This is a genomic window from Meridianimaribacter sp. CL38 (assembly GCF_004328055.1).
GTDB classification, from domain to species: Bacteria; Bacteroidota; Bacteroidia; order Flavobacteriales; family Flavobacteriaceae; genus Gaetbulibacter_B; species Gaetbulibacter_B jejuensis.
On the sequence record NZ_QKWS01000005.1, the window covers coordinates 115,343 to 173,013 of the forward strand.

The 57,671-nt window shown below is 33.5% G+C and carries 50 protein-coding genes and 1 tRNA gene (2 of these 51 running past the window's edge); 19 read left to right on the forward strand and 32 right to left on the reverse strand.

Features of this window, described 5'->3' with window-relative positions; genetic code table 11:
- Together DMZ43_RS12705 and DMZ43_RS12710 are read right to left on the reverse strand one after the other, a co-directional pair.
- Positions 1-1,528 carry the 5' portion of a TonB-dependent receptor gene (locus tag DMZ43_RS12705; protein ID WP_131508766.1) on the reverse strand. It extends 1,310 nt beyond the left edge of the window, so the window shows 1,528 of its 2,838 coding nt (coding positions 1-1,528); the start codon lies at positions 1,526-1,528; its stop codon lies beyond the left edge, outside the window.
- A gap of 93 nt (positions 1,529-1,621) precedes the next feature.
- Entirely contained in the window at positions 1,622-2,893 is a 1,272-nt protein-coding gene (locus DMZ43_RS12710) for a hypothetical protein (RefSeq protein ID WP_131508767.1), read from the reverse strand.
- 201 nt (positions 2,894-3,094) lie between these two features.
- Here DMZ43_RS12710 and DMZ43_RS12715 point away from each other — a divergent pair, with 201 nt between their 5' ends.
- Both DMZ43_RS12715 and DMZ43_RS14865 read left to right on the forward strand, forming a co-directional pair.
- On the forward strand, positions 3,095-4,438 hold the full coding sequence (locus DMZ43_RS12715; RefSeq protein WP_131508768.1) for a deoxyguanosinetriphosphate triphosphohydrolase: 1,344 nt from the start codon (positions 3,095-3,097) through the stop codon (positions 4,436-4,438).
- A gap of 180 nt (positions 4,439-4,618) precedes the next feature.
- Complete coding sequence (locus DMZ43_RS14865) at positions 4,619-4,786, forward strand: hypothetical protein (RefSeq protein WP_161566756.1); 168 nt, start codon at positions 4,619-4,621, stop codon at positions 4,784-4,786.
- Here DMZ43_RS14865 and DMZ43_RS12720 read toward each other — a convergent pair.
- Both DMZ43_RS12720 and DMZ43_RS12725 read right to left on the reverse strand, forming a co-directional pair.
- Positions 4,760-6,544 carry a 1-deoxy-D-xylulose-5-phosphate synthase gene (locus DMZ43_RS12720; protein ID WP_131508769.1) on the reverse strand — a complete coding sequence of 595 codons (1,785 nt, stop codon included), beginning with the start codon at positions 6,542-6,544 and terminating at the stop codon, positions 4,760-4,762. The two genes, DMZ43_RS14865 and DMZ43_RS12720, sit on opposite strands and share 27 nt — an antisense overlap.
- A gap of 22 nt (positions 6,545-6,566) precedes the next feature.
- Complete coding sequence (locus DMZ43_RS12725; protein WP_131508770.1) at positions 6,567-7,592, reverse strand: energy transducer TonB; 1,026 nt, start codon at positions 7,590-7,592, stop codon at positions 6,567-6,569.
- 79 nt (positions 7,593-7,671) lie between these two features.
- Here DMZ43_RS12725 and DMZ43_RS12730 point away from each other — a divergent pair, with 79 nt between their 5' ends.
- Complete coding sequence (locus tag DMZ43_RS12730; protein WP_131508771.1) at positions 7,672-8,121, forward strand: nucleoside deaminase; 450 nt, start codon at positions 7,672-7,674, stop codon at positions 8,119-8,121.
- Positions 8,122-8,184: 63 nt separating this feature from the next.
- Here DMZ43_RS12730 and DMZ43_RS12735 read toward each other — a convergent pair whose 3' ends face one another.
- The 8 genes from DMZ43_RS12735 to DMZ43_RS12770 all read right to left on the reverse strand — a co-directional run bounded on the left by DMZ43_RS12735 (position 8,185) and on the right by DMZ43_RS12770 (position 19,181).
- Positions 8,185-8,376, reverse strand: a complete 192-nt coding sequence (locus DMZ43_RS12735) for a cold-shock protein (protein WP_129760902.1) — start codon at positions 8,374-8,376, stop codon at positions 8,185-8,187.
- 88 nt (positions 8,377-8,464) lie between these two features.
- Positions 8,465-8,707 carry a hypothetical protein gene (locus DMZ43_RS12740; RefSeq protein WP_131508772.1) on the reverse strand — a complete coding sequence of 81 codons (243 nt, stop codon included), beginning with the start codon at positions 8,705-8,707 and terminating at the stop codon, positions 8,465-8,467.
- On the reverse strand, positions 8,704-10,479 hold the full coding sequence (locus DMZ43_RS12745; RefSeq protein ID WP_131508773.1) for a chloride channel protein: 1,776 nt from the start codon (positions 10,477-10,479) through the stop codon (positions 8,704-8,706). The genes DMZ43_RS12740 and DMZ43_RS12745 overlap by 4 nt, the downstream gene beginning before the upstream one ends.
- A 45-nt stretch (positions 10,480-10,524) precedes the next feature.
- Positions 10,525-12,279, reverse strand: coding sequence for an aspartate--tRNA ligase (aspS, locus tag DMZ43_RS12750; RefSeq protein ID WP_131508774.1), 1,755 nt, complete (start codon positions 12,277-12,279; stop codon positions 10,525-10,527).
- Positions 12,280-12,405: 126 nt separating this feature from the next.
- Positions 12,406-15,927, reverse strand: coding sequence for an efflux RND transporter permease subunit (locus DMZ43_RS12755; protein WP_131508775.1), 3,522 nt, complete (start codon positions 15,925-15,927; stop codon positions 12,406-12,408).
- Between the two features lie 15 nt (positions 15,928-15,942).
- Positions 15,943-17,133, reverse strand: a complete 1,191-nt coding sequence (locus DMZ43_RS12760; RefSeq protein WP_131508776.1) for an efflux RND transporter periplasmic adaptor subunit — start codon at positions 17,131-17,133, stop codon at positions 15,943-15,945.
- 21 nt (positions 17,134-17,154) lie between these two features.
- Positions 17,155-18,570 carry a TolC family protein gene (locus DMZ43_RS12765; RefSeq protein ID WP_131508777.1) on the reverse strand — a complete coding sequence of 472 codons (1,416 nt, stop codon included), beginning with the start codon at positions 18,568-18,570 and terminating at the stop codon, positions 17,155-17,157.
- The gene (locus tag DMZ43_RS12770; RefSeq protein ID WP_131508778.1) at positions 18,570-19,181 is read right to left on the reverse strand and encodes a TetR/AcrR family transcriptional regulator; all 612 of its coding nucleotides are present in this window, start codon (positions 19,179-19,181) and stop codon (positions 18,570-18,572) included. Before DMZ43_RS12770 ends, DMZ43_RS12765 begins: the two co-directional genes overlap by 1 nt.
- Before the next feature lie 122 nt (positions 19,182-19,303).
- Here DMZ43_RS12770 and DMZ43_RS12775 point away from each other — a divergent pair, with 122 nt between their 5' ends.
- A complete protein-coding gene (locus tag DMZ43_RS12775) occupies positions 19,304-20,278 on the forward strand; it encodes a polyprenyl synthetase family protein (RefSeq protein ID WP_129760910.1) in 975 nt (324 codons plus the stop codon).
- Positions 20,278-20,628, forward strand: a complete 351-nt coding sequence (locus tag DMZ43_RS12780) for a hypothetical protein (protein WP_131508779.1) — start codon at positions 20,278-20,280, stop codon at positions 20,626-20,628. Before DMZ43_RS12775 ends, DMZ43_RS12780 begins: the two co-directional genes overlap by 1 nt.
- Here DMZ43_RS12780 and DMZ43_RS12785 read toward each other — a convergent pair.
- Positions 20,625-21,158: an alpha-ketoglutarate decarboxylase gene (locus DMZ43_RS12785; protein WP_131508780.1), complete on the reverse strand. Its 534-nt coding sequence runs from the start codon at positions 21,156-21,158 to the stop codon at positions 20,625-20,627. The genes DMZ43_RS12780 and DMZ43_RS12785 overlap by 4 nt on opposite strands.
- Positions 21,159-21,271: 113 nt before the next feature.
- On the opposite strand from DMZ43_RS12785, the gene DMZ43_RS12790 reads away from it, so the two are divergent.
- On the forward strand, positions 21,272-24,028 hold the full coding sequence (locus DMZ43_RS12790) for a 2-oxoglutarate dehydrogenase E1 component (protein WP_131508781.1): 2,757 nt from the start codon (positions 21,272-21,274) through the stop codon (positions 24,026-24,028).
- 37 nt (positions 24,029-24,065) lie between these two features.
- Entirely contained in the window at positions 24,066-25,283 is a 1,218-nt protein-coding gene (odhB, locus tag DMZ43_RS12795; RefSeq protein ID WP_131508782.1) for a 2-oxoglutarate dehydrogenase complex dihydrolipoyllysine-residue succinyltransferase, read from the forward strand.
- A 656-nt stretch (positions 25,284-25,939) separates the two neighbouring features.
- Here the strand turns inward: odhB and DMZ43_RS12800 are convergent.
- The gene (locus DMZ43_RS12800) at positions 25,940-26,566 is read right to left on the reverse strand and encodes a response regulator transcription factor (RefSeq protein WP_131508783.1); all 627 of its coding nucleotides are present in this window, start codon (positions 26,564-26,566) and stop codon (positions 25,940-25,942) included.
- Positions 26,567-26,638: 72 nt separating this feature from the next.
- Positions 26,639-27,082, reverse strand: a complete 444-nt coding sequence (locus tag DMZ43_RS12805; protein WP_129760916.1) for a retropepsin-like aspartic protease — start codon at positions 27,080-27,082, stop codon at positions 26,639-26,641.
- Positions 27,083-27,128: 46 nt separating this feature from the next.
- Here DMZ43_RS12805 and DMZ43_RS12810 point away from each other — a divergent pair, with 46 nt between their 5' ends.
- From DMZ43_RS12810 to DMZ43_RS12845, 8 genes are all read left to right on the forward strand, one after another.
- Positions 27,129-27,896: a TatD family hydrolase gene (locus tag DMZ43_RS12810; protein ID WP_131508784.1), complete on the forward strand. Its 768-nt coding sequence runs from the start codon at positions 27,129-27,131 to the stop codon at positions 27,894-27,896.
- 5 nt (positions 27,897-27,901) lie between these two features.
- The gene (locus DMZ43_RS12815; RefSeq protein ID WP_129760918.1) at positions 27,902-28,933 is read left to right on the forward strand and encodes an asparaginase; all 1,032 of its coding nucleotides are present in this window, start codon (positions 27,902-27,904) and stop codon (positions 28,931-28,933) included.
- 73 nt (positions 28,934-29,006) lie between these two features.
- Positions 29,007-29,094, forward strand: a tRNA-Ser gene (locus DMZ43_RS12820).
- Between the two features lie 73 nt (positions 29,095-29,167).
- The gene (locus DMZ43_RS12825) at positions 29,168-29,950 is read left to right on the forward strand and encodes a MotA/TolQ/ExbB proton channel family protein (RefSeq protein WP_129760919.1); all 783 of its coding nucleotides are present in this window, start codon (positions 29,168-29,170) and stop codon (positions 29,948-29,950) included.
- Positions 29,951-29,974: 24 nt separating this feature from the next.
- Entirely contained in the window at positions 29,975-30,418 is a 444-nt protein-coding gene (locus DMZ43_RS12830) for a hypothetical protein (RefSeq protein ID WP_129760920.1), read from the forward strand.
- A gap of 2 nt (positions 30,419-30,420) precedes the next feature.
- Positions 30,421-31,023: a biopolymer transporter ExbD gene (locus DMZ43_RS12835; protein WP_131508785.1), complete on the forward strand. Its 603-nt coding sequence runs from the start codon at positions 30,421-30,423 to the stop codon at positions 31,021-31,023.
- A 17-nt stretch (positions 31,024-31,040) separates the two neighbouring features.
- Positions 31,041-31,523 (forward strand): biopolymer transporter ExbD, encoded by a 483-nt coding sequence (locus DMZ43_RS12840; RefSeq protein ID WP_129760922.1) that lies wholly within the window; start codon positions 31,041-31,043, stop codon positions 31,521-31,523.
- Positions 31,524-31,616: 93 nt separating this feature from the next.
- A complete protein-coding gene (locus tag DMZ43_RS12845) occupies positions 31,617-32,309 on the forward strand; it encodes a porin family protein (RefSeq protein ID WP_131508786.1) in 693 nt (230 codons plus the stop codon).
- Here DMZ43_RS12845 and DMZ43_RS12850 read toward each other — a convergent pair.
- The 11 genes from DMZ43_RS12850 to rplM all read right to left on the reverse strand — a co-directional run bounded on the left by DMZ43_RS12850 (position 32,304) and on the right by rplM (position 44,093).
- Entirely contained in the window at positions 32,304-32,912 is a 609-nt protein-coding gene (locus tag DMZ43_RS12850; protein ID WP_129760924.1) for a hypothetical protein, read from the reverse strand. The two genes, DMZ43_RS12845 and DMZ43_RS12850, sit on opposite strands and share 6 nt — an antisense overlap.
- Positions 32,909-34,375, reverse strand: coding sequence for an RNA polymerase factor sigma-54 (gene rpoN, locus DMZ43_RS12855; protein ID WP_131508787.1), 1,467 nt, complete (start codon positions 34,373-34,375; stop codon positions 32,909-32,911). The genes DMZ43_RS12850 and rpoN overlap by 4 nt, the downstream gene beginning before the upstream one ends.
- A gap of 146 nt (positions 34,376-34,521) precedes the next feature.
- Complete coding sequence (gene asnS, locus DMZ43_RS12860; protein WP_131508788.1) at positions 34,522-35,955, reverse strand: asparagine--tRNA ligase; 1,434 nt, start codon at positions 35,953-35,955, stop codon at positions 34,522-34,524.
- Positions 35,956-35,994: 39 nt separating this feature from the next.
- Positions 35,995-38,397: an RND family transporter gene (locus DMZ43_RS12865; protein ID WP_129760927.1), complete on the reverse strand. Its 2,403-nt coding sequence runs from the start codon at positions 38,395-38,397 to the stop codon at positions 35,995-35,997.
- Between the two features lie 73 nt (positions 38,398-38,470).
- Entirely contained in the window at positions 38,471-39,745 is a 1,275-nt protein-coding gene (locus tag DMZ43_RS12870) for a DUF5686 family protein (RefSeq protein WP_129760928.1), read from the reverse strand.
- 56 nt (positions 39,746-39,801) lie between these two features.
- Positions 39,802-40,359, reverse strand: coding sequence for a ribosome recycling factor (gene frr, locus DMZ43_RS12875; protein ID WP_129760929.1), 558 nt, complete (start codon positions 40,357-40,359; stop codon positions 39,802-39,804).
- Between the two features lie 62 nt (positions 40,360-40,421).
- Positions 40,422-41,129, reverse strand: coding sequence for a UMP kinase (gene pyrH / locus DMZ43_RS12880; RefSeq protein ID WP_129760930.1), 708 nt, complete (start codon positions 41,127-41,129; stop codon positions 40,422-40,424).
- Positions 41,130-41,237: 108 nt separating this feature from the next.
- Entirely contained in the window at positions 41,238-42,212 is a 975-nt protein-coding gene (gene tsf / locus DMZ43_RS12885) for a translation elongation factor Ts (RefSeq protein ID WP_129760931.1), read from the reverse strand.
- Between the two features lie 84 nt (positions 42,213-42,296).
- Positions 42,297-43,067 (reverse strand): 30S ribosomal protein S2, encoded by a 771-nt coding sequence (gene rpsB / locus DMZ43_RS12890; protein WP_129760932.1) that lies wholly within the window; start codon positions 43,065-43,067, stop codon positions 42,297-42,299.
- Positions 43,068-43,251: 184 nt separating this feature from the next.
- Positions 43,252-43,638, reverse strand: a complete 387-nt coding sequence (gene rpsI / locus DMZ43_RS12895; RefSeq protein ID WP_129760933.1) for a 30S ribosomal protein S9 — start codon at positions 43,636-43,638, stop codon at positions 43,252-43,254.
- Positions 43,638-44,093: a 50S ribosomal protein L13 gene (gene rplM / locus DMZ43_RS12900; protein ID WP_129760934.1), complete on the reverse strand. Its 456-nt coding sequence runs from the start codon at positions 44,091-44,093 to the stop codon at positions 43,638-43,640. Before rplM ends, rpsI begins: the two co-directional genes overlap by 1 nt.
- A 407-nt stretch (positions 44,094-44,500) precedes the next feature.
- On the opposite strand from rplM, the gene DMZ43_RS12905 reads away from it, so the two are divergent.
- Positions 44,501-46,132, forward strand: coding sequence for an ABC-F family ATP-binding cassette domain-containing protein (locus DMZ43_RS12905; protein WP_131508789.1), 1,632 nt, complete (start codon positions 44,501-44,503; stop codon positions 46,130-46,132).
- A 96-nt stretch (positions 46,133-46,228) separates the two neighbouring features.
- Positions 46,229-48,178: a YgiQ family radical SAM protein gene (locus tag DMZ43_RS12910; RefSeq protein WP_131508790.1), complete on the forward strand. Its 1,950-nt coding sequence runs from the start codon at positions 46,229-46,231 to the stop codon at positions 48,176-48,178.
- A gap of 5 nt (positions 48,179-48,183) precedes the next feature.
- On the opposite strand, the gene DMZ43_RS12915 is transcribed toward DMZ43_RS12910, so the two are convergent.
- Positions 48,184-48,402, reverse strand: coding sequence for a hypothetical protein (locus DMZ43_RS12915; RefSeq protein WP_131508791.1), 219 nt, complete (start codon positions 48,400-48,402; stop codon positions 48,184-48,186).
- A 10-nt stretch (positions 48,403-48,412) separates the two neighbouring features.
- A complete protein-coding gene (locus DMZ43_RS12920) occupies positions 48,413-48,904 on the reverse strand; it encodes a DinB family protein (RefSeq protein WP_131508792.1) in 492 nt (163 codons plus the stop codon).
- 230 nt (positions 48,905-49,134) lie between these two features.
- On the opposite strand from DMZ43_RS12920, the gene DMZ43_RS12925 reads away from it, so the two are divergent.
- On the forward strand, positions 49,135-50,091 hold the full coding sequence (locus tag DMZ43_RS12925; protein WP_131508793.1) for a YafY family protein: 957 nt from the start codon (positions 49,135-49,137) through the stop codon (positions 50,089-50,091).
- Between the two features lie 12 nt (positions 50,092-50,103).
- On the opposite strand, the gene DMZ43_RS12930 is transcribed toward DMZ43_RS12925, so the two are convergent.
- From DMZ43_RS12930 to DMZ43_RS12940, 3 genes are all read right to left on the reverse strand, one after another.
- On the reverse strand, positions 50,104-51,057 hold the full coding sequence (locus DMZ43_RS12930; RefSeq protein WP_131508794.1) for a bile acid:sodium symporter family protein: 954 nt from the start codon (positions 51,055-51,057) through the stop codon (positions 50,104-50,106).
- A gap of 20 nt (positions 51,058-51,077) precedes the next feature.
- Positions 51,078-53,942, reverse strand: coding sequence for a DNA polymerase I (polA, locus tag DMZ43_RS12935; protein WP_131508795.1), 2,865 nt, complete (start codon positions 53,940-53,942; stop codon positions 51,078-51,080).
- 99 nt (positions 53,943-54,041) lie between these two features.
- On the reverse strand, positions 54,042-54,308 hold the full coding sequence (locus DMZ43_RS12940; RefSeq protein ID WP_129760939.1) for a hypothetical protein: 267 nt from the start codon (positions 54,306-54,308) through the stop codon (positions 54,042-54,044).
- A 176-nt stretch (positions 54,309-54,484) separates the two neighbouring features.
- On the opposite strand from DMZ43_RS12940, the gene DMZ43_RS12945 reads away from it, so the two are divergent.
- Entirely contained in the window at positions 54,485-55,897 is a 1,413-nt protein-coding gene (locus tag DMZ43_RS12945; protein ID WP_131508796.1) for an aldehyde dehydrogenase family protein, read from the forward strand.
- A gap of 52 nt (positions 55,898-55,949) precedes the next feature.
- Here the strand turns inward: DMZ43_RS12945 and DMZ43_RS12950 are convergent, their stop codons facing one another.
- A protein-coding gene (locus tag DMZ43_RS12950; RefSeq protein ID WP_131508797.1) for a T9SS type A sorting domain-containing protein crosses the window boundary here: on the reverse strand, positions 55,950-57,671 show its 3' portion. The gene runs 867 nt beyond the window's last position; only the last 1,722 of its 2,589 coding nucleotides appear in the window; its start codon lies beyond the right edge, outside the window; the stop codon is at positions 55,950-55,952.

Below are 57,671 nucleotides of genomic sequence, written 5' to 3' on the forward strand. Positions count from 1 at the left end.
TTGGGTATGTAGCAGTACTAGGACTAATAACAAATGTGTTATTGTCTGAAGGTCTCAATGGTGTAATACGATGATCTTTGTCGTACACTTTAGAAAAGGTAGGAGAAAGTTTCCAATCTAAGTTCCATGCATTTTCGTCATTGCTAAATCTATGACTACCACTAAGCAAAAAGTTAGTTACAGAACGCTCAGTATAAGTAAGTGCATTTTTATAGATAGGTGCTTGAGCTCCACCAGTTCCATCTTCAGAGATCTCTTGGTTATATACACCTGCAGTTGATTCACCATTTTGAATATGTAGTGCATTAAATTTGTACTTTGACTTTTTAGTCTTAAGAGATACACCAGCAAGTCCATTTAAAATAATATTGTTAATACCTTCAGATCCTCTTGAGCTTAATGTGCTGTTAAGTTGGTATTCAGAAGGGTCACCATTTTGTCTTATCCAAGCTCCATCTATTCTTTCTTCATAAAATGTTGTTTCATTTTTGTAAGAAAAAGAGGTTTGGTAACCTAGTTTCATGTCATTGCCTAAATCATACTGATCACCAAGTGTGAAACCTAAGTCAAAATTCATTCCACTATTTTCTTGCTTAGCAGCTAATTCTTTATTGAATTTATCTGTTAAAGAAGTTAATAACAATCTGTTTTCAAAAGTACCAGGTATAGGTTGGTATCTGTTTATTGGAAGGTTTCTTGTGCCATCATCATAACCAAAAAAATCAGTATCACTACCAGTATATGTCAAGTATTTGTCATTAAAGTGCATATCAGGATTGTATCCCATACCTAGAGAAATTGAAGACTCAAATTTATTTGGGAAATCTTTTGTGATAATATCAACTACACCACCTGTAAAATCAGCAGGATACTCAGCAGAAGCAGACTTTAAAACTATTACATTATCAAGTATACTTGTTGGGAATAAATCCATTTGAATTGTGTTTCTGTCTGGATCTAAACCAGGAATATCAACACCATTTAAAATAGATTTAGTATAACGGTCTCCAAGACCTCTAACATACACATATTTTCCACCTTGAATAGAAACACCAGGTACACTTTTTACAGCCGTAGCTACTGAACTTGCTCCACTACTTTTAATGGATTGAGCAGAAAGACCATCTAATAAAGTCACAGACTTTTTTTGCATGTTCAATACTGCATTTTCAGTATTTCTTTTTACTGTTGTGGTTACTACAACGGTTTCAAGTGAGTTTGTACTTAAGGTAACATCAATTACAGTAATTTCGTTAGACTTGATAACAATTTCACTTATTTCTTGAGTGTCATAACCAACAAAAGAAAATATTAAAGTATAAGTTCCAGGTTCTAATTCTAATTCATATTTTCCATCAAAGTCTGAAGTTGTACCAGTAGTAGTGCCTTTTACAAGTATGTTTGCAAAAGCCATAGGCTCAACAAACTCACCATCCATTACTGTTCCAGCAACTTTACCCTTTTGAGCATAAGAAAAAGAAACTGCAAGAAAGAAAAAGAAAATAAATGTAGATATATTTTTTTTCATAATAAATATTCTATAAACAATTGTCCACCCTGTTTTAGTGGACAATTGTTTTTTTTAAGGGAGTTAAAACGTTGTCTAGATTAATGTCTAGATTTATTGCAAAGCACCAGAAGCGCTAGCATAAGTCCAGTCAAAGTCTGATAAATCAGCTCCAACTGTTTGAGATCCTAGAGTTACAGCAGTAGCTTCAGATCCAAAACCTGTTACTGTTACAGTTTCAGCTTTATTTACAAAGATGTCTTCTACGTTAGCAACACCTGTAGGTAAAACAATTTCCCAGTTGCTAAAAGTTACTAAACCGTCGTTGTAATTAGTTGCAACACCATCGTTGTCTAATTCAACATCTGATTCAGCTTTAAATCCGTAAGCAAGAATATTGTTTGTAGCTCCCATTGCATTACTTCTATAGTCAGCATACTCACCATCAGCAGTTACAGTGTTACCAATAATAGTTGCGTTTTGTAAAGTAAAAGAACCTGTTAAAGAACCTTCAGGACCATCAATTTCAAATGCGTGGTCAGAAGCTTCTCCTAATACTACAACAGCGTTATCAATAGTACCAGAGTAAGCTTGATCAATATCTAAAGCGTCATCTCCTTGTCCCCAAACTAATAAGTTAGAAGCGTTAACTGAACCACCAAAGAATTCAATACCGTCGTCTACGTTAGCAACAACCTCAATATTGCTAATAAGAGTTCCAGTTCCAACACCACCTAGAGTTAAACCGTTAATTTCGTTACCTTCTCCAATTAAAGCTCCACCATGACGAATAGAAATGTATTGTAATACACCAGAGTTGTCAGCAGCATCAGAACCACCATAAAGACCAAATGTGTCATCAGCAGGAATACCTTCTATTTGAGCTTCAGTAATATCTCCAGAGAAAGAACATGGAGCATAACCCATAACTAATAATCCTCCCCAAAGACCTCTATCGTTTACATCTAGGTTAGTACCAGCAGTTTCTCCACAAGTAATGTTATCACTTGTAGAAGTAAAGATAATTGGCTGAGAAGCAGTTCCTACAGCGTTTATTTTAGCACCTCTAGCAATAATTAATGCAGAAGCTAATGAACCAGTTCCTGGAGAACCTTTAATTATTGTACCTGGTTGGATAGTTAAAGTAGCACCATTGTCTACCACTACTTTTTGGTTTAAAACATAAATGTTGTCGCTAGACCAAGTTGTGTCTGAAGTAATTGCTCCTGTTACAGAAACAGTAGGGCAAATATCTCCTCCACCATCTCCACCACCTTGGTTGATGATTGTAGTTTCCTCAATAATAATAGGAGTATCGTCATCTTTAAAACAGCCAGTAAATACTAATGATAGCATTGTTAATACGGCTAAAGTTAATTTTCTCATTTTACTTTTTTTTAAAATAGTTTTGTTATATTAAATCGATGCTGCAAAGAAACTGTTGAACTGTAAAGACAAGGTTAATCAGAAGTTAAACATTGGTAATAAAAAAGTTATTTAAATGTTACCAAACCTTGATTTTTTGAGTTTCTCTAAACATTAAATTAACATTGAATTAGCTATCTTGCGAGCACTTAATATTTTGTTATGAATTGGGAACAGTTACTCTCTTTAAAACGATTTGGTGATACTAATAAAAGGCTAAGAAAGGAGCAGGATGAGACTAGATTAGGGTTTGAGGTTGATTATGATAGGGTTATATTTTCTTCGGAGTTTAGAAGTCTTCAAGACAAAACTCAAGTTATTCCACTTTCTAAAACCGATTTTGTTCATACTCGTTTAACGCACAGTTTAGAGGTAAGTGTCGTGGGTAGGTCTTTAGGTAGAAAGGCAGGACAAAGGTTAATAGAGAAGCATCCTTATTTACAAAATATTCATGGTTATCAAGCAAATGATTTTGGAGCTATTGTTGCCGCAGCTGCTTTAGCGCATGATATTGGTAATCCGCCTTTTGGACATTCTGGAGAAAAAAGTATAGGTGAGTTTTTTAAAACAGGAAAAGGTGTAAAGTTTAAAGATAAACTTACGCAAAAAGAGTATCAAGATTTATGCGACTTTGAAGGAAATGCCAATGGCTTTAAAATATTAACCGAGAGTAGACCAGGTAGAGAAGGAGGTTTAAGGTTGAGCTATGCTACCTTAGGTGCTTTTATAAAGTACCCTAAAGAGTCATTGCCTAAAAAGCCAACGACTCATATTGCTGATAAAAAATATGGCTTTTTTCAAAGTGAAAAATCAGTTTTTTTAGATGTTGTTAAAGAACTAGGTCTTGTAAAGCGTGGTAATGATAATGATATTAGTTTTAGTAGACATCCGCTAACTTACTTGGTTGAAGCTGCTGATGATATTTGCTACACTATTATTGATTTTGAAGATGGTATCAATCTTGGGTTAATACAAGAAGAATATGCGCTAGAGTATCTTATTAATCTTGTTAGAGGCTCAATTAATACTTCAAAATACCACGAATTAACGACCACACAAGATAGAGTTAGTTATTTAAGAGCTTTAGCCATTAATACATTAATTAACGAAGCTGTTGAATTGTTTATTGAAAATGAAGAAGCTATTTTGGATGGAACATTTTCTAAAGCTTTATTGGATTTGAGCAAATACAAAGCTCAAATAAAGGATATTATTCAAATAAGCATTTCAAATGTTTACCAGTCTGAAGAGGTGATTGATAAAGAAATTTCGGGTTATGAAGTCCTAAATCAGTTATTGAGTGTATATACTGATGCTGTCGACAATAAATTGAATAATTCACTTTCTAGTTTTAATAGTTTAGTTCTAAAATCATTACCTAAAACTGTTAATTTGAATGATGATAATCTTTACAGTTGCCTAATGGCTGTATGTAATTATATTTCTAAACTTTCTGACAGTAATGCAATTTTAACCTATAGAAAACTTAAAGGGAATCACCTATAAATACTCCAATTGTTAATATAAATGTTGATAATTTTCAATTGTTTTTTTTAAAAGTGGTTGAATTAAGCCTGAACTTTGAGAGTATAGATGGGAAATTAAATAATCGCATTTCATCGATAAAATTTGTGTTTTAACGATGATTTGTTATATTTGTTAACACAATCCCATAAATCTACTAAGATGAAAAAAAATCTATTAGGTGCGATAGTTATATTTTTTGTAACAGTAGCGTTTTTGCTAATGATAGACGATATCTCTAAAAGCAAAAATTCACAGCATGTACAAAACATTGATATGTACAATGTAGATCAGCAACCAGATTTAGCTACTACTGATACTGAGGAATAGCTCTTCAATAGTTTTAACTAAGCTATCTACATCCATTTTAGAAACCTTTTGTAATTGGTCAACAGTTCCATGTTGAATAAATTCATCAGGAATACCAACAACTTCTGTTTTTGCTGAGTAATCATATTTTGACTTAAACTCTAAAACTGCACTACCAAAGCCACCAACTACTGTTCCGTCTTCAACAGTTATTACACCTTTAAACGTTTTAAATATATGATGCATTAAACTCTCGTCAAGAGGTTTAGCAAAACGCATATCATAATGAGCAATTGCATCAGTATACTTGCAATTTTCAATAGCACTTTCAACGTTTTTATAAATAGAACCAATACTTAAAACAGCAATGTCTTTACCTTCTTTTAGTTGAATACCTTTACCTATTTGTAAGGTTTCAAAAGGTGTTTTCCAATCTATTACACTACCTCGTCCTCTAGGATATCTTATTGCAATTGGATGGTCTAAACCTAATTGCGCAGTGTACATAATATTGCGTAATTCAATTTCGTTTCTAGGTGCAAAAACAATTAAATTAGGGACACATCGTAAGTAAGCCAAATCAAAAACACCATGATGTGTCGCTCCATCTTCACCAACCAATCCTGCTCTGTCCAAGCAAAAAATGACAGGAAGATTTTGAGTAGCAACATCGTGTATTACTTGGTCGTAAGCACGTTGTAAAAATGTAGAATAGATATTACAAAATACAGTAAATCCTTGGGTAACCAAACCAGCAGCAAAAGTTACTGCATGTTGTTCGGCAATACCAACATCAAAAGCACGTTTAGGAAATTCTTTCATCATGTATTTTAAAGAACTTCCAGTAGGCATCGCAGGAGTAATCCCAATTATGTTTTTGTTGTTTTTTGCAAGCTCAACAATGGTTAATCCAAATACATCCTGAAATTTAGGAGGTTGGCTAGAACCCGATTTAACAATCAGTTCGCCTGTTTTAGCATTGAACTTTCCTGGAGCATGATATTTTACTTGATCGTTTTCAGCTTGCTTTAACCCTTTTCCTTTAGTAGTTATTATATGAAGAAACTTTGGTCCTTTAACGGTTTTTAGTCTGTTGAGCTCTGAGATTAAAAGTGGTAAATCATGGCCATCAATTGGTCCTGAATAGTTAAAGTTTAGAGCTTCAAAAATATTGTCTTGCTTTTGAGTGCCTTTTTTTACGTTGGTTAAATACTGTTTTAAAGCGCCAACACTTGGGTCTATTCCAATAGCATTGTCGTTTAAAATCACCAACAAATTAGCATTAGTTACTCCAGCATGATTAAGACCTTCAAAAGCCATTCCACTAGCAATCGATGCATCACCAATGACTGCAATATGGTGTTTGTTTTCATCCTTTAATTGAGATGCAATTGCCATTCCTAAAGCTGCTGATATTGATGTAGAAGAATGCCCAACACCAAAGGTGTCAAACTCACTTTCACTACGTTTAGGAAACCCACTAATACCACCAAATTGCCTGTTGGTGTCAAAAACGGTTTTTCTGCCAGTTAAAATTTTATGCACATACGCTTGATGACCAACATCCCAAACCAAAATGTCATCAGGAGTATTAAATACGTAATGTAATGCTATTGTAAGTTCTACAACACCAAGACTAGCACCAAGATGTCCTTCTTTAGTTGCGATAATGTTAATGATAAATTCACGCAGTTCTTTGGCAAGTTGAGGTAAATCATCAACTGATAATTGACGTAAATCCTTAGGAACGTTAATATGGTCTAAATGTCTTTTTTGCACTATACAAAAGTACAAGAATTAATTAGTCTTTAATATCAAAAATAATAGGTAAAGAATATACTGATGCAACATTTTTATCACGCTGTTTTGCTGGAATAAATTGAGGAAGTAGCTCCATAACTCGTGTGGCTTCTTTATCAAAATAGGGATGAGGCGATCTTATTTTGATGTCTTTTGTAGCACCTTGCTCATCTATAGTGAATTGGACATACATTTTTTGTTTGCCAGATAAATCTAAATGTCCTTGCTGTATTTTAAAATTCTCAATCACAAATTCTTCGATTTTTTTATTAAAATAATCTCGTTTTTCAACAACACTTAAACTTTTAGGTGTGTTTTTAAACTCAGGAGGATTTTCAACTTGAATAAAACTTAATATTATATTTTTTTCGTCGACTTCAAGCATTCCTTCAACTTCAATAATTTCTCCAGTTACATTAGGAATAGGGCAAAAAGGAGGAGCAGTAATTTCTGTAGAATCTTTTTTTGATGTCTTTGAGGAAGTTTTATCGGTTTTTGGGTGTTCATCAATTTCAATAACTATACCAGTTAACACAGGTTTTGGTGGTGGTTTAATGCCTTTAATAGTATCTTTTTTTGATTTCTTTTCTAGAGTTTCATCAAGTATATGTTCAATATCTTTATCAATTTCTCCCATTTTTTCAATAGTGTCTGTTTTTGCATCTATCAACTCAATGCTTTCAATTTTCTTTGTATTGCCTTTTTCATCAGCACAACTAAAAATAGTGGTTCCCATGGCTAATAATAATGCCAATAAGAACATTTTATGAAAACTTAGTGTTTGATCAAAAACACTTTGAGACACTTTTAGGTTAATGGTATCTAATTGACTTTGTTTAATGTGTCCACAAATGCGCTGGTGTTTGTTGGCATGGATAAAGTCTTGAATGTCATCAGTGGTCATGTTTGTAAAGTCGACAACGGTTTTGGAGCAAGATTGACAAAAACGTCCTTTTTCATTAGGCGTCATTTTCAACCAGTTTTCATGACATGGTTTGGGAATAGAAATTGAATAGTGAGGTTTCATAATTAATAGCTTTGTAGTTTGAATATCAAATTTCTTGCCGATTTGTTTTTGATTCAATTAGAATTGTATTTTTACAATCATGGAAAACCCTTTTGACGATACCTATTTTATGAAAAAAGCTTTGCAGGAAGCTGAAATTGCTTTTGAAAAAGGCGAAATTCCTGTTGGAGCTGTTATTGTAATTGAAGATAGAATTATTGCAAGAGCACATAACCTTACTGAGTTACTCAATGATGTTACTGCTCATGCCGAAATGCAAGCCATTACTGCTGCAGCAAATTTTTTAGGAGGTAAATATCTGCACAATTGCACATTATATGTTACTCTAGAACCTTGCCAGATGTGTGCAGGCGCATTGTATTGGAGTCAAATATCTAAGATAGTGTATGGAGCTAGTGATGAAGAGCGTGGTTGTATAAACCTAAAAACAAAACTACATCCAAAAACTAAAATGGTAGGAGGTGTACTGCAAGACGAAGCTTCGCAACTGTTAAAGCGTTTTTTTATTGAAAAACGCAATTTAAATTAGAGCATAAAAAAACGCCCAACATTTCTGTTGAGCGTTGAAACTGTGATAAATAAAGTATATCGCTTAGAGAACTTGCACGTTAGCGGCAACCATCCCTTTTCTTCCTTCTTCTTCTGTGTACTCCACACTATCGCCTTCACGAAGTTCAACACCATTTAGGTTTGAAACGTGTACGAAAATGTCTTTTCCTGTTTCGTCGTTGGTAATGAATCCAAATCCTTTTGAATCATTAAAAAATTTAACTGTTCCAGTCATTGTAAAAAAATATTAATTAAAGGACAAAGGTATAATATTAAATGAAGCAATATGTTAACAAATTGTATTTTTATTAAAAAATTGATAATCAGCGTTTTTTTTCACGATTTCGCATTTTTTCTAAATTCTCATTGGTAATCATATAGTCTTTAAGATTTTTATCTTTCCATCTGTAGTATGAAAACAACGGAAACACAACAAAAAACAACCCTACCACACCTAATCCAATAAGTTTTTGAGAGTATTCAGCATCAATAACAAAACCACAGATAATAGATGCTAGTGAAGCAAAAAACGCAATGCCTGTAAAAATTTTTATAAATCGAATCATGATGTAAAATTAATCAATTCGCGTCTATAGGCAGTGAGTAATTTAGATTTTGACACAAACCCATAGTACTTCCCATCTTTTATCACTGGTAAATTCCAAGCTCCAGAATCTTGAAAGCGCTGCATTACTTTTTGCATGGAATCTTCATTGTAGTTTATATAATCTGGTGGATTATGCATAAAAGTTTCAACTGAGGTAGTGTTATATAAACTTTGGTCAAACATCACATTTCTTATGTCATCCAGTAAAATAATACCAACCAATCGTTTGTCTTCATCTACAACAGGAAACAAATTTCTGCTTGATTTTGCAACACCTTTATGAAGCATTTTGCCTAAAGACATTTCAGGATGTAAAAGCGTAAAATCATTTTCAATCACGCCATCTAATGTCATTAATGTTAATACACTTTTGTCTTTATTATGAGTTAACAAAGCGCCTTTTTCAGCCAATTCTTTAGTGTAAATAGTGTGCTCAACAGCATTTTTGGTAATAATGAACGACATAGAAACTGTAATCATTAACGGAACAAAAAGTTCGTAGCCACCAGTAATTTCGGCAATTAAAAATATAGCAGTTAAAGGCGCGTGAAGTACACCAGCAATTAAACCTGCCATTCCTATTAAAGTGAAATTAGATTCAGAAACATTAAAATTTAGTCCAAGATTATTAATGATTTTTGCCACAACATTTCCCAAGGCACTACCCATAACCATTGTTGGGATAATAATACCACCAGCTCCACCAGCTGCAAGAGTTGTGGTCATGGCAATGGCTTTAAAAATTGTAATCCCTATTAATAAAGCAATAACCACCCAAATGTTATCAATAAAAGCGTCAAAAGGAGTTTTTCCTAATGCTTTTAGATGGTTGTCGTGTAATAAATCATTTATAAAACCAAAACCTTCACCATATAAAGGCGGAATAAAATAAAGCATAGTACCTATTGCTAAACCACCTATAATGAGCTTTTGACCATTGGTTTTAAACCGATTAAAAAATGCATAAACGCCAAAGTATATTTTAGAAAAATAGATAGAAGCTATTCCTGTTCCAACACCAAGTACTAAGTAAAACAGCGTGTCTTTAATGGTGAATTTATCAACAACGGTAAAGTTGAACAGCACTTCATCACCTAAAAAGAAATAAGATGTCAATACCGAAGATACCGAAGCAATTAAAAGCGGAAGTAATGAAGCAAATGTGAGGTCTAAGCTAAAAACTTCAATAGCGAAAATAATTGCTGCAATAGGCGATTTAAAAATAGAAGCTATAGCACCTGCAGATGCACAACCTATTAATAAAGTTCTTGTTTTTCTATCAATATGAAATAATTGACCAATATTAGAACTTATAGCCGAAGCAGAAGCTATTGCAGGACCTAATAGTCCTACCGAACCACCAAAACCTACTGTTATTGGAGCAGTAATTAGCGGTAAATAAATTTTACTTCGCTTTAATAAACCATTCTTTTTGGAAAGTGAAAATAGTATGGTTGGGATAGCGTGTTCAATAGGTTGTTTTGAAATATGCTTAACAAATAAATACACTAACCACAAACCAATAATTGGAAAAATGAAGTAAAAACTACTTTGAGAAAAAGTAATGGTTTCTAAAAACCACTCAATACCATAGGTGATATTTTTTATGATTACTGAAACAATTCCAGCTAGTAAGCCAATTAAAATACTTAAAAGAAATACAAAGTTTTTATGGGAAATATACTTGTATCTCCAAATATGTATTCGTTTTAAGAATGATTTTGCTGGCATAAATTAAAACTACTAAAAAATCCTGCAAGTAGCAGGATTTTATTTTTATGATTTTAAATTGAGTTTTAAATTGAGTTCTGTGAGTTGCTCTTCATCAATAGGAGCAGGAGCATCTATCATAACATCTCGACCAGAATTGTTTTTTGGGAATGCAATAAAATCTCTAATGGTTTCTTGTCCTCCAAGAATAGCCACTAGTCTATCTAGTCCAAAAGCTAAACCACCATGAGGAGGAGCTCCATATTCAAAGGCATTCATAAGGAAACCAAACTGTGCTTTTGCTTCTTCTTCGGTAAACCCTAAATAGTCAAACATTAAGGCTTGTGTTTTTTTATCATGAATTCTAATAGAACCACCACCAATTTCGTTTCCGTTTAACACTAAATCATAAGCGTTTGCTTTAACAGCTCCAGGATTGGTTTCTAAAAGTTCTAATTGTCCTGGTTTTGGAGAGGTAAATGGATGGTGCATGGCATGGTAACGCTCTGTGTCTTCATCCCATTCTAATAATGGAAAATCCATTACCCAAAGAGGCGCAAATTCATCAGGTTTTCTTAATCCTAAACGTTCAGCAAGCTCCATACGTAAAGCACTTAACTGTGTTCTTACTTTATTTGTGTCACCAGATAGCACACAAATTAAATCTCCTGCTTTAGCTTCAGTTACTTCAGCCCATTTAGCTAAATCGTCTTGGTCATAAAACTTATCCACTGAAGATTTGAAAGTACCATCATCATTACAACGACAATACACCATTCCTAAAGCGCCAACTTGCGGACGTTTTACCCAGTCAATAAGTTTGTCTATCTCTTTTCTTGTGTAACTGTTTCCTCCAGGAACAGCGATTCCTACTACTAATTCAGCGTTGTTAAAAACACCAAAGTCTTTATGTTGTGCTACTTCGTTAAGTTCTCCAAACTCCATTCCAAAACGAATGTCTGGTTTGTCGTTTCCATACAAGCGCATAGCATCGTCATAAAGCATTCTTGGGAATTCTTGAATATCAACTCCATTTACTTCTTTAAGTAAATGACGTGTTAAACCTTCAAAAGCGTTTAAGATATCTTCTTGTTCTACAAACGCCATTTCACAGTCTATTTGTGTAAACTCAGGTTGTCTGTCGGCACGTAAATCTTCATCTCTAAAGCATTTTACAATTTGAAAATACTTATCCATTCCACCAACCATAAGCAATTGCTTAAAAGTTTGTGGTGATTGTGGAAGCGCATAAAATTGACCTTCGTTCATACGAGAAGGTACCACAAAATCACGAGCTCCTTCAGGAGTAGACTTAATTAAATAAGGAGTTTCTACTTCTATAAAACCTTCTTTTGATAAATAGTTGCGAACTTCTTGAGTAACTTTATGTCTAAATATTAAACTGTTTTTTACTGGATTACGACGAATATCTAAGTAACGATACTTCATACGTAATTCTTCACCTCCATCAGTTTCATCTTCAATAGTAAAAGGCGGTAATTTGGCAGAGTTTAAAATGGTTAATTTGCTTACCAATATTTCAACATCACCTGTAAGTATGTTAGGGTTTTTAGAAGCGCGTTCAATAACAGTTCCTGTAACTTGAATGACAAACTCACGACCTAGCTTTTGAGCTTGTTCCATCATGGTTTTAGAAGTACGTTCTTCATCAAAAATAAGTTGTGTAATACCATAACGGTCGCGTAAGTCTACCCAAACCATAAAGCCTTTATCACGAACTTTTTGAACCCAACCAGAAAGTGTTACTTCTGTATTAATATGTGATGCTCTTAACTCACCACAGTTATGACTTCTATACATACTATAAATTTTGATGTGCAAATTTAATGAAGTTAAATGATTATCAAATAAAAAAAGCCTCAACATTTGTCGAGGCTTTTCTGCTATTAATCAAACTACTTAAACAGGGTTAAGATAGTACTTTCATTATTCTTCAATGCGTTCATTCATAGAAAACGCTACTTGCTCCTCTTCTTCATTGCCAGATGATCTTTTTCGGAGCCACATTTTAAACTTAGTGACTAAGAAGAATAGAACAGGAACTATAATAAGGGTAAGGAACGTTGCAATAAGTAATCCGTAAATTACTGTCCAAGCTAATGGTCCCCAGAAAATAACGTTGTCACCACCAATGTATACATTAGCATCAAACTCTTTAAATAATGTAAAGAAATTAATGTTTAATCCAATGGCTAATGGTACTAAACCAAATATAGTTGTGATTGCAGTTAATAGTACTGGACGTAAACGTGCTTTACCTGCTTTTACAATACTTTCGTATAAATCTTCTTCTTCAAGGTAATCGTCATCTTCAAGATTAAGATTTACCTTTTTTCGGTCAATTAACAGTTGTGCGTAATCTAAGAGTACAACACCATTGTTTACCACAACTCCTGCTAGTGATATAATACCAACCATAGTCATCATAATTACAAAGGCACTTCCTGTTATAACAATTCCTCCAAATACACCTATTAAACTTAAGAAGATCGCTAACATGATAATTGTTGGCTTTGAAATAGAGTTAAACTGAAATATTAAAATGAAGAAAATTAAACCTAAACCTGTAAAGAATGCACCCATTAAAAAGGCCATTTGTTTTTCCTGTTCCTCAATTTGACCAGTATAATCTACTTTGATGTTTTTAGGCAAACCTTCGTAAGCCTGCATTTCATTTCGAATTTGATTTACCACAGCTCCTGCATCAGTAAATCCTGGTGCTAATGCTGAATAAACTGTTACCACACGCTTGGTGTCTTTGTGTTTAATAGCACTAAAACCTGAAGTATTTTCGGCATGAGCAATGGCAGAAACAGGTATCTCTTTAATTTGCCCACTTGCCATATCTCTAAATGTGATTTTTTGATTGAAAAGTGCACTTTTATTGTAGCGGTTATCTTCATTAAATCTCACATAAATATCATAATCGTCACCACCTTCTTTGTAAATACCAGCTTTAGACCCAAAAATAGAATTACGTAATTGCTGCCCAACTTGTGATGCAGATACACCTAATTCACCTGCTTTTTCTCTGTCAACAATAACACGCATTACAGGTTTGTCTTTGTTAACATCAATTTTAAGCTCATCAATACCAGCTACGTTTTTACTGTTGATAAACTCACGCATTTGCTCAGCAGCATTGATAAGTTCGTTATAGTCTTCACCTTCTAATTCGATATTAATTGGAGCTCCTGCAGGAGGTCCATCAACATTTTTTTCTACAGAGATTAATACACCTGGGAATATGCCAACTAAAGCTTTTTGAACTTTTTGACGCAGTAACTCACTGTCTTCACCTTCACGATATTTAAACTCACGCATTGATGCGGTAATTTTTGCTTTGTGAGGCATTTCGGCAGCTGAACCACCATCGGTTTGTGGGTTTCCTGCACCTTCACCAACTTGAGATACAGCACTTTCAACCATAAAGTTGTAATCGCCATTTTTATATTGGTCGTCATCTAAAACATCGTAAACAATCTTTTCAATTTCTTTAGTTATAGCATTGGTTTTTTCAATTGCTGTACCCTCAGGATATTCAATGTAAACAATGATTTGATTCGGGATATTATCTGGGAAAAACTCTACTTTGGTACGTTGGGTAGCTAATGAAGCTCCAAAAGCTATAAAAGCAATAATAAGCAGTAAAAATGTTCCGATAGCTAAACCGTAAGGACGCCAACCTTTTAAGGCTTTACGCAATTGTCTTTCATACCAGTTTTCTAGTTTTACTAATGTTTTGGTTTGGAAATTATTTGCCCATTTACGTAAAAACAATCGATACACCCAAAGCATAACAGCTGTAAATACCATTAAGGTTCCTAAAGCTCTGTATTCTCCACCAACAATAAATATAATAAGACCTATAACAGCCATTATAATTGTTGTTCTTATGATTTTGTGAAGTGGCATGTCTTTGTCTTCGGTATTCATAAATTGAGATACTAAAACAGAGTTAAAGAAAATAGCCACGAATAATGATGACCCTAATACTATAGATAGTGTTTGAGGTAAAATCATCATAAATTCTCCCATAATTCCAGGCCATAACCCTAATGGAATAAAGGCAGCCACAGTAGTTGCTGTTGAAATGATAATTGGGAAAGCAATTTCACCAATACCTTTTTTAGCAGCTTCAATTCGGCTCATGCCTTCTTCGTCCATTAAACGATAGACGTTTTCAACAACCACAATACCATTGTCTACCAACATACCAAGTCCCATAATTAGCCCAAACAATACCATGGTATTTAGGGTAATACCAAACATGCTCAGTATCATGAGTGACATAAACATAGACATTGGTATGGCAAACCCAACAAATATGGCGTTTTTGAATCCTAAGAAGAACATTAAAACGGTTACTACCAGAATAACCCCAAAAATGATATTGTTTACCAAATCATCAACTTGACCAATAGTAACTGAAGATTGATCGTTAGTAATGGTAATGTCTAAATCTTGAGGGAAAACATTTTCTTTAGATTCTTTAACTATAGTATGAATTTGTTCTGCAGCATCCACCATGTTTTTACCAGCACGTTTTTTTACATCGAGCATTACTACTGGATGTCCATACTCACGAGCATAAGTGGTTTTGTCTTCTTCTTTAAAGCTGACCGTTGCAACATCTTTTAAATAGATAGGATAATCGTTTTCAGACTTTACAACAAAGTTTTCCAATTCTGAAGGTGTTTCGATTTCACCTAAAACTCTAATAGTACGACGTTGTCCACTCGCTTTGATGTTACCAGCAGACATAGTTACATTTCCACCATTTATGGCATTAATGATATCGCTAAAAGTTACTTTAGCTGCGGTCATTTTATAAATATCTACTGCAACTTCAACTTCTTTTTCTTGCGCACCACGAATAGCAACTTCTTTAATTTCTAGTAAGTCTTCAATTTCATCTTGAAGGTACTCACCATATTCTTTAAGTTTTTCTACAGGATAATCACCAGAAATATTAATGTTTAGAATTGGCATTTCTTCTGAAAGACTTAGCTCAAACACATCAGGTTCTACTTTTGCACCATTAAATGTTGGCCAATCCTCGCCAGCAGTTTCAGATTCTATTTCGTCTTTCACCTTTTGTTTGGCTTGTTCAACGGTTAAGTTTTCGTCAAACTCAACAATTACCATAGAGTAATCTTCGGCTGAGGTAGAGGTTATTTCTACTACATTACTTACGGTTTTTAGCTGGTCTTCTAGTGGGTCTGTTACTAGTTTTTCAATGTCCTCAGCTGTGTTTCCTGGAAAAACAGTGCTTACATATATTTTGGTTTCGTTTACTTCTGGGAAGTTTTCTCGTGGCATATCAAAAAATGCCGAAACACCTAGATAAAAGAATACCAATATAAGGACATACATTGTCGTTTTATTGTTGATTGCCCATGAGGACAACCCAAATTCTTTATTGACTTTTTTCTGTTTGTCAGTCATAACTTTGGTTGATCGTTAATTGATTGAGTCTTTATTGATATTAATTACCTTAACTGTTTGCTCGTCTTTAACACTACGTGCACCTTCTTTAATGATTTCAGCACCTTTTTCAATTCCTGAAAGGACTTCAATAACATCTCCTTGTGTTTTACCAGTTTTGATAATTACTTTTTTAGCAACACCTTCTTCTTTGTCATTTTTATCTTCAACAACATATATGTATTGCTCGCCTTCAGCATTTTCAGAAATAACACTTTGAGGAATTAAAATAGCATTCTCGTTAGTGTAATCGTTGATTTTTAACTTCGCTGTTAAGTTTGGTTTAATAGTATTGTCTCCTTTAGGTAATCCAATTTCAACTTTAAATGTTCTGTTAGCAGCATTGATAAAATCTCCTGCTTGACGAACATTACTTTCAACAGTTTTACCAAGTACAGGAAACTCAACATCTACATGTTTACCTACAGTAACGTCTTTAATGTAACGCTCAGGAACCTCAGTTTCTATATACATATTACTTAGGTTTACAATTCGCATTAAAGGCGATTGACCAGCAGCTACAACACTACCTTGTTCGGTGATAACGTCATCAATAGTTCCAGAAAAAGGAGCTCTTACAGTAGTTTTGGCTACTTGCTGTTTTATTTGGTCAACAGCTTTTTGTTGCGCTTCGTAATTAGATTTTGCTTGTAAAAACTGAATTTCACTACCTATGTTTTGATCCCATAAACGTTTTTGACGTTCGTAAGTGGTTTTAGCTAAATCTGCTTGAATTTGAAGCTGAGACAATTGTTGACCTAATCCGCCATCATCAATTTTAGCTAACACTTGTCCTTTAGTTACCTTTTGTCCTTCTTTTACATATACATTGGTAAGAATACCATTATACTCTGGTGTGATTACTAAAAGGTCTTTGGTTGTAACATTACCTTGAACTTCAAAATAGTGGTTAAACGCTTCTTGTTTAGCTGTAATTGTAGTAATAAGTGGTACTTTTTTTACAGTATCTAGTTTTGAAATAACAGCATCTAGTTGTTTTAGCTTTTCATTTGCTTCGTGTTGTTCTGCAACAACTTCAGCACGTTTTTGGCGTAATAATTCTAGATTGTTGGAGCTTAAAACATTCTCCATAGAGTTCTTTTTGTTTTCGCCTCCACATGAGACTAAAACTAAAGCTGTAATTACTAATAAATATATTTTTTTCATGATGTGGTATTACGTAATTGATTAGTTTGATTGAATAGTGTTAAGTGTGGTTTCTAATTCTGCTTTAGAGTTAATTACATTAAGCATAGCTTGTAGAAATTCTTGTTGAGCAGTATATAGTTGAGTTTGAGCTTGACGTAACTCAAAGCTAGAACCTACACCTTCAAAAAATTTGGTTTGGTTTTTACGCTCGATACGTTCGGCTAGATTAAGATTTTCTTTTTTGTTGTCGTATTCTTCAATAGCAAATTGGTATTCGCTTTTAGCGTTAGCTATTTTAAGCCTTATTTGTTGTTCGGTTTCGGTTAAATCAGCTTTTGCTTTTTCAAGATTTATTTGAGCACGTTGTGTTGAAGCACTTCGCATACCTGAACTAAATATTGGAATGTTTAAGCTTACACCAAATAATGAAGAACCAAACCAATCTTGATCCTTTTCTAAAAAGGAAAAATCATCGCTAAATGCAGAATAACCACCATTAACAAAAGCGTTTAGTGTTGGTAATGCTTTGCTTTTCTCTAGTTTAACCAAAAGCTCTTTTGAAATCATATCGTTTTCAGAAATTTGAAAATCAATAGTATTTTCAACAGACTCGTCAGCCTCTAATAACTCTAAGCTTATATTTTGTGCAGTTAAGGTTTCTAAATTATCAGTAAGTGTTGTTTGAGAGTTTAAGTCAATACCAAGAGTTATATTAAGCATTTGGTAAGCTAATGTTTTTAAACGCTCAGTATTTCTTAAGTTACTTTCTACACTAGATAATGTGATTTTTAATTGCTCAACGCTCTCTTCTTCTTCAAGACCATTTTCATAAATCTTAGTAGTCTCGTTAAGGTTTTTAGTTAGTACTTCTAAGTTTCTTTTTAAAATAGAAATACTTTCTTCTGCAAGTAATACATTTCCGTAAGCGTTAATTACTGCTTTCCTTACTTCTAAGTCGGTTTTAACTTTAGCATTTTCAGAAATTTGTAAATACACTTTTGCCGATTGTAAGCCAACAAGATACGATCCATCAAAAAGTAATTGAGACAAGGTAGCTGTTGCAGTTACGCTTTGCTTTGTTCCAAAACGTAAAGGAATAAACCCTTGAGGAGTAGTAACATTGAAGTTGTCTTGAGTTACATCAAAATAGTCATTCACTATATCAATAGTGCTTTGAGTATTGTCAAAAGCAGCAGCAGGTAAAAGCTGAACTTGTTGTTTTAACCAGTTTTGATAATCTACACCAACATTAACTTGTGGTAATCCTGCAGCAGTGGTTTCCCATTTTTGCTTTTTGGCTGCTTCTATATCTCGAGTAGCATTTTGTGCCGATCGATTGTTTTCTAGAGCATAATCTATAGCTTCCTGTAGGCTAAAATTATAGACATTCTCTTCTTGAGCAAAAGCTGACCAAGACAAGAATAACCCTAAAAGGATAATTGAGATGTGTTTCATTAATTATTGTTTTGATTGATTTGTAAATACTTGTTTAAGTGTTCTAGTCCTTTGCTTGTACAAATACCTCGCAAATGGTATTCTAGATAATTGTTCATAAGCATTCTCATAGAAAAATGTTCTAATGGAAATAATGACTTGTCTTTTAAAGCCATCATACAATTAAAATAGATTTTTGAAATGAAATCTGAATTCAAATCTTCTCTAAATAATCCCATTTTTTTACCACGTTCTATGTTGCACCCAACACAATCTTCCATAACACACATTTGCTTTTCTTTAATGTTATGGAAAATTTTTGGATAGTATTTTTCTAGTTGATATTGAGGAGAAGACTTTTCATCTTTTAAGTTTTTCATCAAAAACTGTTTGATTTCATAAATCTCTTCAATAGGGTTTTTTTCTTGGGTTCTAATCTCTTCAATACCAGTAGAAATAATTTGAAACAAAAGCATTACTGCTTCTTCAACCAATACGGTTTTGTTTTCAAAATACTGATATATTGTTTTTTTAGAGATGCCTTGCGCATTGGCAATGTCATCCATAGTTACACTCTTAAACCCATAGGTTAAGAACAAATCGACTGCTGTTTTTAAAATATCTTGCTTCATAATTCTGAGGCAAAACTACGACAGGAAACTTTAAAAACAAAAAAAGTTTCCAAAGTTTTAACAATTATTTAATATTGAAGATTGTGCTTGTTATACTGACGACAAATACCGATTTTTGTTTCATGCAAACAGTACAATATTATCAAGAGCAGTTTATAGCTTATTTGGAAGAGTTTACAAAACAACGTGAGCCAGAAAACCTTTATAATCCAGTTAATTATATTTTAAAGTTAGGAGGAAAGCGCTTGCGACCTGTTTTAACTTTAATGGCAGCCGAAGTTTTTAATTGTGAATACCAAAAAGCGCTTGATGCAGCTTTGAGTGTTGAGGTGTTTCATAATTTTTCATTAGTTCATGACGATATTATGGATGATGCACCTTTGCGAAGAGGTCAAGAAACTGTTCATGAAAAATGGGATATTAACACAGGTATTTTGTCTGGTGATGCGATGTTAATTTTAGCATATCAGTTATTCGAAAACTATGAAGCGACTACTTTTCAGGCTTTGGCAAAGTTGTTTAGCAAAACAGCTTTAGAGGTTTGCGAAGGACAACAGTATGACATTGATTTTGAAACACGAGATGATGTTACTATTCCTGAGTACTTAAAAATGATTGAGTATAAAACCGCTGTTTTGGTTGGTGCTGCTATGCAAATGGGAGCAATTGTAGCGCAATCTTCTAAAGAAGACCAAGAAGGTATTTATGCTTTTGGCAAAAACTTAGGTATAGCTTTTCAATTACAAGATGATTATTTGGATGCTTTTGGAGACCCAAAAACGTTTGGAAAGCAAGTAGGTGGTGATATTATAGAAAATAAAAAGACCTTTTTATATTTAAAAACCCTAGAGTTTTCAAATGCTAATGATAAGTTACAGTTGCAGCATCTTTTTAGTATTAATCCAACAGACGCTAAGGATAAAATAGAAACCGTAAAGCAGTTGTTTGAGTCGAGTGGTGCTTCTGAAGCTACAAAAGAAGAAATAAAAAAATATACCGAAAAGGCGTTTTCAGTTTTAGAGCATCTAAATATTTCAAATGAAAATAAAGCTATCCTTAAAGCATTTGGGGAACAATTAATGAACAGAAATGTATAATGCAGCTACCAGCAACTTTTGAAGAATTAATTGATGAGGCAAATAAGCTTGAGTTGTATTCTAAATTAGTAAAGCAATTAAACAAGGATTTCTTATTTGCTAATATTGATTTAGATTTTGATGAAGCTATTTTACCAACAAGTTTAAAGCTACTGCTTCATGAAACCGTTTACAAACTCATTCAAGAAAAATTTGCGGAGTACCTTAACTTACTTTACATCATTGATGTGCCTGAACATAAAATAAAGCAGCTAAATGGTGATGATACTCTAAAACTTTCAGAAGAGGTTACCTTTTTAATTTTGCTTCGCGAATGGCAAAAAGTATGGTTTAAGCATAAATACTCTTAAAAATAAAACCTAACAAAAGGCATCCAAGGGTCAGCATAAATGCTTTTGTCTTCATCATATAAAACGTCATATCGAATACCAAAGGTTACATTTTGAGTTCTGTAACCAGCACCAATAAATAAAGCAGGATACCAATAGTTTTGGTCTTCAATACCTAAATTATCTTCCCATTTTCTGTTCACGTTGAGTTCTTCAAATTCTGCAGAAAGCTGAACTTCATTTATAGGTTGAAAAAGACCAATTAAACTACCTCCAAAAATGGTGGATTTATAAAAGTTTTTTCTGGAGTTGTAAGTTCCATTAAGTCCAAGCCCTAACGCAAATTGATTATTGAATTCATAAATAGCACTTGGTGCTAAAGTGCCACTAAAAAAGCCATCACCAAAGCTTAGTCCTACTCCTCCTCCAAATCGCACATGATTCCAAAAATCGCTAGTGTTTTCTTGGGCATTTACAGTGTTAAAACAAACCGAAATAAGTATTAATAAGATGATTTTTTTGAGGTTAAATTTTGTAGAAAAGGTCTTCATAGTATAAATAGTTGAAAAAGAGATGTTATAAATATAATAAAACATAAGTGTATTATAGTAAAAGTTGTACTTTTGTATAAATTTTGTCGGAACGATACAGTTTTTAACTACTTATGGATAAATATTCCTTTTTAAACGCAGCACATACAGCATATTTTGCTGATTTATACGAACAATATTTACAAAACCCAGACTCAGTTGAACCAAGTTGGAGAGCATTTTTTCAAGGTTACGATTTTGGTAGTGAGAGTTACGGAATGGAAGGTGAAATTATTGAAGGCGTTTCTACCCAAATTCCTGAGCATGTACAAAAAGAGTTTCAGGTTATAAAACTTATTGATGGTTACCGTAGCAGAGGTCACTTGTTTACAAAAACTAACCCAGTAAGAGCAAGACGTAAATATGTTCCAACGCTAGATATTGAACATTTTGGATTGTCTAATAGTGATTTAGATACTGTTTTCAATGCAGGTGAAGTATTAGGGATTGGAGCACAAACTTTAAGAGAAATCATCAAACACCTAGATAGTATCTATTGTGATTCTATTGGTGTTGAATACATGTATATTAGAAAACCTGAGGAAATCAATTGGATTCAGGAAAAATTAAATATCAACGATAACCAACCAAATTTTTCAGCAGAACAAAAAAAGCATATCCTTAAAAAACTTAATGAGGCTGTCTCTTTTGAAAGTTTCTTGCATACAAAGTATGTAGGTCAAAAGCGTTTCTCTCTAGAAGGAGGAGAGTCTTTAATTCCTGCATTAGATGCTGTAATTGAAAAAGCAGCAGACTATGGTGTTAAAGAGTTTGTAATGGGTATGGCACATAGAGGTCGTTTAAGTACGCTTACAAATATCTTTGGAAAATCTGCAAAAGACATCTTTAGTGAGTTTGATGGTAAGGATTATGAAGAAGAAATTTTTGATGGAGATGTTAAGTACCATTTAGGTTGGACAAGCGATAGAGTTACCGACTCTGGCAAAAAAATAAACCTTAACATAGCACCAAACCCTTCACACTTGGAAACTGTTGGAGCAGTTGTTGAAGGAATTACTAGAGCAAAACAAGACGATAAATATCCTGAAAACCCATCTCAAGTACTACCAATAGTTGTGCATGGTGATGCAGCTATTGCTGGTCAAGGATTAGTATACGAAGTTGTGCAAATGGCACAATTAGACGGTTATAAAACTAATGGAACCATTCATATTGTAGTAAATAACCAAATAGGTTTTACTACTAACTATTTAGACGCAAGGTCAAGTACTTATTGTACTGATGTTGGTAAGGTAACATTGTCACCTGTATTACACGTAAACGCTGATGATGCCGAAGCTGTAGTACATGCCATGTTGTTTGCTTTAGACTTTAGAATGCAGTTTAAACGCGATGTATTTATAGATTTATTGGGTTATAGAAAGTATGGTCATAACGAAGGTGATGAACCTAAGTTTACACAGCCATTACTTTATAAAGCTATTGCAAAGCATCAAAACCCAAGAGACATTTATGCTCAAAAACTAATTGACCAAGGTATTATCACTAAAGACCATGTATCACAATTAGAAGAAGATTACAAAGCATCTTTAGAAGAAAAATTAGAAGACTCTCGTAAAGAGGATAAAACAGTAATTACTCCATTTATGCAAAATGAATGGACTGAATATATTACTGTTGATGAAAATAAAATGATGAAACCTGTAGATACTGCTTATTCTGCTGAAGGATTAAAGCGTATCACAGAAGTAATTTCTTCATTACCAAAAGACAAAAAATTCATACGTAAAATAGAGCGTTTAGTACAATCCAGACAAACTATGTTTGATGAAAACAAGTTAGACTGGGCAATGGCTGAGCATTTAGCTTATGGTACTTTATTAGAAGAAGGTCACGATGTTCGTATATCTGGTCAGGATGTAGAACGTGGTACATTCTCTCACAGACATGCCGTTGTAAAAGTAGAAGATAGCGAAGAAGAAATTGTATTACTTAATAAGTTGAGTGATAAGCAAGGAAAATTCTTTATCTATAACTCACTATTATCAGAATATGGTGTGGTAGGTTTTGATTATGGTTATGCTATGGCAAGCCCTAAAACCTTAACCATTTGGGAAGCGCAATTTGGAGATTTCAGTAATGGAGCTCAAATTATGCTAGACCAATATATTTCTGCAGCTGAAGATAAATGGAAACTTCAAAATGGTTTGGTAATGTTATTACCTCATGGTTATGAAGGTCAAGGTGCAGAGCATTCATCAGCACGTATGGAACGTTACTTACAACTATGTGCAAAAGATAATATGTATGTAGCAGACTGTACAACACCTGCTAACATGTTCCATTTATTACGTAGACAAGTAAAAGCAAAATTCCGTAAGCCTTTAATTGTGTTTACGCCTAAGAGTTTATTGCGTCATCCATTGTGTGTGTCAACAGTTGATGAGTTTGCAAATGGTAGTTTCCAAATGCTAATCGACGATGAGTCTGTAAAAACTGATGCTGTAAAAACGCTAGTGTTTGTAACAGGTAAGTTTTATTATGACTTATTAGAAGAACGCGAAAAACTAGAAAGAAACGATGTTGCTTTAGTAAGAATAGAGCAATTATTCCCATTACCAGAAAAAGAAATTAAAGCTGTTTTGGAAAAATACAGTCATGTTGAAGATATGGTTTGGGCTCAAGAAGAACCAAGAAATATGGGAGCTTATAGCTTTATGTTAATGCATTTAGATGAAGCTAAAAACTTTAGAGTAGCATCGCGAAGAGCTTATGGAGCACCTGCAGCAGGAAGCTCAGTACGTTCTAAAAAACGTCATCAAGAAGTTATTGATTTCGTTTTCGATAAAACAAAAAACAACCAACGATAAAATAAAAACAAATCCAAAAACATAAAATTATAGAACAATGATTTTAGAAATGAAAGTACCTTCACCAGGAGAGTCTATTACTGAAGTAGAAATTGCAGAATGGTTAGTGCAAGATGGTGATTATGTAGAAAAAGATCAGGCCATTGCTGAAGTAGATAGTGATAAGGCAACTCTTGAGCTTCCAGCTGAAGCGAGCGGAACGATTACCTTAAAGGCAGAAGAAGGTGATGCAGTTGCAGTAGGAGAAGTGGTTTGTTTAATTGATACAAGTGCAGCAAAACCAGAAGGATCTGATGCACCTGCAAAAGAAGAGAAAAAAGAAGAAGCACCTAAAGCTGAAGAAAAGAAAGCAGAACCAGTTGCAGAGAACAAAACGTATGCAACAGGAACAGCAAGTCCTGCAGCAAAAAAGATTTTAGCTGAAAAAGGAATGGAAGCTTCTCAAATACAAGGCACAGGTAAAGACGGTAGAGTAACCAAAGACGATGCTGTAAACGCAAAACCATCTATGGGAACTCCAACAGGAGGAAGCCGTGGAGAGTCACGCTCTAAACTATCAATGTTACGTCGTAAAGTAGCAGAGCGTTTAGTATCTGCTAAAAACGAAACAGCAATGTTAACCACTTTTAATGAGGCTAACATGACACCTATTTTTGAATTGCGTAAACAATACAAAGAAGAGTTTAAAGCAAAGCATGGTGTAGGTCTTGGTTTTATGAGCTTCTTTACGTTAGCAGTGGTAAGAGCATTAAAAGAATATCCAGCTGTTAACTCTATGATAGATGGAAAAGAAATGATTTCTTACGATTTCTGTGATATTAGTATAGCAGTGTCAGGACCAAAAGGACTTATGGTTCCAGTAATACGAAATGCTGAAAACTTAACCTTTAGAGGTGTTGAAGCTGAAGTAAAACGTTTAGCATTAAGAGCTCGTGATGGTCAAATTACTGTTGATGAAATGACAGGTGGTACATTTACGATTTCAAATGGAGGTGTATTTGGTAGTATGTTATCTACACCAATTATCAACCCACCACAAAGTGGTATTTTAGGAATGCACAATATTATTGAGCGTCCAATTGCTGTTGATGGTAAAGTTGAAATTCACCCAATGATGTATTTAGCATTATCTTATGATCACAGAATTATTGATGGTAGAGAGTCTGTTGGATTTTTAGTTGCAATTAAAGAAGCACTTGAAAACCCAGTTGAGTTATTAATGAATAATGATGTTAAGAAAGCTTTAGAGTTATAAAGTAATAGACATATCATATAAAACAAAAAGCGCAATTCCCCTTAAATTGCGCTTTTTTCTTGAAAATAACTAACTAATAACTAAAAAAAATTGACAAGAATATTTATAGATATTATTAAAATGACACTAATTACTAAACCAATAATAAAAAGCTTATTAGAAGATTTTAAATTATGTTTCATCTTAATCGAGTCAATATTTTCACTCAAAATCCCTGGGCAATTAAGCCCAGAGCTTTCAAGTTTCCCTTATAAAAAATTAATAGCACTGTAAAGGTCTAGAATAATTGAAAGCCAAACAATACGTAACGTTACGTATATTTTGGTTTTTTGTAATAAAAAAAGTGCAAATTTTGAGGGTTTGCACTTTTTTCAATCATCATAGTATGGTTAAGTTCATTGAAAACAGACTAAAATATTTAATGTTATTGTTAACACGACACTTAAAACTAGAGTAACAATCAAAGGTGAATTAAAGAGTGACAACTTCTGTTTCATTTTTTTGTAATTTTTAACTTCGAGAATATTTGTTAAAAACAAAAAAGCTCCTAGTTAAGCTAATAACCAAGAGCTTTTTATCCCCTAAGTAGTTTGATTAATAGCACTGTAAAGGTGAGCATTATATCAATGCCAAACAATACGTAACATTACGTATTTTTAAGTAAGAAATTCCTGATTTTCCTTTGCCCAAATCAATAAACTGTTTTGAAACGGAGTGATATCAAGCTTTTTAATGATGTTGCTTTTGTGTTTTTCTACAGTTCTGTTAGAGATAAACATTAGTTCTCCAATTTCTTTTGCAGTTTTGTTTTGCGCAATATGTTTTAATACTTCTTTTTCGGTTGGAGTCAACTCTTCAAGTTCTTTTGGGACTTCTTTAATTTCTAAATGCGAAATAAGTTCAGGACTAAAATACGGTGTGTTTTTTAATACCGAAGAAATACATTGCTCAATTTCAACTAAAGCAAATTCTTTAAGGACATAACCAAAGATATTTAGTGCTTTGGCTTCGTAATAGGTTTCTTCGTCCTTTTCAAAAGTTATAAGGACAATTTTTGTTGGTAAATTATTATCGAAACACTTTTTTGCGATTTCCAAACCTGTCAAATGTGGCATCCTAATGTCTAGTATGGCAATTTCAGGTTGTTGAGTTTCTATAAGGTTGTAGGCGTCTCTGCCATTTTCGGCACTACCTATTATATTGTAGTTCTTTTCTTTTAAAAAATCATTCAGACCTTTTAGGATCAATGGATGATCGTCTGCTATTATTATAGAGGCATGCATTTGTGCTATTAATTAATTGAGGGATTGACTATAAATATAAGCACAATTTTGAAATATTCAGAAAGAATTATACTACAATTTTAAGTATAAATATTTTTTTTGATAATCAATCACTGCTTTTCCCTTTTTTAAGATGTCAGCACCAATAATGCCATCAACTGGTTTTGAGTTATGACTTGTTAGTGCAGTATTTACATGTGTTAGGTTAAATAAGATTAAAGCTACTTTGTCTTTTTTCCATTTACCAATTTTTACTTTATTCTTTTTGGAAATTTGGGTTTCCATATCAGTTGCGCCAGCTCCTGCAGCTCGTATAGGAGAGTCTTTTGCTTTTAAGTTGAATCTCTCAACAGCATCAAAGCCTACGCAAGAGTTTGAAGCACCAGTATCTAAAATAAATAAACCTTTTACTCCATTTATTGTAGCGCGAATTTCAAAATGATTGGTTCTAGTTAGGTGTAACTTTATTTTAGTAAATCCTTTTTCTAACAGAAATTCTTGAAGACTGTTTTCCATAGCTTTTTTTACAAATATAGTGGTATAAAAGAATTATTTTAGCAAAATGATTATTACCGATACACATACTCATTTATACAGTGAGGCTTTTGATGAAGATAGAAAGGAAATGATACAACGTGCTATAGATGCCAATGTTTCTCGTTTTTTTATTCCAGCAATAGACTCTAGCTACACAACATCTATGTTACAGTTGGAACAAGAATTTCCCAATCATGTGTTTTTAATGATGGGTTTGCATCCTACTTCTGTAAAAGATAACTATAAAGAAGAATTACAACATGTTGAGGAGTTAATGGCAAAAAGACACTTTTATGCTGTTGGCGAAATAGGGATCGATTTATATTGGGATACTTCTACTTTAGAAATTCAAAAAAAAGCATTTAAGCATCAAATTCAGTTAGCAAAAAAATACAAGTTGCCAATTGTGATACATTGTCGTGATGCTTTTGATGAAATATTTGAAGTTCTAGAAACCGAAAAAGACGATGCGCTTTTTGGTATCTTTCATTGCTTTACTGGTACTTTTGAGCAAGCACAAAAAGCAATTTCTTACAATATGAAATTAGGAATAGGTGGTGTTGCAACATTTAAAAATGGAAAAATAGACCAGTTTTTAAATCAAATAGACTTAAAACATATTGTTTTGGAAACCGACTCGCCATATTTAGCACCAAAACCATATCGAGGGAAACGTAATGAAAGTAGTTATATAATAAAGGTGTTAGAGAAACTATCAGAACTGTATAATTTTCCTCAAGAAACCATTGCAGAAATAACAACACAAAACTCAAAAGACATATTTAATATATAATAGGTATGGAAAGCAATAGCCCAAAAATACTTTTAATATATACTGGTGGAACTATTGGGATGATTAAAAACCCAAATACTGGAGCATTGAAGTCCTTTGACTTTAATAATCTGTTAAAACGTATTCCTGAATTAAAACTATTAGACTGTGATATAAGTACAATATCCTTTAAAGATCCAATAGATTCTTCAAACATGAATCCTGACTATTGGGTTCAAATAGCCGAAATTATAGAAGACAATTACGATAGCTTTGATGGGTTTGTAGTACTTCATGGTAGTGATACCATGAGCTATACAGCTTCAGCATTAAGTTTTATGTTAGAAAACTTAGCTAAACCTGTAATATTAACAGGGTCGCAATTACCAATTGGTGATTTGCGTACCGATGCCAAAGAAAACTTGATAACCACAATTCAAATGGCATCGTTGCAAACTAGGAACAGACCATTAATAAGAGAGGTAGGGTTATATTTTGAATACAAATTATATAGAGGAAATCGTACAACTAAAATAAATGCAGAACATTTTGAAGCATTTGAGTCCTTAAATTATCCTCATTTAGCCGAATCTGGAGTACATATTAAGGTAAACCATGAAGACTTGTATAAACCAAATGCTAGAAAAAAGTTGGTTGTGCATAAATCTTTTGATAATAGTATTGCTTTAATAAAGCTGTTTCCAGGTATTTCGAAATCGGTTTTGGAATGCATGACACATAATCCAAATATAAAAGGTATTGTTTTAGAAACCTATGGAGCAGGTAATGCTACAACCGAAGATTGGTTTATTGACTTAATGGAATCTGCTATAAAAAAAGGGGTGCAAATTATAAATGTAACACAATGCTCAGGAGGAAGTGTCAATATGGGACAGTATGAAACCAGTTCGCAGCTTAAAAAAGCAGGTGTAATTTCAGGAAAAGACATTACAACCGAAGCTGCAATAGCAAAATTAATGTATATGTTGGGAGAAAACATTTCTGCTAAAACGTTCAAAACCATATTTGAAACGCCTTTACGTGGAGAAATGTCTTAAAATTAACTTTCAAAATTTTAACATTCAAAGAATTTTTTGTTATTTGACCCACTGTAATTAAAGATAAAGTTACAGAGAGGTGGCCGAGTGGTCGAAGGCGCACGCCTGGAAAGTGTGTATACGTCAAAAGCGTATCGAGGGTTCGAATCCCTTCCTCTCTGCTGTTATTTTATTTTTAATTGTAATTTTTTTATATCTTTAACACTTTAACTAATAAAATTAAGAATAAGAACAATGAAAAGACTATTTTCTATCCTAGCCATAGCAGGAACCATGGCTTTCGGAACTGTTAATGCAAACGCATTTACTACAACTACAACTGCCGCAACAACAACTGTTGCAACTGTAACACAAGAAGAAGAGGCTGCAGCTCCTGCTGAAGAAGACCTTGGATTTCACCAAGAATTAAAGAAACGTTTTATTGAAGGTGGACCTGGGTTTATGGGAATTGTATTGCTATGTTTAATTTTAGGTTTAGCAATTGCAATTGAAAGAATTATCTTTTTAAACTTATCTACTACAAATACTAAGAAATTAACTCAAAATGTAGAAGATGCATTAGCATCAGGTGGTATCGAAGCAGCTAAAGAAGTTTGCAGAAACACAAAAGGACCTGTTGCATCTATTTTTTATCAAGGATTAGACAGAGCAGACGAAGATATCGATGCTGCTGAAAAAGCTGTTGTTGCCTATGGTGGAGTACAAATGGGACAATTAGAGAAAAACGTATCATGGATTTCATTATTTATCGCATTGGCACCAATGCTTGGGTTCATGGGTACAGTAATTGGTATGATTCAAGCATTCGATAAAATTGAAGCAGCTGGTGACATGCAACCTTCTTTAGTAGCAGGTGGTATTAAAGTTGCCTTATTAACAACTGTATTCGGTCTTATTGTAGCAATTATACTTCAAATTTTCTACAACTATATTATTGCAAAAATTGATAGTATCGTTAACGATATGGAAGATGCGTCTATTACATTAATGGACATGTTAGTAAAGCACAAAAAATAATAAGCAATAAATTATAGAAAAATTATGCATAAGATTTTAAAAATAGTAGCAGCTGTACTTAGTTTACTAGGTATTGTCTTCCTAATTAGAATTATTTCTAAAGGAGACGAAGCTATTAAAGCAGCTGCCTTAGAAGGAGATACAGCAATTGTAGACCCAATGGCAATAGTTACTTATATTGTTCTTGGACTCGTATTACTATTTGTTGTAGTGTTTGTGTTAAAAAATCTATTCACAAATACTGGATCCTTAAAAAACACGTTAATAGGAGTAGGCCTTTTTGCTGCTGTACTTATAATTGCATACGCAGTATCTGGTGGAGACACTAATACATATATGTACAATAACAAAGTAGCAACTGAAGGACAATCTCACATGGTAGGAGCAGGTTTAATTGCTTTCTACATATTAATAATTGGAGCAGCTGCGGCAATGTTATTTGCTGGAGCAAAAAAAATGATTAAGTAATTATGGCAAAAAGATCAGCACCAGAAGTTAATGCAGGCTCAATGGCTGATATTGCATTCTTACTTCTTATTTTCTTTTTGGTTACAACAACTATTGAGACTGATACAGGTTTAAATAGAAAATTGCCTCCAATTGAAGAAAGTGAAGAAGATGTAATCATCAAGCAAAAAAATATTTTTACCGTACTTATTAATGGTAAAGACCAATTGCTTGTTGAGGACGAATTGATGGATCTTAAAGATTTGCGTAAAGCTGCAGTAGAATTCCTTGATAATGGAGGAGGAACTGGAGAGGATGGATGTGACTATTGTAAAGGGAAAAGAGACCCTAAGTCATCTGACAATCCTGATAAAGCTATCATATCTTTAAAGAACGAGCGTGAAACTACTTACAAGACTTATATTTCTGTTCAAAATGAGTTAGTAGCAGCATACAATGAACTTAGAAATCGTAGAGCGCAAGAGCTTTACGGAACTTCATTTTTACAAATGCAAGCTAACTATGACGACGTAAACTGGGTTGGAAGTAAAGACAAGCTTAAAGAAAAGATTGAAAAGATAAAACTTGAGTACCCTCAAAAATTATCTGAAGTTCAACAAAAGTAATTTAGAAAACATAAGATATGTCTAAATTTAATAAGAAAAAATCAGGCGATTTACCAGCTATTTCAACTGCGTCTTTACCTGATATTGTATTTATGTTATTATTCTTCTTTATGGTTGCTACCGTAATGAGAGATAATACCTTAAAAATTAAAAACGAATTACCAAGTGCTGACCAAGTTGAAAAGCTAGATAAAAAAGATTTGGTGATGTATATATACGTAGGACAACCTACTGAAAGATATCAAAGCCAATTTGGTAAAGAATCACGTATACAGTTAAATGATAAATTTGCTGATGTAAGTGATATAAAAGCTTTTATAGCTGCAGAACGAGCATCTAAAAGAGAAGAACTAATCCCGTTTCTTACAACTGCTTTAAAAGTAGATAAAGAAGCAAATATGGGATTAATTGGAGATATTAAGCAGGAACTTAGAGAAGAGAATGCTTTAAAAATTAACTACACCACTAAACAAGGTGATATCTCTGCTAATAGAAAATAATTTTATTTGTTAAATTTCTAAAACATCCTGGTTATTTTGATCAGGATGTTTTTTTATACATTATATTTTAATCATTACCATATATTTGTATAAATGAATCTCAAACTCCTATTTGCATTTCTATTATTGTCACAATTTGTATTGGGACAAACTACTAACGATTCTACTCAAGTTGATTCTCGTTATAGAGAAGACCAATTTTATGTTTCGGCAACTTATAACTTACTAGCAAATAAACACGAAGATGTTTCTCAAAGAGGCTTTTCTAGTGGTTTTCATTTGGGCTTTATAAGGGATATGCCTATCAATAAAAAAAGAAATGTAGCTGTTGGTTTAGGTATTGGTTTATCAGCTAATTCTTATAATCAGAATCTATTAATCGATGAAATTCCTGGAGGATATACATATACTGTTTTAGATGAAGACGAAACGTCTTTTTCAAAGAATAAATTTACTACCTACGTTCTTGAGGTACCACTAGAATTCAGATGGAGGACATCTGACGCCTCTACATATAAGTTTTGGAGGATTTATTCAGGACTGAAATTTGGTTACGTTTTTGCTAATTCTACAAAGTTTAAAGGCAATTCAGAAACCATTAAGCTTACTAATGTTTCTGACTTCAATACAATACAATATGGCTTGACTTTAAGTGCTGGTTATGATACTTGGAACATTCATTTTTACTATGCTTTAAATCCAATCTTTGAAAGTAGTGCGAAAATTGAAGATGCCACTATTGACATGTCAGTTGCCAGAATTGGAATAATGTTTTACATTTTATAGCCAATAATTAAGTAAGATTAATTGTGGAATTAATCCAATAAAAAAGCCTATAATTAGTTCTATGCTACTATGCGCTTTTAAATGCAGCCTAGAGCTTGCAATTGCGCCTAAAATGATACACATAAGTGCAATAGTACCATTAATATTTATTTTAAAATGAATACCTATTGCAACTGCAAACATGAAAAAACCAGCTGCAGCAATCATATGTATACTTGCTTTAAATTTTAGAAAAGCCAAAATAAGACACGTTATAGTTGAGCAAAGTACACCTACAAAAAAGTAGTATAATTCAGGAATTTCATTATAGGTTAAAACCCTATTTAAAACAAGTATTATGATTGCACTATTAAGAATTAAAGGGATAATACGTTCTTGAGTTGTTTCAAGGTAAAAAGAGTCTATTTTTTTAATGGTTTTAAGTAGATAAAATAGCAATATAGGAAGTGCAATAGTGAGTATTGAAACCGAAAATAGTTTAGCTTTTACTATAGGAACAGGAATAAACCTAGGTGTTTTTGAAAAATAAAAGATTACACCTAATAAAGGCATTAAAACAGGATGGAAAATAAATGATATGGCTCTAAGAATATGGTTTATCATATCTTTTTTCTCAATCTTGCCACAGGAATATCTAATTGCTCTCTGTATTTTGCTACAGTACGTCTAGCAATTGGATAGCCTTTTTCTTTTAAAATTGAAGCTAATTTTTCGTCGGTTAGTGGTTTTCTTTTGTTTTCTTCTTCAATAACCGTTTCTAGAATTTTTTTAATTTCTCTAGTTGAAACTTCTTCACCTTGGTCATTTGTCATCGATTCAGAGAAAAATTCCTTAATCAATTTAGTACCATAAGGTGTATCTACATATTTACTATTAGCAACTCTTGATATTGTTGATACATCCATGTCTATTTCATCAGCAATATCTTTTAAAATCATTGGTCTTAACTTACGTTCGTCACCTGTTAAAAAATACTCTTTTTGATAATGCATAATTGCACTCATGGTCACAAAAAGGGTTTGTTGACGTTGTTTTATAGCTTCAATAAACCATTTTGCAGCATCTAGTTTTTGCTTAATGAAAAGCACAGCATCTTTTTGTGATTTGCTCTTGTCTTTAGATTCTTTATAGCCTTTCATCATGTTGCTATATTCTCTTGAAACATGAAGCTCAGGAGCGTTTCTTCCGTTTAAGGTAAGCTCAAGTTCGCCATCTATAATTTTAATAGCAAAATCAGGTACTACGTGCTCAACAATCCTATTATTACCAGCATAAGAACCACCAGGTTTTGGGTTAAGATGTTCAATTTCATCTATAGCATCTTTAAGCTGTACTTCGGTAATGTCAAATTTTTGAAGTAGCTTTTTGTAATGCTTTTTGGTAAACTGTTCAAAAGCTTTATCAATAATATCAATGGCAAGTTCAACATCAGGTGTTTTTTCTTTTCTATGTAGCTGAATGCTTAAACACTCTTGAAGGTTTCTTGCGCCAACACCAGCAGGATCTAGTTGATGTACTTTATGTAGTACTTTTTCAACCGATGCTTCATCAGTGTACACACCTTGAGTAAATGCTAAATCATCAACAATATCGTTTAAAGAGCGACGTATATAACCACTCTCATCAACGCTTCCAACTAAAAATTCAGCGATTTCATATTCGTTATCATCTAGTCGAAATGTGTTTAACTGGTTGGTTAAATGCTGAGTAAAAGAGGTTCCAGCAGCATAAGGTACATTTTTTTCTTCATCGTCGCTACTGTAATTATTGGCTTGAGTCCTGTAGTCAGGAATATCATCATCACTTAAATATTCATCTACATTTATGTCTTCGGCATTTATAGATTCGTTGTCATTAAAGTCGTCAGCAGAGTTGTCAAATTCATCATATTTATCATCAAATTCATCTGATGATTCCTTACCACTTTCTAAAGCTGGGTTTTCCTCTAATTCTTGCTTTAATCTTTGCTCAAACGCTTGTGTAGGCAACTGAATCAATTTCATTAATTGAATTTGTTGCGGAGACAACTTTTGTGATAATTTAAACTGTAAATACTGTTTAAGCATTGTGTTATTTGGGTTTAGAGTAAAAATAAAAAAAACAATCTACATTATGTTAGAACGTAGATTGTTTTATTTCATTATTTATTTTGAAGTGATACATTTAATAAACATCTAGCGATATAAATTAAAAATCTCAGTGTCTTCTGCAATTAGAATTCAGCATTTTGAGGTGTTCTTGGGTAAGGTATAACATCTCTAATGTTACCCATTCCTGTAGCAAACATAACTAAACGCTCAAAACCTAATCCAAATCCAGAGTGAACAGCAGTTCCGTATTTACGTAAATCTAAATACCACCATAGTTCTTCTTCTTCGATATCAAGCGCTTTCATTTTTTCTTTTAAAACGTCTAAACGCTCTTCACGTTGTGAACCACCTACAATTTCTCCAATTCCTGGGAATAAAATATCCATAGCTCTAACGGTCTTTCCGTCTTCATTTAAACGCATGTAAAATGCTTTAATGTTTGCAGGATAATCAAATAAGATTACTGGGCATTTAAAGTGCTTTTCAACTAAATAACGCTCATGTTCGCTTTGTAAGTCTGCTCCCCATTCTTCAATAATATAATTGAATTTCTTTTTCTTGTTTGGTTTACTATTACGTAAAATATCTATGGCTTCAGTGTAGCTTACACGCTTAAAGTTGTTGTCTACAACAAATTTCAACTTTTCAATTAAGCTCATTTCACTACGTTCAGCTTGAGGTTTTGTTTTTTCTTCGTCAAGTAAACGGTTTTCTAAAAATTTTAGGTCGTCCATGTTGTGTTCTAGAACATAGCTTAACACCGATTTCATAAAATCTTCGGCTAAATCCATGTTGCCAGCTAAATCCATAAAAGCCACTTCTGGTTCTATCATCCAGAATTCAGCTAAGTGACGCGATGTGTTAGAATTTTCCGCTCTAAATGTTGGTCCAAATGTGTACACTTTACCTAATGACATTGCATAGGTTTCGGCCTCTAACTGACCAGAAACGGTTAAGTTGGTTTCTTTTCCAAAGAAATCTTCTTTGTAGTTTACTTTTCCATCTTCAGTCAATGGAGGGTTTTTAGCATCTAGAGCACTTACTCTAAACATTTCACCAGCACCTTCGGCATCACTACCTGTAATGATAGGTGTGTGCATGTAATAAAACCCATTTTCATTAAAGTACTTGTGAATAGCAAACGATAATGAAGAACGCAAGCGCATTACAGCACTAAATGTGCTTGTTCTTGTGCGCAAGTGTGCATTTTCACGTAAAAACTCAAACGAGTGTTTTTTAGGTTGAATAGGATATTCGTCTGGGTGAGAATCACCAAGAATATCAATGGTTTTAACCTGTATTTCTACACTTTGTCCTTTTCCTTGACTTTCTACAAGTTCACCTTTTATATGTATTGCAGCACCAGTAGTTATGCGCTTTAAGGTGGCTTCGTCTGTGTTTTCAAAATCTACTACACATTGTATATTATTAATTGTAGAACCATCATTTAAAGCTATAAAACGATTAGCTCTAAACGTTCTAACCCATCCTTTAATTTCAATGTCTTGTAGTGTAATGTCACTTGACAATAGTTCTGCAACAGTGTGTAATTTCATTTGATATTAAATTTAAAATGCAAAGATAATTTTTTATGATTATTCTGAAGAATTTTCTATTTCATCATCTTCTTCAGGAATAATGTTTATTGCTGGTTTTCGTAATACTTCTTTATTGGCAATGCTTCTTTCTAACGATAATAATAACGATGGTAAAAGCAATAGGTTAGACAACATTGCAAACAGTAATGTGGCCGAAACTAAAGCACCTAAAGCAACTGTACCTCCAAAACTAGATATGGTAAATACCGAAAAGCCAAAGAATAATACTATTGAAGTATAAAACATGCTTACACCAGTTTCGCGCAATGCTGCATAAACCGATTTTCTTATTTTCCAGTGGTTGGCTTGAAGCTCTTGACGGTATTTTGCTAAAAAGTGAATAGTGTCATCTACCGAAATACCAAAAGCAATACTAAATACTAGAATTGTTGAAGGTTTTATAGGCACTCCTAGATAACCCATTAAACCTGCGGTTACTAGTAATGGTAATATGTTAGGAATTAAGGATACAATAATCATCCTAAAAGATCTAAACATATAAGCCATAAATAATGAGATTAAAATTATGGCTAAGGATAATGATATTGCTAGGTTTTTTACTAAATACTTTGTTCCTTTTTGAAATACCAATGCTTTACCTGTCATGGTAACTTTATAACGCTCTTCAGGAAACACTTTGTTGATTTTGTTTTGAAGGTCTTCTTCAATACGCTCCATTTTATCAGTACCAATATCTTTCATAAAGGTTGTAATACGCGCATATTGACCTGTACTATCTACAAAGTTATTCAGCAAATCTACATTTGAAGATGAGTTTTTTGCATACGATAAAATAAAGCTGTTTTCTTGACTGGTTGGGAGTTGGTAATATTTTGGGTTACCATTATAGTAGGCTTGTTTAGAATATTTTACCAAACTAACTACTGATATTGGTCTTGACAGTTCTGGTGTTTCAATGATGAGTTCCTCTAACTCGTTCATGCGTTTTAAAGTACTTAACTTCATAACGCCTTTTTTACGTTGAGTATCTACCATAATTTCGAGAGGCATAATACCATTAAACTCACTTTCAAAAAAGCGAATGTCATGGAAAAACTCTTTTTCTTTAGGCATGTCTTCAATTAAACTTCCCGAAATTTTTATTTGGTAAATACCAATAATACTGGCAGTAAGTAAAACAACCGAAGTTGCATAAATAGCAATTTTGTGCTCTCTTACCATGCGTTCCATCCAATCTACAAAAGTTCCAATCCAACGTTTGTTAAGATGTTCTAAGTGACGTTCTTTAGGGTAAGGTAAAAAGGTGTAAATAATAGGTATTACCAAAAGGCACAATATAAAAATAGCTAAAATGCTAAGCGAAGCTACAATACCAAACTCTTTAAGCAACGTACTTTCAGTAAGAATAAAAGTAGCAAAACCAGAAGCAGTAGTAACATTTGTCATTAACGTAGCGTTACCAATTTTTGTAATGACACGCTGTAGCGACTTTACTTTATTACCATGTTTTTTAACTTCGTGTTGGTATTTATTTATTAAAAAGATACAGTTAGGAATACCAATAACTATAATAAGTGGCGGAATTAAAGCTGTTAAAACAGTAATTTCATATTTTAACAACCCAAGTATACCAAAAGTCCACATTACACCAATACACACTACAATAAGAGAGATAAATGTGGCTCTAAACGACCTGAAAAAGAAAAAGAAAATTAACGAAGTTACTAGTAAAGCTGCTCCAATAAATAGTCCTATTTCATCAACAATGTTTTGTGAGTTTAGTGTACGAATGTAAGGCATACCTGAAACCCTAACATCTAAATCATTTTCACTTTCAAACGTGTTTATTTTATCTTGAAGCGTTTCAATTATAAAATCTTTTCTTGCAGGTGTATTTACTATATCTTTTTTAAGATAAATAGCTGTTCGAATGGTTTTTGTGGTCTTGTTAAACAGAAAATTATCATAAAAAGGATACTGTTTAAACAGTTCGTTTTGAAGCGTATCTATTTGCGCCAAAGAATGAATAGAATCTTTTATAAAAGGCTCTAATTCAAATTTTTGAGCATCGTTGTTTTTTACAAGTTTTTGTAGGTCTTTAATTGACACAACGGTTTCAACTTCATCATAAGCTTTAAAGTCTTCAGAAAGTTGATTCCAAGCGTTAAGTTTTTCAACCGAAAAAAGTGTTGAGTCTTTAACACCCAAAACAATGAGGTTACCTTCTTCACCAAAAATATCTAAAAACTCATTGTAAGTAACATTTACCTCATGATCATCAGGTAATAAATTGGCTTCAGTATAGGTGAAGCGCATATATTTCCACTGATAACTAAAGAAAATTGTAGCAAGAATTATGGCAATAAGTATTGCTATTTTATTACGCAAAATAACTCGCGCAACAACTTCCCAGAATCCTGTTGTAAATAGTTTAAACATAGTGTTACAAAAACAGCGACAAAGGTAGAAAAAAGCTAAGGATTAGCTAAGAAAAACAAGTTTATTATTGTGTTTATAACGAAACGTTAAAGGTAAATTTAAAAGCTACGTTATCTTCGGTTTTTGGTAGGTGGTAAGCTCCATAACGATATGCAAAGCTAAGTCCGAAACCAAAGAGAAGTTTATTGATTTCAAAACCAGATTCAGAATAACCATCTTCTAAGGTGTTGAATGTTATATTTTGATGTCTGTCAATATTGCCCATGTTTCCAATAGCATACCTTGTTATCAATACCAATTGTGGTTTGTAGCGTTCAGAAATATTAAAAGGTTGAAAATAATGCTTCAGCTGAAAGGTTGAAAACCTATCAGAGAAAAATTCATTAAAATACATGGTTTCAAAGCTATTTATACCTGCAACCGAAAATCGTTGTAATATAGTTTCTTTGGTGATATTGTTTGGATAAGCATGATATAAATGCGTTAAGGGTGTATCGCCACTTACCATTCCTGCAACTACTGTTGCTTGTGTGTACGACTCTTTAGTATAATTTAACTGATAAACAGTTCTAAAGTCTAACTTTGAAAAGTTAATATTGCTTCTAAAAACATCTTCAAAAGCATGTGTGTATTGTAGTGTGAATTTAGGATAGCCAGATTTAATTTCTTTTATTAAGTCATCTTCTGAAACTTCAAACTTACTAAACGGACTCCATTGCAATGCAACTTTAGCTGTACTTAAGTGAAATTCGTTTAATATTTTGTCATTTTTTAAATACTCATAGCTATAAGTAGGGTTGATGTTGCTAACGGCAAATTGCGTTTCGGTAAGTAAATGTTTACTTAGTTTATGCTCTAAAGTTATAGCTTTAGTAATGTGTTTATGAAACAAATTAATATTAAGCAATCGAGGTTCAAAGAACTGAAAAAAACGTTTGTCGGTTAAAAAAGCAGAACTTCCTGTTTCCTGAAGATCATCAGTATATGATAAGTTTAGCCAAGTGTTAGATTTTGACGCAAGTCTAAACCCACCACCAATACTGTATTTAAAATTATGGTCTAAAAACCCATAAACAAGATAGCCATTAAGCCTATAATGTTCTGAAAAGCGTTTGTTTGTAATGCCGCCTAAACCTGTTCTTACACCTTCATATTGGTTGTATTTAAAAAGGTATCGTAAATCTATGTTTAAGTAATTGGTTGGAAAAAAACCATTGCCTATTTGTTTAAGAAATTCGGTTTTTTTAATAGAGTCCTGACTAACTTTAGTAGAATCTTTTAAAGTTGTTTGCGACTGTGTAGTATAAATACAGAGTATAAAAAAAATAAAAACACAGTGTTTATGCATGTAAGAGGGAAGGGTTTTAAAAGGATAAGAAAAAGCGACATAATTGTCGCTTTTAATTATACTGTCATTATCTCTTTTTCTTTGACTTCTAAAATATCGTCAATTTTTTTAACGTATTTATCGGTCATTTGTTGTATGTCAATCTCTGCATTTTTTTGTAGGTCTTCCGATGCATCATCTAATTTTTTAATTTCGTTGTTAGCATCTTTTCTTGCACTTCTAACACCAATTTTAGCGTCTTCAGCTTCAGCTTTAGCTTGTTTAGCAAGGTCACGACGACGCTCTTCAGTCAATGGTGGCACATTAATAATAATCATTTCACCATTGTTCATAGGGTTAAAACCAAGATTAGCAATCATTATTCCCCTCTCAATTTCTTGTAGCATTCCTTTTTCCCAAGGTTGAACAGATATGGTTCTACCATCAGGAGTGTTTACGTTTGCAACCTGATTTAATGGTGTTTGAGACCCATAATAGTCAACCATTACACCTCCCAACATTGCAGGACTAGCTTTTCCTGCTCTAATGTTTACTAATTGTTTTTCTAAATGCTTTATTGCAGCATCCATTGATTCTTTAGCAGAGTCTAGTATAAATTGTATGTCTTCGTTCATCTTTAAAAGTATTTTAATTCTTAAAAAGCCATTTCAAAAAATGAGCCAAACCTTTAAAATTATTATAAGTTTACTTTAGTTCCAATCTTTTCTCCAGAAACTACTTTTAGTAAGTTTCCTTTTTTGTTCATATCAAAAACAATAATTGGAAGTTCATTTTCCTGACTCAATGTAAAGGCTGTAGTGTCCATTACTTTAAGACCTTGGCGCAATACATCATCAAAAGAAATATAATCAAATTTTACAGCTTTTGAGTCTTTTTCAGGATCAGCATTGTAAATTCCATCTACACGAGTACCTTTTAAAATAACATCAGCTTCCATTTCAATAGCTCTTAATACAGCAGCAGAATCTGTTGTAAAATATGGGTTTCCTGTTCCACCACCAAAAATTACAACACGCCCTTTTTCTAAGTGGCGAAGTGCTTTTCTTCTAATAAAAGGTTCAGCAACTTCATCAATACTTATTGCCGACTGTAAACGAGTAGGTACACCAGCATCTTCTAAGGCACTTTGTAAAGCTAAACCATTAATGACGGTTGCTAACATACCCATGTGATCACCTTGAACCCTGTCCATTCCATTGCTTGCACCAGCAACACCTCTAAAAATGTTTCCACCACCAATAACAATGGCTACTTCAACACCTTTTTCAATGATTTCTTTAATGTCGTTTGCATATTCTGATAAACGTACAGGATCAATACCGTATTGACGTGTTCCCATTAGGGCTTCACCAGATAATTTTAGGAGAATTCTTTTGTATTTCATTTTGATTTTGAAAGTTTAGCAAAACTACATAATTTTTTTGTTTTTAAATTATAAAAAAAGCCTCTCGTTATGAGAAGCTTTTTAATGTTTTGGAAAATTGGATTTTAATTATCCAACAGTTACACGTTTAAAACTTGTAACTTCAACATCTCCATAAGATGCAACATATTTTGCTACGTTTATTTTTTCGTCTTTAATGAAGTTTTGATCCAATAAGCATTGTTCTTGGTCTAAAGTTGTGTTATCAGAAATGAAACGCTCCATTTTACCTGGTAAAATTCTATCCCAAATTTGCTCTGGCTTACCTTCAGCTTTTAATTCAGCTTTTGCATCTTCTTCAGCTTTAGCTAAAACTTCAGGAGTTAATTGTGCCATTGAAATGTATTGAGGTACATTTTTTAAAGTTTTACCTAAACGACCTAATTCAATATTGTCTTTTTCAATAACAGCAATTCTAGCTTCAGTTTCAGAAGCGATAAATGCAGGATCAAAATCTTTGTAAGATAATGTAGTTGCTCCCATTGAAGCTACTTGCATTGCAACGTCTTTTACTAAAGTATCAGCGTTGTCTACTTTTGCAGATAAACCTACTAAAGCAGCAATTTTATTGATGTGAACGTATTGTCCAACATAAGGAGCTTCTAACTTTTCAAAAGCAGTGATGTCTAACTTTTCACCAATAACACCTGTTTGTTCAGTTAGTTTATCAGCAACAGTCATTCCACCAAAATCAGCAGCTAAAAACTCTTCTTTTGTATTGTAGTTTATAGCGATATCAGCTAAATCGTTAGCTAATTTCACAAAGTTTTCGTTTTTACCAACAAAGTCAGTTTCGCAACCTAATACAATAGCAACACCTACAGTATTATCATCGTTAATTTTTGCGATAGCTGCACCTTCAGATGAGTCACGGTCAGCTCTTTTTTCAGCAACTTTTTGTCCTTTTTTACGTAAAACCTCAATAGCTTTGTCAAAATCACCACCAGCTTCCACTAGGGCTTTTTTGCAATCCATCATTCCTGCTCCTGTTGCTTGTCTTAGTTTATTTACTTCTGCGGCTGTAATTTTTACAGTATTTTCCATGAGTTTAAAATTTAAAAAAGTCGTCCAATTAATTTTCAACAAAGAAAAGAACTAAACGACTTATTTATGTTTTGAAATTGTTATTTATTCTTCTTCTTCAGCTACTGCTTTCTTTTTTGCAGTTTTAGCAGGTTTAGCTGCTTTTTCTGATTTATCAGCTTTATCAGATTTTCTTTCTGATAAACCGTCTGCAATTGCAGATGTTACCAAAGAAAGTACTTTGTTAATTGATTTTGAAGCATCATCGTTAGATGGAATCAAGTAATCAACTTGTCTTGGATCTGAGTTAGTGTCAACCATTGCAAAGATTGGAATGTTTAATTTTTGTGCTTCTTTAATTGCAATGTGTTCACGCTTGATATCTACAACAAATAAAGCACCTGGTAAACGAGTCATATCAGAGATAGAACCTAAGTTCTTTTCTAATTTAGCTCTTAAACGGTCTACCTGTAAACGCTCTTTTTTAGAAAGTGTGTTGAATGTACCATCTTTTTTCATTCTATCAATAGAAGCCATTTTCTTAACAGCTTTTCTAATAGTAACAAAGTTAGTTAACATTCCACCTGGCCATCTTTCAGTAATGTAAGGCATGTTTACTGCACCTGCTTTTTCAGCAACGATGTCTTTAGCTTGTTTTTTTGTAGCAACAAATAAGATTTTCTTTCCAGAAGCTGCAATTTTGTGAAGAGCTTGAGAAGTTTCTTCAATTTTGGCAGCAGTTTTGTAAAGATTGATAATATGGATGCCGTTACGCTCCATATAAATGTAAGGAGCCATGTTTGGATCCCATTTTCTAGTCAAGTGTCCAAAATGTACACCTGCTTCAAGTAATTCTTTTACTTCTACTTTTTCCATTTTGTAATAGTTTACGTTCTGTTGAATTAGCAATGATTGAGTGGTTGCTTTCGCTCGCCTTAATCATTTAGATGCTAAACTAAACCCTGACACAAAGGTCATGGGCAACAATAACTGGTTTAAATGTTTTAAATAACTTGATTGTAAAACTGTAAATACAGATCCCGAAATCAAGTTGGGGATTTTAACGTTTAGAGAACTGGAATTTCTTACGCGCTTTCTTCTGTCCGAATTTCTTACGCTCTACCATTCTTGGGTCTCTAGTTAATAAACCTTCAGGTTTTAAAATACCTCTGTTGTCAGCATCTACTTCGCACATAGCACGAGATAATGCTAAACGGATTGCCTCAGCTTGACCTGTTATGCCACCTCCATATACATTTACTGTAATATCAAAGTTGCCATCATTGTTAGTCATAGCTAAAGGTTGGTTTACTTTGTACTGTAAAGTTGCAGTAGGAAAATAAACCGCCATGTCTTTTTTGTTAATCGTGATGTTTCCTTTTCCTTGGGCAACATACACACGAGCAACAGCCGTCTTTCTACGGCCGATTTTGTGAATTACTTCCATTAATTGAATTCGTTTAAGTTAATTGCTTTTGGTTTTTGAGCTTCATGAGCATGCTCAGTACCAACAACAACTGTTAGGTTACGGAATAAATCTGCGCCTAATTTGTTTTTAGGCAACATTCCTTTTACTGATTTTTCTACTAATCTTGCTGGATCTTTTCCAAACATTTCTGTAGCAGATAAACTTCTTTGACCACCTGGATAACCTGTGTGACGAATGTAAGTTTTGTCGTTCCACTTGTTTCCTGTTAAGTTGATTTTTTCAGAGTTAACAACAATTACATTGTCTCCGCAATCAACGTGTGGTGTAAAGTTAGGTTTATGCTTACCTCTTAAAAGTTTTGCAACTTTAGAAGCTAAGCGACCTAAAGTCTGTCCTTCAGCATCAACTAAAACCCACTCCTTATTTACAGTGGCTTTATTTGCTGAAACTGTTTTGTAGCTTAATGTGTCCACACTTTCTAATTTAATAATTAAACATTCTTCTCTCAAAAAGAGTTTGCAAATTTACGATTATATATTTGATTACCAAATTCTAATTAGATGTTTTTTTTCGTTGAAAATCAGGCTGTTTAAAAAGGTTGAATTAAGGTTTGTTTTATACTAGGTTGCAATTTGTCATTTATAGGTTTTTCTATTCATATAATTATGGAATAGTTTTGATATACAATTGTGTAAAATAAGAGATGATTTTAGATTGATTATTTAAAGTATACCAAACATTATAATGTCAATTTTCTTAGAGGTTTTGAGTGTTTTTATTAATGTTATATATGTAATACCGTAAAAACTAACATTACTTCAAAAAAATCAAAGATTTATCTTTCGGCTTTTAGTAGTTTTGCGCCTTTAAAATTAAAGCTATGATTTCTGTAGATAATTTAGTTGTAGAATTTAGTGGTCACACCTTATTTAGTGATGTGTCTTTTACTATAAATGAAAATGATAAAATTGCCCTTATGGGTAAAAATGGTGCCGGAAAATCTACAATGATGAAAATTATTGCTGGTGTTCAAAATCCTACAAAAGGACATGTTAGAGCACCAAAAGACGCTGTAATAGCTTATTTGCCTCAGCATTTATTAACCGAAGATAATACATCAGTTTTAGAAGAAACATCCAAAGCATTTAGTCATATTTTTGAAATGCGTGATGAAATGGATGCGTTAAACAAGCAGCTTGAAACACGAACCGATTACGAATCTGATGAATACATGAAAATCATTGAGCGCGTATCAGATTTGGGTGAAAAGTATTATGCTTTAGAGGAAGTAAATTACACTGCTGAAGTTGAAAAAGCGTTGAAAGGTTTGGGTTTCAAGCCTGAAGATTTCAATAAACCAACAAGTGAGTTTTCAGGTGGATGGCGTATGCGAATTGAATTGGCGAAAATTTTACTTCAAAAACCCGATTTAATTCTACTTGATGAGCCAACCAACCATATAGATATTGAATCGGTAATTTGGCTAGAAGATTTTTTAGTGAATAAGGCAAAAGCAGTGGTCGTGATTTCGCACGATAGAGCGTTTGTAGATAACATTACCAACCGAACCATAGAAGTAACTATGGGACGCATTTATGATTACAAAGCAAATTATACCCATTATTTGCAGCTTCGTGAAGACAGAAGAGCGCATCAAATAAAAGCCTACCAGGAACAACAAAAATTTATAGCGGACAACGAAGCCTTTATTGAGCGTTTTAAAGGCACCTATTCTAAAACCAATCAGGTGGCATCGAGAGAGCGAATGCTTGAAAAGTTAGAAATTATTGAGGTTGACGATGTTGATACTTCAGCTTTAAAACTGCGTTTTCCAAAAACACAGCGTTCGGGTGATTATCCTGTAACGGTAAAAGATGTCTCTAAATCATACGATGATCACGTAGTGTTTAAAAATGCAAACATGTCGATTGCGCGTGGCGAAAAAGTATGTTTTGTAGGTAGAAATGGTGAAGGGAAATCAACGATGATAAAAGCCATTATGGGACAAATTGATGTAGAAGGCACTTGCTCTTTAGGTCACAATGTTCAAGTAGGTTATTTTGCACAAAACCAAGCTGCACTTTTAGATGAAGACTTAACTATTTTTCAAACGGTTGATGAAGTTGCCAAAGGCGATATTCGTACGCAAATAAAAAATATTTTAGGTCGTTTTATGTTTAAAGGCGACGATATCGACAAAAAAGTTGGTGTGCTTTCTGGTGGTGAAAAAACCAGATTAGCCATGGTAAAATTACTATTAGAACCTGTAAACCTACTGATTTTGGATGAACCAACCAACCATCTCGATTTAAAATCTAAAGACGTTTTAAAAGACGCTCTAAAAGAATTTGATGGTACCTTAATTTTAGTATCTCACGATCGTGATTTTCTTCAAGGCTTATCAAAGAAAGTATTCGAATTTAAAAATCAACGTGTTATTGAACATTTTGAAACTATTGATGATTTCCTAGAACGTAATCGTATAGAAAATATTAAAGCCCTCGATTTATAATTTTTCATTAAAACATACTGCTATTGTGTTGCATTTGTGTGGTTTAACAGGTGTGTTTGCAATTAAGTAGTAATTTCTATTTACCTTTGTGCCGTTATGCAAGAAGAATTAAGACTTTCTAGTTGGTTACCTACCACAAATAAAGAGGTGAAAATTCGCGGATGGGAATACCTGGATGTAATTCTATTTAGCGGCGATGCTTATGTAGATCATCCCACGTTTGGTCCTGCAGTAATCGGACGTTTGCTAGAAAGTATGGGTTTACGTGTGGCTATAGTACCGCAACCAAATGTTAATGATAATCTTCAGGATTTTGTAAAGTTGGGTAAACCACGTTTATTCTTCGGTGTTACAGGTGGTTGCATGGATCCTATGATTAGCAACTACAACGCCAATAAAAAGCGTCGAGATAAAGATGCTTACACGCCAAATGGCGAAATAGGATTTAGACCAGATTACGCATCTACCGTCTACAGTAAAATTTTAAAAGAAAAATGGCCTGATACACCAGTTTTAATTGGTGGTATTGAAGGTTCATTACGTCGTGTCACACATTACGATTATTGGAGTGACCAATTAATGCCAACTATTTTAGAAACCTCTAAAGCAGATATGTTGGTGTACGGAATGGGCGAACAGCCATTACGTGAAATTGTGCGTCTGTTAGAACGTGGTGTACCTTTCAATAGCATTAATACTGTTAATCAAACAGCAATTCTTATTAATGATGAAAACGATATTCCTAAAAACAAGAATTGGGAAGATGTTGAAATCGCATCTCACGAAACTTGTTTAAAAGACAAAAAAGCATACGCGTCTAACTTTAAAGTTATAGAGCAAGAGTCCAATAAATTAGCTGCAAGACGTATTTTTCAAAAGGTAGGTAATAAGATGCTGATGATAAATCCGCCGTATCCTACAATGACGGAAGCCGAAATTGATGCGTCTTTCGATTTGCCTTACACGCGTTTACCACACCCAAAATACAATAAGCGCGGACCAATTCCTGCTTACGAGATGATAAAAACGTCTATAAACATTCACCGTGGATGTTTTGGTGGTTGCAGTTTTTGTACCATTTCGGCACATCAAGGAAAATTTATCGCGAGTCGTAGTAAAGAGTCTATATTAAGAGAAGTTGATAAAGTGGCGAATATGCCCGATTTTAAAGGCTATTTATCTGATATTGGTGGGCCAAGTGCAAACATGTACCAAATGAAAGGTAAAGTACAATCTATTTGCGATAAATGTGTTGCACCAAGTTGTATTTCGCCAGTAATTTGTAGCAATTTAGATACGTCTCATAAACCGTTAACCGAATTGTATCAAGCGGTTGATAGTCATCCGAAGGTTAAAAAATCATTTATCGGTTCTGGAATTAGACACGATATGTTGGTGCCAGAATTTAATAAAAACGCAGATCCTAAAGAGTTAGACGATTATACCGAAGAAGTGATGACCAAGCACGTTTCTGGTCGACTTAAAGTAGCGCCAGAACATACTAGTGATCCCGTATTAAAATTAATGCGAAAACCATCGTTTAGTTACTTCCATAAGTTTAAGGAGCGTTTCGATAAAATCAATATCAAGAATAAACTGAACTTACAGTTAATTCCGTATTTCATTTCAAATCATCCAGCATGCGAAGTGGAAGATATGGCAAATCTTGCTGCCGAAACTAAAGATATGGGCTTTCAGCTTGAGCAAGTACAAGGTTTTACGCCAACACCTATGACGGTGGCTACGGTGATTTATTACAGTGGTTACCATCCGTATACACTTAAAAAAGTGAATACGCCAAAAACCAGAAAGGAAAAGGACGAACAACACCGTTTTTTCTTTTGGTATAAAGATGAAAACAAAGCCTGGATAAAAAACACGCTTAATAAATTAGGAAGACAAGATTTACTTGATGTTTTATTGCCTAAAAAAGATGAAAAATGGCGTAAAAATAAACCTGGTAAAACTAAAAACACCTTTAACGATGCTGTACCTTTTAACCAACGAAAAAATAAGGTGAAGTATAAGAAGAGAAAACGTAAATAGGTTTTCTAATCCAATTCTTCGCAATAAAAACCAAGACTTTTAAAGGCCTGTGAAATAGCATAAGGTGTAATGGTTTTGGTTTCAACTCGGAAGATATTGTCACAATCTTCCAAGTCAAAATTCCAATATCCATTTTTGGCAATTAAGCTATTTAAAACAGGCTTTAACTGTTTAATTTCACGATTTGAAGTGATAGATGTTTTAAAGACCAAAACAGAATTCATGCTGTAAATTTTAGCGTTCGTAAAAGAAAGGTGGTTCAATATTTAAAGCACGTAAATACACATAGGCTTGTCCGCGATGATGAATTTCATTATCTATGAAATAAAAAATTGAAGACCAAACAGTACCTTCATATTCACCAAAACTTTTAATAGTGTCATGAAATTGTTCTGGCTTTATTTGCGCCCAATATGTATTGATATCTTCGGTTGTTTTATCCCAAAGCTCAAGCAGTTTTGCCTTCTTATTTTCATGGTTAATGTCTTCATTAAACGCTGCAGTTTTACCAGTAACAATTTCTTTGATACCAGGTGCTGCAATAGCTAAAAGTTCAACAACCATTTCAGAGAAAGGACGCATGCCACCTATTGAAAAATTGAATAAGTCTTTTTCTGTAAAAGCTTCAATAACACGTCGAGTTAAGTTACGATGTCCTTGCCATTGCGCTAATAATTCTTCAGGTGTAATTACTGTTTGTAATGTAGTGTTGGTGTTTGTTTCCATGTTTTTTGTTTTTTGATGTTCTTGTTATTTGAAATCAAAATTACAAGTGCATAGTGACAGCTTTGTGTCAGTAGTAAAAAATAAAGTTTTAAAAAATTTCAACTGACAAACCCTTGTCATACACCACATCTATTTTTGTGTCTTATTAATGATTAATAATTATGTTGAAGGGTAAATTAAATACAAACTTCAACCTGAAAACCTATCTTTGGGATATATGTTACAGCATTATGAGTTTAGACACTGTAAAACGTTTTGATAGAATTGTAGCTATACTTATTCAATTGCAATCCAAACGCATTGTAAAAGCACAAGAATTAGCCCATAGGTTTCAGGTAAGTTTACGAACCATTTATCGCGATATTCGTACGCTTGAAGCTTCGGGAGTGCCAATAGTTAGCGAAGCAGGTGTTGGCTATTCAATAATGGAAGGCTACCGTTTGCCACCAGTTATGTTTACACGCGAAGAAGCAGGTAGTTTTGTTGCTGCCGAAAAACTGATGCAGAAATTTGTAGATAAATCGTTAGGAAATTACTACGAATCAGCAATGCTGAAGTTGAAATCGGTGTTACGTGGACGTGAAAAAGACTGGATTTCTGCTTTAGAATCTCAAATATTAGTCGACCCTTCTCATAAACTATTTAATGATGATTTGCCCAATGCACTAGAGGTACTTTTTGAAAGTATTGCTGAAAAGCGTCAAGTGCATTTAAAATATCAGGCGCTTAACAACGAAAATCCTACCGAACGTTTTGTAGAGCCTGTTGGTATTTATCACGAAACGGGATTTTGGTATGTTTTGGGTTTTTGTCATCTTCGGAAGGATTACAGACAATTTAGAACCGATAGAATGCAAGCCATAAAACCAACCCAACATAGTTTTACAAGAGAGCACATTACCTTAGATGATTACCGTAATAAATTGAATGACGTAGAAAAAACAAAAGTAGTTATTCAAGTAGATAAATCTGTCGTTCGATTTATAAACAATAGCAAATGGCAACACGGATTTGTATCAGAAAAAGTAAAAGGCAATTATGTTGAAATGACGTTCTTAACACCTTATGTAGAACATGGTTTTTCAAGATGGTATATAGTTTTTTCAGATTATGCAAAAATCATAGAACCTGAAAGTTTAAAGCATCAGATAAAAAGTATTCTAGAAAAGGCTATTTCTAAACTTTAATTCAAATAACACTTAATTCCGTTTAGAATGTTTTGAAGCAATCACGCTTATAGCTAAAATTTGAAATGCGTGAAACATCATAATTGGTAGTAAAATAACTCCTAAAAAAGAAGCGTTTTGAAATAGTATTTTTGAAAATACCGTACCATGAACTAACGATTTTTTGGTGCCACAAAATTGAGCTGTAATGCGATCTTCAATATTGAAATTCAGTTTTTTACTTATAAAGCCTATTAAAAAATATACAAGCCAAAACAATACAACAGCTAGAAGAAAAACTCCAATTAAGTTGATAATACTTAAGTTGTCGAAAATGCGGTCTAAAAAGGATTTTGAAAAACTTTTATAGATAATTAATAAAATCACGCTTTTATCAAACAGTGTTATTTTTTTACTGTGCTTTAAAGCAAAAGCACCTAAAAAACGTCTTAATAATAAACCAAGAATAACAGGTGCTAATATTTCCAATAACAATTTTTGATACACATCGATTAAACTATAATCGGTATTGGTAGAAGTCATAAAAAAACCAATCCAAAGCGGTGTGAGCACAACTCCAATTAGTCCCGAAATACTCGCATTAAAAATAGCAGCAGGAATGTTACCCTTTGCAATAGATACCATAACCACTGAGGACGAAACGGTTGAAGGTAAAGCTGCCAAAAACATAAAAGCTAACCACAACGATTTATTATTGGAAGAAATAAAGGGTTGCACTGCCAACACAATTAAAGGGAAAACTACAAACGTTATACTTTGAATAAGCACATGTAATTTCCAGTTTTTTAACCCTAATTTTATCTGTTCTGGACTCAATTTTAATCCGTAGAAAAAAAAGATGAGTGAAATACCAATACTGCTCAGCGTATTTAAAACTTTTGCGCTTTCACCAGCACCTAAATGTGGGTAAATATATGCTGTTATAACAACGATTATAATAGCAAGAACAAACTTGTCTATTTTCAAATTATAAAAAGATTAAAAAATTAATGCGCCTCCAGCCAATTATCACCAGTATCTAACTCAACATCGAGCGGTACAGACAGTTTATAAGCGTTTTCCATTTCGGTTTTAATTAAGGTTGAAATGGTTTCCAGTTCTGGTTTATAAACGTCGAAAACCAATTCATCGTGCACTTGCAGTAGCATTTTTGTTTTGTAATTGCGAGCTTCAAGTTTGTTGTAAATGGCAATCATAGCGAGTTTAATAATGTCGGCAGCACTACCTTGAATTGGTGCATTTACCGCATTTCGTTCGGCAGCACCACGAACAACCGCATTTCTAGAATTAATATCTTTTAAATATCTGCGTCTACCTAAAACCGTTTGCACATAACCATGGTCACGAGCAAAATCTACTTGTTTACTGATGTAGTTTTTTAGCTTCGGATAAGTTTCGTAATACGTGTCGATTAACTCTTTGGCTTCACTACGAGATAAATTAGTTTGATTGCTTAATCCGAAAGCTGAAACACCATAAATAATACCGAAATTTACGGTTTTGGCGTTGCTACGTTGTTCGCGCGTGACGTCTTCAATAGCCACATTAAATACTTTTGCAGCGGTTGAAGCGTGAATATCTTCACCGTTTTTAAAGGCTTCAATCATGGTTTCCTCTTCACTTAACGCTGCGATGATACGCAATTCAATTTGAGAATAATCGGCAGCTAAAAGGGTGTAATCTTCGCTTCGCGGAATAAACGCCTTTCGCACTTGACGACCACGTTCGGTACGAATAGGAATGTTTTGTAAGTTCGGGTTGTTACTACTTAAACGACCTGTGGCTGCAACAGTTTGCATATAATCGGTGTGTACGCGTCCTGTGGCTTCTTCAACCTGAAGCGGTAACGCATCAACATACGTGCTTTTAAGTTTACTTAAACCTCTAAAATCAAGAATGTTTTGAATGATTTCATGGTCTTTAGCCAAATAACTCAATACATCTTCTGCAGTAGAGTATTGCCCAGTTTTGGTCTTTTTTGGCTTGTCAACCAATTTCATTTTTTCAAACAAAATAATACCCAATTGTTTAGGTGAAGCAATATTGAATTCCTCACCAGCAGCTTCGTAAATGCGCTTTTCAAGTGTAGCAATATCATTGTTTAGTTGCTCTGCTAGAGATGCTAAAAAGTCTTTGTCTAGATTAATGCCTTCCAATTCCATTGCCGCTAAAACGCGCAGTAACGGAATTTCAATATCATCAAACAAGGTTTGGGTATTGGCTTCGCCTAATTCGTTTTGAAAATGTTCTTTTAATTGTAGGGTGATATCGGCATCTTCAACGGCATATTCCGTTTGTTTTTCCAAAGGAACATCGCGCATTGAAAGCTGATTTTTTCCTTTCTTGCCAATTAAGGTTTCAATAGAAATTGGTGTATAATTCAAATAGGTTTCTGCCAAAACATCCATATTGTGGCGCATATCTGGATTGATGAGGTAATGCGCTAACATGGTGTCGAACAACTTACCTTTGACCTCGATGTTGTATTTGGCTAAAACCTTTATATCATATTTTAAATTCTGACCAATTTTCTCAATGGTTTCACTTTCAAAAAACGGACGTAATGTTTCGATTAGGTCTTGCGCTTCGGTTTTGTCTTCAGGAAATGGTAAGTAAAAGCCTTTGCCAACTTCCCATGAAAATGCAATACCAACCAATTCGGCAGTTAACGGATTTAAACCTGTAGTTTCGGTATCAAAACACACCGAAGTTTGGTTCATTAAATTTTTAATAAAAAGTTTTGTTGCCATACCAGAAGCAACGCTTTGGTAAAAATGGCTTGTGTTTTCTGCAGTTTTTCGGATGTGCGATGCTGAACTTGTTTCGGTATCTGCCTCATGAACATCGCCACCAAATAGAGAAAATTGTCCTGCACCAGCAGTCCCCTTTTGTCCTGCTGACATTTTCCCTGAAGGGGAAACAGTTGTATCTGCGGTTTTTGAAGTACTTTCCGTGACTTCAGCTTCTGCAGTAAAAGTTTTTAAGAAGTTTTCAGTAAGTCTTCTAAACTCTAAATCTTGAAAAATAGTTTTAACCGCTTCAATATCTGGGGCGCACATTTCAAAATCTTTCTCATCAAATTCTACCGGAACATCAAGCATTATGGTAGCCAGTTTTTTCGATAGTAAACCTAATTCTTGATTAGCTTCTACCTTCTCCTTCATTTTCCCTTTCAGCTCGTGGATGTTTTCAAATAAACCTTCCATACTTCCGTAGGCTTTCAGGAATTTTTTTGCGGTTTTCTCACCAACACCTGGTAAACCTGGAATGTTATCACTCGCATCACCCATCATTCCTAAGAAATCAATCACCTGTAAAGGGTCTTCAACTTCAAATTTTTTCTGCACTTCTGGAATGCCCCAAGTTTCATAACCGCCACCAAACGATTTTGGTCGGTACATAAAAATGTTTTCAGACACTAACTGCGCAAAATCCTTATCAGGCGTTACCATAAAGGTTTGGTAACCTTGTTTTTCGGCTTGTTTTGATAGGGTTCCTATAACGTCGTCGGCTTCATAGCCTTCCTTCACCATAATAGGAATATGCATTGCTTTTAAAATCTCTTGAATGTAAGGTACAGCAACTTTTATGGCTTCTGGCGTTTCGTCGCGATTAGCTTTGTAAGCCTCAAACATTTCTACTCTATCTGTACTTCCGCCTTTATCGAAACATACGGCTAAATGGTCTGGACGCTCACGTTTTATAACATCTAAAAGTGAGTTCATAAAACCCATAATGGCCGAAGTATCGATGCCTTTTGAGTTGATTCTTGGATTTTTAATAAAGGCATAATACCCACGAAAAATTAACGCGTAAGCATCGACTAGGAAAAGACGTTTTTGGTCTGACATTTTTTGAAATTTTGAAGTCTATAAAACTACAAAACTTAAGAATACTAATAAAAAAAGCCGAAACAATTGTTTCGGCTTTTTTTATAATCTTTATTTATTCTAGCAAAGCTTTATGGTCTTTACTTTTATTTGTAAACTTTTTCTGTAAGCTTTAATACTAATAATATCATTGCTTTTTTTGTGGTTTAAGTTCATTAATTCTGATTTGAATTTAGAACTATCTGTAGTCTCTTTTTTAGACTGAGTATCTTCTTTCTTAGTTGTAGTTTCAATAGTATCACTATTTTTGTTAGTAGCGATATCATTTTGTCCTACAGAAAGTAGAGGTAAACTTAAAAAAACTAAAAATATTAAAACTTTTTTCATGACCTTGTTATAAAGGGTTTATTTTAAAATTCTTGTCAAAGAAACGTAACATTTAAGGCTAGTTTAAATATTTTAGATGAAAACAGTCGATTACTAGATAAGATGAAAAGCATGGTAAAAAACATCGGTGAAATGCACAAAATGAGCTTTGAGCCCAATAAAAACGTTGTTTAGAAATGGTAAATAAGAGTAAAAACACCTATTTAAATCTGTTTAACAGTCAGAAAATCAATCAGTTTTCTGTTGGGAATACAACATACAAAGCACGTATTATGAAACTTAACCGTTTAAAGAACGCATTAGAGTTTACCTATAAACAAAGGCTTAGAGATGCATTGTATAGTGACTTCAAGAAACCACAGTTAGAAACTGACTTAACTGAGATATATCCTGTTATCGATGAAATTAATTTTGTAAAACGAAATCTAAAATCTTGGTTAAAGCCTCAAAAAGTAGAAACACCCATTTCTCTTTTAGGAAGCTCATCATACATTAAAAACGAGGCAAAAGGTGTTTGTTTAATTATTTCACCATGGAATTTTCCTGTCAATCTTACTTTTGGACCATTAGTCTCTGCAATAGCAGCAGGCAATACTGTGATTTTAAAACCTAGCGAAATGACACCTCATACCTCTAAAGTGATGAGTGATATAATTGAGGAGCTGTTTGACGATAATGAAATTGCGCTAGTTGAAGGAGAGGTAGAAGTTTCTCAGGAACTTTTAAAGCTACCTTTTAATCATATCTTTTTTACAGGTTCTCCACAAGTTGGTAAAATAGTAATGAAAGCAGCTTCGGAGCATTTAACATCAGTAACTTTAGAACTTGGAGGGAAATCGCCAACCATAATTGATGATACCACCAATTTGGATAAAGTGGTGAAGAAAATAATTTTTGGAAAATTTATGAATGTTGGTCAAACCTGTATTGCTCCAGATTATGTGTTCATAAACGAAACTATTAAAACAGCATTTATAGCAAGTTTTAAAAAGCATTTAGATGAATTCTATTCAGAAAAAGCCTCTGAGTCCAACTCTTTGGCAAGGATAGTAAACAGAAAACATTTTGAACGATTAAAGTCTTATTTAGAAGATGCATCATTAAAAAATGCAACTATAGAAATAGGAGGAAGCTATAAAGAAGAAGATAATTATATAGAACCTACTTTAGTTTTTGATGCTTCTGAAGATAGTGCACTGATGAAAAACGAAATTTTTGGGCCAATTCTTCCTGTAAAAACTTACGGTAATATTGATGAGGTTATCGACTATATTAATTCAAAAGAAAAGCCGCTTGCCTTATATGTTTTTAGTAAAAACAATAAGACTATAAAACACATTATTGACAACACAAGAGCAGGAAGTACTTGTGTTAACCACAATTTGTTACAGTTTTTAAACCATAACTTGCCTTTTGGAGGCTCAAACAATAGTGGCATTGGGAAATCGCATGGGTATTTTGGTTTTTTGGAATTTACCAATCAACGATCTGTGTTAAAACAACATACTATTGGAGCTGTAGATTTACTAATGCCTCCTTACAATAACTTTAAGCAGAAATTAGTAGACTTAACTATTAAATGGTTTTAAAAAGGAACAACCTCATAGATTGTTCCTTTTTAACTAACTAAACTAAAAAACACTACTCAACCATAATCTTTTTTATAAAACTTCCGGAGAGCGTTTCAATTTTAAGCAAATAAAGACCAGATTTTAAATAACTAACATTAATTTGTTCTTTGTAGGTTGAATTGAAAATTTGTTTTCCCATTAAGTCATAACATTGTATTGCTGTTATTGTTTGATTGTTTGCAATTGAAATATTGATGTAATCCCTTACTGGATTTGGGTAGATGTTAATGGTGTTTTCTAAAGATTGATCCTCAATTCCTAAAGTATTATCTACCCAAATATCAAAAAACGCATAGGGATGAAACATTTCGTTTTGTCTTTGAAAAGCTCTCAAAATATAGGTTTCTCCAGGTATAAGGCCTTCCACTTGGTCTGATCCTTGAAAGCAATGTATTTCATTACCATTGCAAGCATCAAAAACTGCATAATGGTTGTAAACATAACTTGTGATAGTTAGATTTCCGGGAAGGTTGGGCATAGTGAACTCAAACCAAACATCAACATAATCTTCTAGATTGAATGTGCCACAACCGTATTCTTCATTTATCTCTGAACCAAATGTGTAAAAATTTATTTCTTGTGCAGTATCTGTTATTGTTGGAATGGTTTCCGCATTTGCACAAGCGTCATTTTCAGCTCTTTCAAAAACTCTTAAATTCATGGAATGAAAATCAGCAGGACCAAATAGAGTTGATTCTGTGTTAAAAAAGCGAATTAAATACGTGTTGCCTTCAATTAAATTGTCAATGAGTTTAAAAGCTGATGAGGTTTCTAAAGCACAAAATAGCTGATTACCATTACAAGCATCATAAACAGCAATACCATTCCCTCCAGGAGTGTCAACAAATAAGTTTCCTGTTATAGGCATAGTGACTTGCCACCAAGCATCTAGAATATAATCTGAATCACCTATACAGGTTTCTTCAGTGCTAACACTTGCACCTCCTAAATTGAAGTAAATTGCTGTATTATCTGAAGTTAATGTAGGTAATACTTCGGCATTACTACAGATATCATTTGATATACGCTCATAAGCTCTAATTGCAAACTGGTTCCCGTCAGGATATATAGTTCGAGGTCTGTAAATACGTAACAGATATGTTTGTCCCTGTACTAAATCATCTATGAGTTTATTTTCTGAAAAACAATACAGCAAATTGCCGCCACAAGCGTTGTAAATAGCTGCTTTGTTGTAATTATATGATGTAGATGGATTTATATAAAGATTGCCGTTTACTGGCATTGTAAATTCATACCAAAAATCGGTGTAGTCATCAATATCTGTATCATCACAACCTATTTCATGATTATAAACTGCTGAATCCAAGTCTAAATCGATAGTGGTTTCAGTTGTTGTAACCGTAAGAACTTCTGGAGATGAGCAATCTAAAATAGTTGGGTCAGTCGCTTTTAAGGTAAAGGAATTGTAAGACATATTATCCACTTGGTCTTCTTCTCTATATACCTTTAATATATAACTTTCTCCTTGCTCAAGTTCATCAACATATAATGGGATAGAAGTCTCGTAAAATAAAGGTGAACAATAGATTAAAGTACCATTACAAGCATTGTATAATGAAAACTTATTGATGGTTGAGGCACTCATTATTTCTAATGACCCATCAACAGGCATTGTAAAACTGTACCAAAGATCAGCATAATTATCAGCGCTACTTTCATTACAGGCAATTTCATTATTAATAGTTGCTCCAAGCATACTGAAGTTTACTGT

Coding starts and splice junctions, on each gene's coding strand:
- DMZ43_RS12710 (WP_131508767.1), bottom strand. CDS start 2,893: ATGAGAAAATTAACTTTAGCCGTATTAACAATGCTATCATTAGTATTT.
- DMZ43_RS12715 (WP_131508768.1), top strand. CDS start 3,095: ATGAATTGGGAACAGTTACTCTCTTTAAAACGATTTGGTGATACTAAT.
- DMZ43_RS14865 (WP_161566756.1), top strand. CDS start 4,619: ATGAAAAAAAATCTATTAGGTGCGATAGTTATATTTTTTGTAACAGTA.
- DMZ43_RS12725 (WP_131508770.1), bottom strand. CDS start 7,592: ATGAAACCTCACTATTCAATTTCTATTCCCAAACCATGTCATGAAAAC.
- DMZ43_RS12730 (WP_131508771.1), top strand. CDS start 7,672: ATGGAAAACCCTTTTGACGATACCTATTTTATGAAAAAAGCTTTGCAG.
- DMZ43_RS12735 (WP_129760902.1), bottom strand. CDS start 8,376: ATGACTGGAACAGTTAAATTTTTTAATGATTCAAAAGGATTTGGATTC.
- DMZ43_RS12740 (WP_131508772.1), bottom strand. CDS start 8,707: ATGATTCGATTTATAAAAATTTTTACAGGCATTGCGTTTTTTGCTTCA.
- DMZ43_RS12745 (WP_131508773.1), bottom strand. CDS start 10,479: ATGCCAGCAAAATCATTCTTAAAACGAATACATATTTGGAGATACAAG.
- aspS (WP_131508774.1), bottom strand. CDS start 12,279: ATGTATAGAAGTCATAACTGTGGTGAGTTAAGAGCATCACATATTAAT.
- DMZ43_RS12755 (WP_131508775.1), bottom strand. CDS start 15,927: ATGACTGACAAACAGAAAAAAGTCAATAAAGAATTTGGGTTGTCCTCA.
- DMZ43_RS12760 (WP_131508776.1), bottom strand. CDS start 17,133: ATGAAAAAAATATATTTATTAGTAATTACAGCTTTAGTTTTAGTCTCA.
- DMZ43_RS12765 (WP_131508777.1), bottom strand. CDS start 18,570: ATGAAACACATCTCAATTATCCTTTTAGGGTTATTCTTGTCTTGGTCA.
- DMZ43_RS12770 (WP_131508778.1), bottom strand. CDS start 19,181: ATGAAGCAAGATATTTTAAAAACAGCAGTCGATTTGTTCTTAACCTAT.
- DMZ43_RS12775 (WP_129760910.1), top strand. CDS start 19,304: ATGCAAACAGTACAATATTATCAAGAGCAGTTTATAGCTTATTTGGAA.
- DMZ43_RS12780 (WP_131508779.1), top strand. CDS start 20,278: ATGCAGCTACCAGCAACTTTTGAAGAATTAATTGATGAGGCAAATAAG.
- DMZ43_RS12785 (WP_131508780.1), bottom strand. CDS start 21,158: ATGAAGACCTTTTCTACAAAATTTAACCTCAAAAAAATCATCTTATTA.
- DMZ43_RS12790 (WP_131508781.1), top strand. CDS start 21,272: ATGGATAAATATTCCTTTTTAAACGCAGCACATACAGCATATTTTGCT.
- odhB (WP_131508782.1), top strand. CDS start 24,066: ATGATTTTAGAAATGAAAGTACCTTCACCAGGAGAGTCTATTACTGAA.
- DMZ43_RS12800 (WP_131508783.1), bottom strand. CDS start 26,566: ATGCATGCCTCTATAATAATAGCAGACGATCATCCATTGATCCTAAAA.
- DMZ43_RS12805 (WP_129760916.1), bottom strand. CDS start 27,082: ATGGAAAACAGTCTTCAAGAATTTCTGTTAGAAAAAGGATTTACTAAA.
- DMZ43_RS12810 (WP_131508784.1), top strand. CDS start 27,129: ATGATTATTACCGATACACATACTCATTTATACAGTGAGGCTTTTGAT.
- DMZ43_RS12815 (WP_129760918.1), top strand. CDS start 27,902: ATGGAAAGCAATAGCCCAAAAATACTTTTAATATATACTGGTGGAACT.
- DMZ43_RS12825 (WP_129760919.1), top strand. CDS start 29,168: ATGAAAAGACTATTTTCTATCCTAGCCATAGCAGGAACCATGGCTTTC.
- DMZ43_RS12830 (WP_129760920.1), top strand. CDS start 29,975: ATGCATAAGATTTTAAAAATAGTAGCAGCTGTACTTAGTTTACTAGGT.
- DMZ43_RS12835 (WP_131508785.1), top strand. CDS start 30,421: ATGGCAAAAAGATCAGCACCAGAAGTTAATGCAGGCTCAATGGCTGAT.
- DMZ43_RS12840 (WP_129760922.1), top strand. CDS start 31,041: ATGTCTAAATTTAATAAGAAAAAATCAGGCGATTTACCAGCTATTTCA.
- DMZ43_RS12845 (WP_131508786.1), top strand. CDS start 31,617: ATGAATCTCAAACTCCTATTTGCATTTCTATTATTGTCACAATTTGTA.
- DMZ43_RS12850 (WP_129760924.1), bottom strand. CDS start 32,912: ATGATAAACCATATTCTTAGAGCCATATCATTTATTTTCCATCCTGTT.
- rpoN (WP_131508787.1), bottom strand. CDS start 34,375: ATGCTTAAACAGTATTTACAGTTTAAATTATCACAAAAGTTGTCTCCG.
- asnS (WP_131508788.1), bottom strand. CDS start 35,955: ATGAAATTACACACTGTTGCAGAACTATTGTCAAGTGACATTACACTA.
- DMZ43_RS12865 (WP_129760927.1), bottom strand. CDS start 38,397: ATGTTTAAACTATTTACAACAGGATTCTGGGAAGTTGTTGCGCGAGTT.
- DMZ43_RS12870 (WP_129760928.1), bottom strand. CDS start 39,745: ATGCATAAACACTGTGTTTTTATTTTTTTTATACTCTGTATTTATACT.
- frr (WP_129760929.1), bottom strand. CDS start 40,359: ATGAACGAAGACATACAATTTATACTAGACTCTGCTAAAGAATCAATG.
- pyrH (WP_129760930.1), bottom strand. CDS start 41,129: ATGAAATACAAAAGAATTCTCCTAAAATTATCTGGTGAAGCCCTAATG.
- tsf (WP_129760931.1), bottom strand. CDS start 42,212: ATGGAAAATACTGTAAAAATTACAGCCGCAGAAGTAAATAAACTAAGA.
- rpsB (WP_129760932.1), bottom strand. CDS start 43,067: ATGGAAAAAGTAGAAGTAAAAGAATTACTTGAAGCAGGTGTACATTTT.
- rpsI (WP_129760933.1), bottom strand. CDS start 43,638: ATGGAAGTAATTCACAAAATCGGCCGTAGAAAGACGGCTGTTGCTCGT.
- DMZ43_RS12905 (WP_131508789.1), top strand. CDS start 44,501: ATGATTTCTGTAGATAATTTAGTTGTAGAATTTAGTGGTCACACCTTA.
- DMZ43_RS12910 (WP_131508790.1), top strand. CDS start 46,229: ATGCAAGAAGAATTAAGACTTTCTAGTTGGTTACCTACCACAAATAAA.
- DMZ43_RS12915 (WP_131508791.1), bottom strand. CDS start 48,402: ATGAATTCTGTTTTGGTCTTTAAAACATCTATCACTTCAAATCGTGAA.
- DMZ43_RS12920 (WP_131508792.1), bottom strand. CDS start 48,904: ATGGAAACAAACACCAACACTACATTACAAACAGTAATTACACCTGAA.
- DMZ43_RS12925 (WP_131508793.1), top strand. CDS start 49,135: ATGAGTTTAGACACTGTAAAACGTTTTGATAGAATTGTAGCTATACTT.
- polA (WP_131508795.1), bottom strand. CDS start 53,942: ATGTCAGACCAAAAACGTCTTTTCCTAGTCGATGCTTACGCGTTAATT.
- DMZ43_RS12940 (WP_129760939.1), bottom strand. CDS start 54,308: ATGAAAAAAGTTTTAATATTTTTAGTTTTTTTAAGTTTACCTCTACTT.
- DMZ43_RS12945 (WP_131508796.1), top strand. CDS start 54,485: ATGGTAAATAAGAGTAAAAACACCTATTTAAATCTGTTTAACAGTCAG.